General features: G+C 66.5%; 51 protein-coding genes (2 of these 51 cut by a window edge). 20 read left to right on the forward strand and 31 right to left on the reverse strand.

The features are described 5' to 3' along the window. Window positions 1-88 carry the 5' portion of a tRNA dihydrouridine synthase gene (locus CDA09_RS15940; RefSeq protein WP_174718445.1) on the reverse strand. The gene continues 902 nt to the left of window position 1, outside the view, so 88 of the gene's 990 nt are visible here — the first part of the coding sequence; the start codon lies at window positions 86-88; its stop codon lies off the left edge, out of view. Window positions 89-275: 187 nt separating this feature from the next. Here CDA09_RS15940 and rpmE point away from each other — a divergent pair, with 187 nt between their 5' ends. Together rpmE and CDA09_RS15950 are read left to right on the forward strand one after the other, a co-directional pair. Then, the gene (gene rpmE, locus CDA09_RS15945; RefSeq protein ID WP_121429552.1) at window positions 276-494 is read left to right on the forward strand and encodes a 50S ribosomal protein L31; all 219 of its coding nucleotides are present in this window, start codon (window positions 276-278) and stop codon (window positions 492-494) included. Between the two features lie 139 nt (window positions 495-633). Next, on the forward strand, window positions 634-2271 hold the full coding sequence (locus CDA09_RS15950; protein WP_121429553.1) for an ArnT family glycosyltransferase: 1638 nt from the start codon (window positions 634-636) through the stop codon (window positions 2269-2271). Between the two features lie 10 nt (window positions 2272-2281). Here the strand turns inward: CDA09_RS15950 and orn are convergent, their stop codons facing one another. Next, the gene (gene orn, locus CDA09_RS15955) at window positions 2282-2833 is read right to left on the reverse strand and encodes an oligoribonuclease (RefSeq protein ID WP_121429554.1); all 552 of its coding nucleotides are present in this window, start codon (window positions 2831-2833) and stop codon (window positions 2282-2284) included. Between the two features lie 72 nt (window positions 2834-2905). Between orn and CDA09_RS15960 the strand changes: the two genes are divergently transcribed. Next, on the forward strand, window positions 2906-4162 hold the full coding sequence (locus CDA09_RS15960) for a M48 family metallopeptidase (protein ID WP_121429555.1): 1257 nt from the start codon (window positions 2906-2908) through the stop codon (window positions 4160-4162). A 14-nt stretch (window positions 4163-4176) separates the two neighbouring features. Continuing rightward, window positions 4177-5109, forward strand: coding sequence for a ribosome small subunit-dependent GTPase A (rsgA, locus tag CDA09_RS15965; protein WP_286164172.1), 933 nt, complete (start codon window positions 4177-4179; stop codon window positions 5107-5109). 68 nt (window positions 5110-5177) lie between these two features. Here the strand turns inward: rsgA and CDA09_RS15970 are convergent, their stop codons facing one another. Together CDA09_RS15970 and CDA09_RS15975 are read right to left on the reverse strand one after the other, a co-directional pair. Continuing rightward, window positions 5178-6359: an acetyl-CoA C-acyltransferase family protein gene (locus CDA09_RS15970; protein WP_121429556.1), complete on the reverse strand. Its 1182-nt coding sequence runs from the start codon at window positions 6357-6359 to the stop codon at window positions 5178-5180. A 19-nt stretch (window positions 6360-6378) separates the two neighbouring features. Beyond that, a complete protein-coding gene (locus tag CDA09_RS15975) occupies window positions 6379-7305 on the reverse strand; it encodes a CobD/CbiB family protein (protein ID WP_121429557.1) in 927 nt (308 codons plus the stop codon). A 250-nt stretch (window positions 7306-7555) separates the two neighbouring features. Between CDA09_RS15975 and CDA09_RS15980 the strand changes: the two genes are divergently transcribed. From CDA09_RS15980 to leuE, 5 genes are all read left to right on the forward strand, one after another. Further along, window positions 7556-8341 carry a DODA-type extradiol aromatic ring-opening family dioxygenase gene (locus CDA09_RS15980; RefSeq protein WP_121429558.1) on the forward strand — a complete coding sequence of 262 codons (786 nt, stop codon included), beginning with the start codon at window positions 7556-7558 and terminating at the stop codon, window positions 8339-8341. 213 nt (window positions 8342-8554) lie between these two features. Next, complete coding sequence (gene trxC, locus CDA09_RS15985) at window positions 8555-8995, forward strand: thioredoxin TrxC (protein WP_121429559.1); 441 nt, start codon at window positions 8555-8557, stop codon at window positions 8993-8995. An 84-nt stretch (window positions 8996-9079) separates the two neighbouring features. Beyond that, entirely contained in the window at window positions 9080-9529 is a 450-nt protein-coding gene (dtd, locus tag CDA09_RS15990; protein WP_121429560.1) for a D-aminoacyl-tRNA deacylase, read from the forward strand. A 36-nt stretch (window positions 9530-9565) separates the two neighbouring features. Continuing rightward, window positions 9566-9883 carry an MliC family protein gene (locus tag CDA09_RS15995; RefSeq protein ID WP_121429561.1) on the forward strand — a complete coding sequence of 106 codons (318 nt, stop codon included), beginning with the start codon at window positions 9566-9568 and terminating at the stop codon, window positions 9881-9883. Between the two features lie 54 nt (window positions 9884-9937). Next, window positions 9938-10591, forward strand: coding sequence for a leucine efflux protein LeuE (leuE, locus tag CDA09_RS16000; RefSeq protein ID WP_121429562.1), 654 nt, complete (start codon window positions 9938-9940; stop codon window positions 10589-10591). Window positions 10592-10663: 72 nt separating this feature from the next. On the opposite strand, the gene CDA09_RS16005 is transcribed toward leuE, so the two are convergent. Both CDA09_RS16005 and CDA09_RS16010 read right to left on the reverse strand, forming a co-directional pair. Further along, window positions 10664-12079, reverse strand: coding sequence for an NYN domain-containing protein (locus CDA09_RS16005; protein WP_121429563.1), 1416 nt, complete (start codon window positions 12077-12079; stop codon window positions 10664-10666). 137 nt (window positions 12080-12216) lie between these two features. Beyond that, entirely contained in the window at window positions 12217-13185 is a 969-nt protein-coding gene (locus CDA09_RS16010; RefSeq protein ID WP_121429564.1) for a 2-hydroxyacid dehydrogenase, read from the reverse strand. Between the two features lie 213 nt (window positions 13186-13398). Between CDA09_RS16010 and CDA09_RS16015 the strand changes: the two genes are divergently transcribed. After that, complete coding sequence (locus CDA09_RS16015; RefSeq protein ID WP_128106578.1) at window positions 13399-14223, forward strand: flagellar filament capping protein FliD; 825 nt, start codon at window positions 13399-13401, stop codon at window positions 14221-14223. Between the two features lie 223 nt (window positions 14224-14446). Here the strand turns inward: CDA09_RS16015 and CDA09_RS16020 are convergent, their stop codons facing one another. After that, window positions 14447-15352, reverse strand: coding sequence for a LysR family transcriptional regulator (locus CDA09_RS16020; RefSeq protein ID WP_121429566.1), 906 nt, complete (start codon window positions 15350-15352; stop codon window positions 14447-14449). 145 nt (window positions 15353-15497) lie between these two features. Here CDA09_RS16020 and aspA point away from each other — a divergent pair, with 145 nt between their 5' ends. Continuing rightward, window positions 15498-16937, forward strand: coding sequence for an aspartate ammonia-lyase (aspA, locus tag CDA09_RS16025; protein ID WP_121429567.1), 1440 nt, complete (start codon window positions 15498-15500; stop codon window positions 16935-16937). Between the two features lie 601 nt (window positions 16938-17538). On the opposite strand, the gene CDA09_RS16030 is transcribed toward aspA, so the two are convergent. The 14 genes from CDA09_RS16030 to CDA09_RS16095 form a co-directional block, all read right to left on the reverse strand. Then, entirely contained in the window at window positions 17539-18585 is a 1047-nt protein-coding gene (locus CDA09_RS16030; RefSeq protein WP_121429568.1) for a U32 family peptidase, read from the reverse strand. A gap of 1 nt (window position 18586) precedes the next feature. Next, entirely contained in the window at window positions 18587-19489 is a 903-nt protein-coding gene (locus tag CDA09_RS16035; RefSeq protein ID WP_121429569.1) for a hypothetical protein, read from the reverse strand. Next, window positions 19486-20181 carry a subtilisin-like serine protease QhpE gene (gene qhpE, locus CDA09_RS16040; RefSeq protein WP_121429570.1) on the reverse strand — a complete coding sequence of 232 codons (696 nt, stop codon included), beginning with the start codon at window positions 20179-20181 and terminating at the stop codon, window positions 19486-19488. Before qhpE ends, CDA09_RS16035 begins: the two co-directional genes overlap by 4 nt. Beyond that, on the reverse strand, window positions 20178-21896 hold the full coding sequence (locus CDA09_RS16045) for an ABC transporter ATP-binding protein (protein WP_121429571.1): 1719 nt from the start codon (window positions 21894-21896) through the stop codon (window positions 20178-20180). Before CDA09_RS16045 ends, qhpE begins: the two co-directional genes overlap by 4 nt. A gap of 257 nt (window positions 21897-22153) precedes the next feature. Further along, on the reverse strand, window positions 22154-23251 hold the full coding sequence (peaD, locus tag CDA09_RS16050; protein ID WP_286164173.1) for a quinohemoprotein amine dehydrogenase subunit beta: 1098 nt from the start codon (window positions 23249-23251) through the stop codon (window positions 22154-22156). Between the two features lie 3 nt (window positions 23252-23254). Then, on the reverse strand, window positions 23255-23575 hold the full coding sequence (gene qhpC / locus CDA09_RS16055; RefSeq protein WP_050416581.1) for a quinohemoprotein amine dehydrogenase subunit gamma: 321 nt from the start codon (window positions 23573-23575) through the stop codon (window positions 23255-23257). Next, window positions 23572-24999, reverse strand: coding sequence for a quinohemoprotein amine dehydrogenase maturation protein (gene peaB / locus CDA09_RS16060; protein WP_121429572.1), 1428 nt, complete (start codon window positions 24997-24999; stop codon window positions 23572-23574). The genes qhpC and peaB overlap by 4 nt, the downstream gene beginning before the upstream one ends. An 18-nt stretch (window positions 25000-25017) precedes the next feature. Continuing rightward, window positions 25018-26619 (reverse strand): quinohemoprotein amine dehydrogenase subunit alpha, encoded by a 1602-nt coding sequence (gene peaA, locus CDA09_RS16065; protein WP_121429573.1) that lies wholly within the window; start codon window positions 26617-26619, stop codon window positions 25018-25020. Window positions 26620-26684: 65 nt separating this feature from the next. Next, window positions 26685-28187, reverse strand: coding sequence for an aldehyde dehydrogenase family protein (locus CDA09_RS16070; RefSeq protein WP_121429574.1), 1503 nt, complete (start codon window positions 28185-28187; stop codon window positions 26685-26687). Window positions 28188-28273: 86 nt separating this feature from the next. Next, a complete protein-coding gene (locus tag CDA09_RS16075; RefSeq protein ID WP_121429575.1) occupies window positions 28274-28753 on the reverse strand; it encodes a tellurite resistance TerB family protein in 480 nt (159 codons plus the stop codon). Between the two features lie 21 nt (window positions 28754-28774). Then, window positions 28775-29746, reverse strand: coding sequence for a WD40/YVTN/BNR-like repeat-containing protein (locus tag CDA09_RS16080; RefSeq protein WP_121429576.1), 972 nt, complete (start codon window positions 29744-29746; stop codon window positions 28775-28777). An 11-nt stretch (window positions 29747-29757) separates the two neighbouring features. Beyond that, window positions 29758-32121: an efflux RND transporter permease subunit gene (locus CDA09_RS16085; protein ID WP_121429577.1), complete on the reverse strand. Its 2364-nt coding sequence runs from the start codon at window positions 32119-32121 to the stop codon at window positions 29758-29760. A 61-nt stretch (window positions 32122-32182) separates the two neighbouring features. Beyond that, window positions 32183-33985: a DUF1302 domain-containing protein gene (locus CDA09_RS16090; RefSeq protein WP_121429578.1), complete on the reverse strand. Its 1803-nt coding sequence runs from the start codon at window positions 33983-33985 to the stop codon at window positions 32183-32185. Window positions 33986-34012: 27 nt separating this feature from the next. Next, a complete protein-coding gene (locus CDA09_RS16095) occupies window positions 34013-35392 on the reverse strand; it encodes a DUF1329 domain-containing protein (protein WP_121429579.1) in 1380 nt (459 codons plus the stop codon). Window positions 35393-35696: 304 nt separating this feature from the next. On the opposite strand from CDA09_RS16095, the gene CDA09_RS16100 reads away from it, so the two are divergent. Next, window positions 35697-36719 carry a helix-turn-helix domain-containing protein gene (locus CDA09_RS16100; protein WP_174718446.1) on the forward strand — a complete coding sequence of 341 codons (1023 nt, stop codon included), beginning with the start codon at window positions 35697-35699 and terminating at the stop codon, window positions 36717-36719. A gap of 36 nt (window positions 36720-36755) precedes the next feature. On the opposite strand, the gene CDA09_RS16105 is transcribed toward CDA09_RS16100, so the two are convergent. After that, a complete protein-coding gene (locus CDA09_RS16105) occupies window positions 36756-38771 on the reverse strand; it encodes a methyl-accepting chemotaxis protein (protein ID WP_121429580.1) in 2016 nt (671 codons plus the stop codon). Between the two features lie 235 nt (window positions 38772-39006). On the opposite strand from CDA09_RS16105, the gene CDA09_RS16110 reads away from it, so the two are divergent. The 7 genes from CDA09_RS16110 (at window position 39007) to CDA09_RS16140 (ending at window position 44611) form a co-directional block, all read left to right on the forward strand. Further along, window positions 39007-39420, forward strand: a complete 414-nt coding sequence (locus tag CDA09_RS16110) for a GlcG/HbpS family heme-binding protein (RefSeq protein ID WP_121429581.1) — start codon at window positions 39007-39009, stop codon at window positions 39418-39420. A gap of 142 nt (window positions 39421-39562) precedes the next feature. Continuing rightward, window positions 39563-40423, forward strand: coding sequence for an HDOD domain-containing protein (locus CDA09_RS16115; RefSeq protein WP_121429582.1), 861 nt, complete (start codon window positions 39563-39565; stop codon window positions 40421-40423). A gap of 190 nt (window positions 40424-40613) precedes the next feature. Beyond that, a complete protein-coding gene (locus CDA09_RS16120) occupies window positions 40614-40829 on the forward strand; it encodes a DUF465 domain-containing protein (RefSeq protein ID WP_121429583.1) in 216 nt (71 codons plus the stop codon). Window positions 40830-40867: 38 nt separating this feature from the next. Then, window positions 40868-42172 carry an O-acetylhomoserine aminocarboxypropyltransferase gene (locus CDA09_RS16125; RefSeq protein WP_121429584.1) on the forward strand — a complete coding sequence of 435 codons (1305 nt, stop codon included), beginning with the start codon at window positions 40868-40870 and terminating at the stop codon, window positions 42170-42172. Between the two features lie 3 nt (window positions 42173-42175). Then, the gene (locus CDA09_RS16130; RefSeq protein ID WP_121429585.1) at window positions 42176-42985 is read left to right on the forward strand and encodes an alpha/beta fold hydrolase; all 810 of its coding nucleotides are present in this window, start codon (window positions 42176-42178) and stop codon (window positions 42983-42985) included. Between the two features lie 62 nt (window positions 42986-43047). Then, window positions 43048-43860 carry a DUF2189 domain-containing protein gene (locus tag CDA09_RS16135; RefSeq protein WP_121429586.1) on the forward strand — a complete coding sequence of 271 codons (813 nt, stop codon included), beginning with the start codon at window positions 43048-43050 and terminating at the stop codon, window positions 43858-43860. Window positions 43861-43882: 22 nt separating this feature from the next. Further along, the gene (locus CDA09_RS16140; RefSeq protein ID WP_353616610.1) at window positions 43883-44611 is read left to right on the forward strand and encodes an HDOD domain-containing protein; all 729 of its coding nucleotides are present in this window, start codon (window positions 43883-43885) and stop codon (window positions 44609-44611) included. 89 nt (window positions 44612-44700) lie between these two features. Here CDA09_RS16140 and CDA09_RS16145 read toward each other — a convergent pair whose 3' ends face one another. From CDA09_RS16145 to CDA09_RS16165, 5 genes are read right to left on the reverse strand one after another with little or no spacing between them, the layout of a single operon-like run. Then, entirely contained in the window at window positions 44701-45225 is a 525-nt protein-coding gene (locus tag CDA09_RS16145; protein WP_121429587.1) for a hydrogenase maturation protease, read from the reverse strand. Beyond that, on the reverse strand, window positions 45218-46675 hold the full coding sequence (locus tag CDA09_RS16150; RefSeq protein ID WP_121429588.1) for a Ni/Fe hydrogenase subunit alpha: 1458 nt from the start codon (window positions 46673-46675) through the stop codon (window positions 45218-45220). The genes CDA09_RS16145 and CDA09_RS16150 overlap by 8 nt, the downstream gene beginning before the upstream one ends. An 8-nt stretch (window positions 46676-46683) precedes the next feature. After that, entirely contained in the window at window positions 46684-47238 is a 555-nt protein-coding gene (locus tag CDA09_RS16155) for an NADH-quinone oxidoreductase subunit B family protein (RefSeq protein WP_121429589.1), read from the reverse strand. Next, window positions 47235-47939, reverse strand: coding sequence for a 2Fe-2S iron-sulfur cluster-binding protein (locus tag CDA09_RS16160; protein ID WP_121429590.1), 705 nt, complete (start codon window positions 47937-47939; stop codon window positions 47235-47237). The genes CDA09_RS16155 and CDA09_RS16160 overlap by 4 nt, the downstream gene beginning before the upstream one ends. Window positions 47940-47941: 2 nt before the next feature. Next, window positions 47942-49735, reverse strand: coding sequence for an NAD(P)H-dependent oxidoreductase subunit E (locus CDA09_RS16165; RefSeq protein WP_121429591.1), 1794 nt, complete (start codon window positions 49733-49735; stop codon window positions 47942-47944). Between the two features lie 335 nt (window positions 49736-50070). Here CDA09_RS16165 and CDA09_RS16170 point away from each other — a divergent pair, with 335 nt between their 5' ends. Continuing rightward, window positions 50071-52938, forward strand: a complete 2868-nt coding sequence (locus CDA09_RS16170) for an adenosylcobalamin-dependent ribonucleoside-diphosphate reductase (RefSeq protein ID WP_121429592.1) — start codon at window positions 50071-50073, stop codon at window positions 52936-52938. A 169-nt stretch (window positions 52939-53107) separates the two neighbouring features. Here the strand turns inward: CDA09_RS16170 and CDA09_RS16175 are convergent, their stop codons facing one another. From CDA09_RS16175 to nuoL, 4 genes are all read right to left on the reverse strand, one after another. Next, on the reverse strand, window positions 53108-53695 hold the full coding sequence (locus CDA09_RS16175; RefSeq protein WP_121429593.1) for an NUDIX domain-containing protein: 588 nt from the start codon (window positions 53693-53695) through the stop codon (window positions 53108-53110). After that, entirely contained in the window at window positions 53673-55241 is a 1569-nt protein-coding gene (nuoN, locus tag CDA09_RS16180; RefSeq protein WP_121429594.1) for an NADH-quinone oxidoreductase subunit NuoN, read from the reverse strand. The genes CDA09_RS16175 and nuoN overlap by 23 nt, the downstream gene beginning before the upstream one ends. Before the next feature lie 37 nt (window positions 55242-55278). Continuing rightward, window positions 55279-56760, reverse strand: a complete 1482-nt coding sequence (locus CDA09_RS16185; RefSeq protein ID WP_121429595.1) for an NADH-quinone oxidoreductase subunit M — start codon at window positions 56758-56760, stop codon at window positions 55279-55281. Window positions 56761-56829: 69 nt separating this feature from the next. Then, a protein-coding gene (gene nuoL / locus CDA09_RS16190) for an NADH-quinone oxidoreductase subunit L (protein WP_121429596.1) crosses the window boundary here: on the reverse strand, window positions 56830-57491 show its 3' end. Its footprint extends 1360 nt past the window's final position; the window shows 662 of its 2022 coding nt (coding positions 1361-2022); its start codon lies off the right edge, out of view; its stop codon occupies window positions 56830-56832.

Here is a 57491-nt window from a genome sequence, read left to right on the forward strand (position 1 = left end):
CGGCCCAGTCGTAGGCGCAGGCGCGGGTCAGAACGTCGCGCAATACCGCGTCGAGCAGACCTTCCATCGGCGCGAGCAGCAGACGCACACCAACTCCCTGAAAAAAGGGGCGTATTGTACGGCGATTCGCAGCGCGGGCGAACACCGGCGGCGGCGGCCCGGAGCCCACGCCAGTCACGCTCCACTTGCCATACCCGGGGAGATCGTCGATAATCCGCGGTTTCCACTGTTGTCAGGGCGGCCACATTCACCGCCCGTTCGTTCGAGGAATCACCATGAAAGCGGACATCCACCCGAATTACAACGCCGTCCAGGTCACCTGCTCCTGCGGCAACAGCTTCGAAACGCGCTCGACGCTGGGCAAGCCCGTCCTGCACGTCGAAGTGTGCGCGGCCTGCCACCCGTTCTACACCGGCAAGCAGAAGATCGTCGACACCGCCGGCCGTGTCGAGCGTTTCCGCCAGAAGTACGGCAGCGTTCAGCGCCTCGGCTGATCCCGGCCTACGGTCACGCAAAAAGGCAGCTTCGGCTGCCTTTTTTGTTCCCTGCCCGCGGCGCATCAACGCCCGCCGGCTAGAATTCCGCACCTGACGATCGAACACCCCCGCATAATGACGGGCGGCGCGACATGACATGACTGGTGAATCCTCCGGCACCTCTTCGATACGGCAGCAACTGTTCGGCGCAACCGGGCTGGCGCTGCTCATCGCGCTCTACCTGCTTACCGGACTGACCGGCCACGACCCGTGGCGCGGCGACGACGCCCGTCACTTCGGCGCGATCCTCGAGATGCTGCAGGGAAACAGCCTGCTGTTTCCTGCCATCGCGGGCCAACCGGAAACGGCCTTTCCGCCGCTCTATTACTGGACAGGCGCAGCCTTCGCACGCCTTCTTGCCCCGCTGCTGCCGCCACACGACGGCGCACGGCTGGCGACGACGCTGTTCACGGCGCTGGCAATTTTCTGGATCGCCCGCGCGGCAACGCGCCTCTACGGGCGCCACACCCGTACGCCCGCGGCGCTGCTGACCCTCGGCACGCTCGGCCTCGTCCTGCACGCGCACGAAACGCAGCCGATGATTGCGCTGATGGCCATGCAGGCGCTGACGCTGGCGGGCCTCTCGCACATCCCGACGCGCCCGGCGCTCGGCGGGTTCCAGGCCGGACTGGGCGCGGCGCTCGCCTTCCTCGCCGCCGGCCTGCCCGGCGTCGTGCTCACGATCCCCCTCTTCATCGTCGTCATCGCTGCCTGCCCGGAATGCCGCGATCCGCGCGCCAGCAGCGGACTCATCATCGGCCTGAGCCTCGCGATCGGCGCATCCGCGCTGTGGCCGCTGGCACTGCACTACCAGTCCCCGGAACTGCTCGCGCTGTGGTGGCGCGTCGAATGGCCCAACCTGTGGACGGATCCGCTGCGCGGCGACGAACTCGCGCGCCTCGTCGAACTGCTCAGCTGGTTCGCTTGGCCGTTGTGGCCGATTGCGCTGTGGTCGCTGTGGCGGACGCGCCGGCACCTGCTGCACGTACCGTTCTTCCTGCCGATCGCCGCGCTGGCGCTCGCGCTCGCCTGGATCATCGCCAACGGCAGCCTGGGGCAGGCGTCCATGCTGCCCGTGGTTCCGCCACTCGCGCTGCTCGCGGCATCCGGCGTGCCGAGCCTGCGCCGTGGCGCCGCGAATGCGTTCGACTGGTTCGCGGTGATGACCTTCGGCGTGTTCGCCCTGCTCCTGTGGATCGCCTGGAGCGCGCAGGTCTTCCTGTGGCCGCCGGGGCTGGCGCGTTACCTGGTGCGGATCGCGCCGGACTTCGCAATGCACTCCCCCGGGATTTCGGCAGCGACCGGCATCACCATCTTCGCCGCATGGGTGCTGCTGGTGGCGTGGCTGCCGCGCTCGCCGACCCGCGCCCCGGCGAACTGGGCGCTGGGCATGACGATGCTGTGGTGCCTGGCGATCGCGCTGCTGAAACCCTGGTTCGATCACGACCGGAGCTATCGCCCGACGGCGATGTCGCTGAAGATCGCGCTCGCCGGCGAGCGGGCGGATTGCGTCGCGATGATGAACCTGTCGGCGAGCCAGCGCGCCTCCTTCCACTACTTCGCCGGGATTCGGCCGGAAAAGGTCGTGAACAACGAGACGCCGTGCCGCTTCCTGCTCGCCTCCGACGATCGCGGCAACACCCAGACGCCGGCAACGGAATGGCAACAGATCTGGGAATACCGCCGCGGCGGCGGCAAGAAGCAGGAAATTTTCAGGCTGTACCGGCGCGACTGAGCGCGACCGCTCAGCCTTCGAGGCGCAGGAAGGTGTCGCGGTAGTGGCGCAATTCGCCGATCGATTCGTAGATGTCCGCGAGCGCCTCGTGCTTCCCCTTCTTCACGACGCCCTTGTAGACCTCGGGACGCCACCGGCGGGCCAGTTCCTTCAGCGTCGACACGTCGAGGTTGCGGTAATGGAACCAGGCTTCGAGCTGCGGCATGTAGCGCGCGAGGAAGCGGCGGTCCTGGCACACCGAGTTGCCGCACATCGGCGACGTGCGCGCCGGCACGTATTCCTGCAGGAACGCGAGCATCCGCGCTTCGGCGTCCGCCTCGCCGACGGTGGACGCCTTCACGCGATCGGTCAGCCCCGACTTGCCGTGCGTGTCGCGGTTCCACTGATCCATCCGGTCGAGCACGCTGTCAGACTGATGCACGGCAATCACCGGGGCTTCGGCGACGGTATTGAGCTGGGCATCGGTGATCACGATCGCGATCTCGATGATGCGATCGGTATCGGGCTCGAGCCCGGTCATCTCCATGTCCAGCCAGATGAGGTGATTCTGATCCTGTGCCATAATCGTCCGCCCGCTTGAGCAAAGGCGCGATTGTGGCATAGATGCCGCCGCGCCTCTCCGCCACCCGCCGAAATGTCCCCGAACGCCTTCTCGATCCTGTTCCTCGCCGCCCTCACGCTGACCCTGTTCGCGCGGCTCGCCCTCATGCTGCGCCAGATCCGGCACGTGCAGGCGTGCCGTGACGCGGTGCCGCCACCGTTCGCGGAGTCGATCAGCCTGGCGTCGCATCGCAAGGCCGCGGACTATACCGCCGCCCGGATGAAGCTCGGCGCCGCCGATGCTGCCGTCGGCACCGCATACGTGCTCGTCCTCACGCTCGGCGGCGGCCTGCAGGCCATCCACGACGCGCTCGCCGGGATCCTCGAGGCCGGAACGCTCGCCCACGGCGTCGCCCTGCTCGCTGCGCTCGGCGTCATCGGCTGGGCAGTCGAATTTCCGTTCGCGCTCTATCGGACCTTCGGCATCGAAAAGCGTTTCGGCTTCAACCGCATGACCCTCGCGCTGTACGCAGCGGACCTTGCGCGCGAGACGATGCTGGCAGCAGCGATCGGCCTGCCGGTGCTCGCCGCGGTATTGTGGCTGATGGGGGCGATGGGGGAGCGCTGGTGGCTGTGGGTCTGGCTGTTCTGGCTCGGATTCAACCTGCTGGCGCAGTTCGTCTGGCCGACCTTCATCGCGCCGCTGTTCAACAAGTTCACGCCGCTGGCGGACGAAGCCCTCAAGACGCGCGTCGAGGGGCTCCTCGCGCGCTGCGGCTTCCGCTCCCGCGGGCTCTTCGTCATGGACGGCTCGCGCCGCTCGGCGCACGGCAATGCCTATTTCACGGGATTCGGCGCGGCGAAGCGCATCGTGTTCTTCGACACCCTCCTCGACAAGCTCCAGCCCGAGGAAGTGGAGGCCGTGCTCGCCCACGAGCTCGGCCATTTCCACCACCGCCATATCTGGAAGCGCCTGGCCGTCGTCGCCGCTGCGAGCCTCGGCATGCTGTGGCTGCTTGGCTGGCTGATGGGGCAGGCGTGGTTCTTCGCCGGGCTCGGCGTCGCCCCCGCCGCAGCCGGCACCGCCGTCGCGCTGGCGCTCTTCGCACTGGCACTGCCCGCGTTCACTTTCCCGCTCGCGCCGCTGATGAGCCATTGGTCGCGCGTGCACGAATTCGAAGCCGATGCCTACGCCGCGCAGCAGACACGCGCTGCCGATCTTGCACAGGCGCTCGTCAAGCTCTACCGCGACAACGCCTCGACGCTGACGCCCGATCCGCTGTATTCGCGCTTCTTCGACTCCCACCCGCCGGCCGCCCTGCGCGTCGCGCGCCTGCGTTCCACCAGCTGAAGGCCACCCGCTTCGTGAGCAAACCCCGCCCGAGCCACGGTACGCCACTGAACGGAGTGATCGTCGCCGCCTTCGGGCGTCACTATGAAGTCGCTGTTTCCAGCGACGCCGCACGCGACGGGAACTGTCTCAAATGCTATCCGCGCGGGAAGAAGAGCCTTTTCGCGTGCGGCGACGAGGTCGGGATCGAGGCCAGCGGGAGCGGCCAGGGCGTGATCACGACACTCCATCCGCGCCGCAACCTGCTGTGGCGTTCGGATGCCTTTCGGGAAAAACTCATCGCGGCGAACCTCAGCCAGGTCGTGCTCGTCACCGCGACCGAGCCGGCGTTCTCCGACCTTCTGATCTCGCGCTGCATTGCGGCTGCCGAGAGCCAGCATCTCAGGACCCTGATCGTCCTCAACAAGACCGACCTGAGCGATTCCCTGCCGCGGGCGCGCCGCATGCTGGCGCCGTTCCGGGAACTCGGTTATCAGGTGGTCGAGCTGAGCGCCCGCGAAGGGGTGGAAGGACTGCTTCCCCATCTCGCCGGCGAACGGAGCATCTTCGTCGGGCAATCGGGAATGGGAAAATCGACGCTCACGAACGCCCTGATCCCGGAGGCCCGCGCCGCGACGCGCGAAATCTCGGAAGCGCTCAACAGCGGCAAACACACGACCACCTTTGCCCGCCTTTACCCGCTCGACGGCGGCTGGCTGATCGACAGCCCCGGCCTGCAGGCCTTTGGCCTCGCCCACCTCACGCCCGAGGAACTCGCCGCGAGCTTCGTGGAGTTCCACGACCACCTCGGCAAGTGCCGCTTCCGCGACTGCCGGCACGAGGCCGAGCCCGGCTGCGCGCTGCTGGCGGCGGTCGAGTCCGGCGCGATCGACGCGCGCCGTTTCGAACACTTCCGCCAGATCCGCGACGAGATCCGCACGGCGAAACGCCAATCGCAAGGTTGGTAGGCACCCCGGTCAGGACGAAAAAAAACCCGCCGAAGCGGGTTTTTTCTGCCCGGAGGCCGAACGAACGATCAGATGCGTTCCCAGATCGTCGTGATGCCCTGGCCGCCGCCGATACACATCGTGGCCATGCCGTAGCGGCCGTTCACGCGGATCAGCTCGTGCAGCAGCTTGGTGATGATGACGCCGCCGGTCGCGCCGACCGGGTGGCCGAGGGCGATCGCGCCGCCGTTCGGGTTGGTCTTCTTCGGGTCAAGGTCGAGGCCCTTGGCGACCGCGATCGACTGCGCGGCGAAGGCTTCGTTCGACTCGATCACGTCGATCTTGTCGAGCGACAGGCCGGCGCGCTGCAGCGCGAGCTTGGACGCCGGGATCGGGCCTTCGCCCATGACGTCGTTGGGCACGCCGGCGATCGCGTAGGCGACCAGGCGGGCGATCGGCTTGTGGCCGCCGGCGGCCGCCTTGGCGGCGTCGGCCAGCACGAGGAAGGAAGCGGCATCGTTGATGCCCGAAGCGTTGCCGGCGGTGACCGAGCCGTCCTTCTTGAACGCGGGCTTCATCTTGCCCAGCGCTTCCATCGTGGTCGCACGCGGATGCTCGTCGGTATCGAACACGACCGGGCCCTTGCGGGTTTCGAAGGTGATCGGGACGATCTGGCTCTTGAAGCGGCCATCGGCGATCGCGGCGGCGGCGCGGTTCTGCGACTCGAGCGCGAAGGCGTCCTGGTCTTCGCGCGAGATGCCCCACTTGCCGGTCAGGTTCTCGGCCGTGATGCCCATGTGGCCGACGCCGAACGGGTCGGTCAGCACGGCGACCATCGCGTCGATCGCCTTGGTGTCGCCCATGCGCGCGCCGTTACGCAGCGCCGGCATCAGGTAGGCGCCGCGCGACATCACTTCGACGCCGCCGCCAATCGCGAAGTCTGCGTCACCGAGCATGATCGCCTGGGCGCAGTTGACGACGGCCTGCTGCGCCGAACCGCACAGGCGGTTGACCGCGAAGGCCACCGAATCCATCGACATGCCGCCCTGGATCGTCGCGACACGCGCGACGTAGGGATAGCGCGATTCCGTCGGGATGGTGTTGCCGACGGCGGCGAAAGTCACCTGCTTCGGATCGACGCCGGCGCGGGCGATCGCTTCCTTGACGACCACACCGCCCAGCTCGGCGGGTTCCATGTCCTTCAGCGAGCCGCCGAAACCACCCACCGCCGAACGGACTGCGCTCAAAACCACAACTTCACGATTCGCCATCTGTGCTCCCTCCTCGATGTTAAGCACCAACCCAGCCGGCAATCACCAGCAGGGCCAGCATCAGCAGGCACAGCACCAACGCGCGCCAGATCAGGCCCACGGTGCTCTGCATGTAGTCGGCATCGGCCTCTTCTCCGACACCCATTTCCGGTCGTTCTACGATCTCACCGAATTCATGGACCGGCATGCCCAGGCGAACGCCGAGGGCGCCTGCGCCGGCCGCAATGAGTATACCGGACGCCCTGTCGGCCCATAGCATCGCCTGCGTGCGCCAGCAGAACACCGCGTCCTCGAAGTCGCCCACGACCGAGAACGATGCCGCGGTCAGTCGTGCGGGCAGCCAGTCGATCAGCTCGAAGGCCTTTTTCGCGAAGCGTCCGAACTGGCCGAACTCGGCGTCGCCGCGCTCGCCCCATTCCTCGCCGAGGAAACGCGCGAGACGATACAGCAGGGCACCGCTCGGCCCCGGCAGGACGATGAACCAGAAGATGACGCCGAACACGTTGCGATGCGCCGCGACCAGCCCCTTCTCGATGGCAAGTCGCGCGACTTCGCTGGAGCTCGCGTTGACGTACTGCCCCCCGCGCCACTCGCTCAGCAGCGAACGCGCGCGGTCGAGTTCCCCCATGCGCAGCGCGAGGTGGATATCGGTGAAGAAATGGCTTTCCTGGCGGAAACCCATCGTCAGGTAGAGCACGGCGATGTTGAAGGCCAGCGCCAGCAGGGGATGGGCGAGCCACAGCAGGAAGTACGCCAGCGCCCCGACTGCGACGACGGAAACGACCAGCAGCAGCCAGGCAACTGCGCCGTTGCGGGCCTGGCCGTCGTTGAAGCGTTCGACGAGGACGCCCGCAAGACGGTGAAGCGGATCCAGAACGATTTGCCGCACCGGCAGTGGCCGCACCTGCTCGAGCAGCAGCGCAACAATCAACGAAAGAAGCGTCATGCGAATTGCGATTGGGAGAAAGGGTCCGGACCGGCTGTATCTGGCGACGATACCATAAAAGCACGGCGGAATTGTGCGACGCGGAAAACATTGCTCGCAGCAAACGCCGCCCAATTGTTGCTGATTATTGAACAGTGCGTGTCACCCCCACCCGTTTATCCGTTTGACCGGTCTCCCTAGACTGAAGGGCATCGGGGCCATGAAAGAGAGTCCCGAACTCAAAGCTGATCCAACCCCGCCCGGAGACCCCATGACCACCATGCCCACGCTGTTCGTTTCCCATGGCGCGCCGACGTTCGCGCTCGAGCCGGGCGAGGCCGGGCGCGAGCTTGCGGCGCTCGCCCGCGCGCTCCCGATGCCCCGGGCGATCCTCGTCGCGTCGCCGCACTGGATGACTGCCGGGGTGAGCGTCACCACGAGCGAACGCCCCGAGACGATCCACGATTTCGGCGGCTTTCCGCGCCCTCTGTACGACCTGCGCTACCCCGCAGCAGGCGCGCCCGAACTCGCCGAGCGCGCCATCGGCCTCCTTGCCGCGGCGGGCGTAGATGCGCGCGCGGAGCCGCAGCGCGGCCTGGATCATGGCGCTTGGGTGCCGCTGCTGCACATGTATCCCGATGCGTCGGTGCCGGTGGTGCAGGTCTCGATGCCGGGGCGACGTCCGGCGAGCTGGTTCCATGCGTTCGGACAGGCCCTGGCGCCCCTGCGCGACGAAGGCGTCCTCATCGTCGGGTCGGGAAGCCTCACCCACAACCTCTATGAGTTCACCGGCGGAGCGGCCGGCACGGAGCCCTACGTGCAAGCCTTCGCGCAGTGGATCGCCGACACGCTCGCGGCGAACGATGTCGACGCGCTGCTCGATTACCGGACGCTCGCGCCGCATGCCGAACGGGCGCATCCGACGGACGAACACCTGATGCCGCTGATGTTCGCCCACGGCGCTGCCGGCGGCCATCCGGTGGCGAAACGGCTGGCCGCAAGCGACGTGCGCTACGGCATGCTGGCGATGGACGCTTACGTTTTCGACGCAAGCTGAGCGAAAGCGGGAAGCTCGTTTCCCGCGCTCCGCGTTCGCGTTAATATAAGCACACGCTTCTATGTGGGTAGGGGGCGGCCACGAAATGCCAGGCAGCGATGCCGACGGCTGCTCTCGCCGGCGCGCCGCCCGCCTCCGCAGCGGGGTTGGCGTGGATGACCGAACCGCGTACAGCGACGACGAGCCCCCCGCCCACCCATTCCGGAGTTGATGATGTCCGTCGATACCCTGACCCTGTCTTGCCCCGAATGCGACGCCTTGAACCGGATGCCGGGCGAACGCCTGAATGACGAACCGATCTGCGGCAAGTGCCACGCACCGCTGTTCGCGCGCAAGCCCCTGACGCTCACCGCAGCCAACTTCGTACAGCACGTCGAACGCAGCGACCTGCCCGTGCTGGTGGACTTCTGGGCCCCGTGGTGCGGCCCCTGCCGCATGATGGCACCGGCCTTCGAGGAAGCGGCGAGGATGCTCGAGCCGCAGATGCGGCTGGCCAAGGTGAACACGGAAGAGATCCAGGAACTCGCCGCGCGCTTCGGCATCCGCAGCATTCCCACGATGATCCTGTTCCGGAAAGGACAGGAAGTGGCCCGCCAGTCGGGCGCGATGAATGCGGGCGCGATCGCGCATTGGGCACGCAGCCATGCGCTCTGACCGGACGCTTGTGGCGCCGCCGTCCGACCTGTAACGTTGTCGCGCGGGCACGGATGTCCGCCACATAGTGAGGAATCGGCGCAGATGTTGGCAGTGGTGCAGCGCGTGTCGGAAGCACGCGTCGTGGTGGACGGCAGGGTCACCGGCGAGATCGGTCGCGGACTCCTGATCCTGGTGTGTGCGGAACGCGGCGATCGCCGCGCGGAAGCGGACAAGCTGCTGGGGAAGCTCCTCAAGTTGCGGATCTTTTCGGACGAGGCCGGCAAGATGAACCGCTCGGTGCAAGACGTGGAGGGCGGCCTGCTGATCGTCAGCCAGTTCACCCTCGCCGCCGACACCACCGGCGGGAACCGACCGAGCTTCACCAATGCCGCGGCCCCCGACGAAGGACGGGCGCTGTACGAGCACTTCGTCGCCGAGGCACGCAAGGTGCACCCGCAGGTGGCGACCGGTGAGTTTGCCGCGATGATGCAGGTCCATCTGGTCAACGACGGGCCCGTGACCATTCCGATGCGCATCGCGCCGGCGACCTGAACGCGCATTCGCGCAGCCCTTGACGGAACGTTTCCCATGACCGCTCGTACCTTTGCCCTCGGCCCTCTCGCCAGCCTGCTGGCCGCCCTGATCGCGGGCTGTGCCCAGGCGCCCACCGCCTCGCGCCCCGTGGAATACGCCTGCGATGCGGGCAAGGGCTTTTCGGTCGCCTACCACGCAGGGGGCGATGCGACGATAGACATCGAGGGGATGCGCTTCGGCCTGATGAAGGAGGCCGCGAGCGGCGGCGAGGAACGCTACGCCTGCGGCGCCCTGACGCTGTGGCGCCGCGGCAGCATGGCGCGCGTGGATCTGGAGAATTCCCTGTACGAAAACTGCCACGCGCGTGACTGATTTTCACCGCGGGAAAGCTTAAGATTATTCGTTCCACCGGCGGAGACCTGGATCATGGCTTATGGCATAACCGACCTGACGACCTTCATCCTCGGCACGATTTTCATCGTGCTGCTGCCCGGACCCAATTCGGTGTACGTGATGTCGATCGCGTCGCGCCTGGGGGTGGCGGCCGGTTATCGCGGTGCGTGCGGGATCTTCGTCGGCGACACGATCCTGATGATCCTCTCCGCAACCGGCGCCGCGTCCGTGCTGAAGACGACGCCGGCGCTGTTCATGGTGCTGAAGTACGCCGGGGCGGCCTACCTCGCGTGGGTCGGCCTCGGGCTGCTGCGCGCGGCGCTCACCCGCTGGCGCGACAAGGCCGCGGGCGCCGTCGAAGCGGAGCAGGCGCCTCTCGACGCCGCACATCCCTTCCGTTCCGCGCTGGTGATCAGCCTGATGAACCCGAAGGCGATCCTGTTCTTCGTGTCCTTCTTCATCCAGTTCGTGGATCCCGGCTACGCTTACCCCGCACTCTCGTTCGCGATCCTCGGCACGATCGTGCAGGTGTGCAGCGCCGCCTACCTGTCGGCGCTGATCTTCGGCGGGGCGCACCTCGCGGCGCAGTTCCGCCGTCGCCGTCGCCTGTCCGCCGCCGCGACCGGCGGCGTCGGCGGACTCTTCATCGGCTTCGGGGCCAAGCTGGCCAGCGCGACGCTGGGCTGACGCCGCCACGGGACGCGGTTGCCGCTCCCCGTGCGCGTTGCGGCCCCGTCCGCGATGCGGGCGGGAATCCGGTCAGCTCGATGCGGTTTCGGTCTTGCGCGGACGACGGCTGCGCGAAGCGCCCTTGCGCGCAGGCTTGGCCGGAGCTTCTTCCGCGGGCGATTGGTCCGATGTCTCGGCCGGGGGCGTCACTTCGGGAGCAACGGCCGCCGGGGCTGCTTCCGCCACGTCGGTGTTCCCGGCTTCCTCGGTGGCAGCCTGCGCCTTGCCGCGGCGTGGTTTGCGGCCGCCCGGCTTGGCGGTTTTCGGTTTCGGCGCTTCGCCCTGCTCCACTGCGCCGACTTCGGGCGTGACATTCGCAGCGGGCGGCGTGCTCACGGCGGCCGGAAGTTCGGGCTGTGCCGGCTCCTGCTTCGGTTGCGCGGCTTCGGGTTCGGCTGCGGGCATGTCCGTCTTGTGCGATTCCGCCGCGGCGGCGGCTTCCGCCTTCTTTCCTGCCGACTTGCGTCCACCCCGTTTGCGGCGCGATTCGTGCCGGCCGCTCCCCTCTTCGGCCGCGTGCCGCTCTGCCGGCGCGGCTTCGGCATGCGGCACTTCGCCCGGCGCAGATGCCACGTCCACCGCCTGCTCCGCAGACGCCTCGGCGGCGGCTTCCGCCGCTGCCGCGCGGTTGCCGCGATAGACATAGGCACCGGATTTTTCGTCGCGCCCGAACTCGAGCAATCCGCGCGACTGGGCTTCTTCCAGCAGGTTGCCGAAAGCGCGGAAGCCATAGTACGACTCGTTGAAATCGGGCTTGCGGCGCTTGATCGCCTCTTTCAGCATCGACGCCCAGATGCGCACGCCGCTGTCACCGCGTTCGGCGACGAGCGCGTCGAAAGTCTCCACGGCGATGTTGATCGCCTTGAGCTTGCGCGCCTCGGTTTCCTCCTTGCGGCGTTTTTCCTCCTCGGGCGAACGCTTGGGCGCCGGCTGGGTTTCGCGCGTCTCGCGCTTGGCCGTGCGCTGGCTTTCGCGCACGAGGTCATCGTAGAAGATGAACTCGTCGCAGTTCGCGATGAGCAGGTCCGACGTCGATTGCTTGACGCCGACGCCGATGACCTGTTTCGCGTTCTCGCGCAGTTTGGACACCAGCGGGGAAAAGTCGGAGTCGCCGCTGATGATGACGAAGGTGTCGACGTGCGACTTGGTGTAGCACAGGTCGAGCGCGTCGACGACGAGGCGGATGTCGGCGGAATTCTTGCCGGACTGGCGCACGTGCGGGATCTCGATCAACTCGAAGTTCGCCTCGTGCATCACCGCCTTGAAGCCCTTGTAGCGCTCCCAGTCGCAGTAGGCCTTCTTGACGACGATGCTGCCCTTGAGCAGCAGGCGCTCGAGTACCGGCTTGATGTCGAACTTCTCGTATTTCGCGTCGCGCACACCGAGGGCGACGTTTTCGAAATCGCAGAACACCGCCATGCTGACGCTGTCATGAGCTGAGGCCATTGGGTTCTCCGGTGGGGGGTCGGGCGCGATCGCGGGGACCGCGGAAGGCGCACATGATAGCGATTCCTGCTGCGGCGATGGCGGATGTCATGGTGTCGGGTTGCGGCGCCGGATCCGTCGGGGCGCTGCGCCGGCCTTCACGCGACGCGGTCGGGCGGCGTGCGGCCGGCAAAGAAGGCCTCGACGTTTGCCAGCACACGCATGCCCATGCCGACGCGCGTCTCGCGCGTCGCGCTGCCCAGGTGCGGCAGCAGGACCACGTTCTCCAGCGTCGTCAGGCCTTCGCTGACGAGGGGCTCGCGTTCGAACACGTCGAGGCCCGCGCCGGCGATCGTGCCGCTGCGCAGCGCATCGACCAGCGCGACCTCATCCACGACCTCGCCGCGTGCGGTGTTGATGAGGAAGGCATCGCGGCGCATCAGCGCGAGGCGCTCGGCGTTGATCAGATGGCGTGTCGCGGCACCGCCCGGGCAATGCAGCGAGACGAAATCCGACTGGGCGAGAACTTCCTCGACCGTATCGCACTGGCGCGCATCGAGCCCCGCGAGCGCCTCCGCCGGCACGCGGCTGCGGTTGAAGAACACGATCTTCATGCCGAAGCCGTGCTGCGCGCGCATTGCGACCGCCCGGGCGATGCGGCCCATGCCGATGAGGCCGAGCGTCTTGCCGCTCATCCGGGTGCCGATCATGTGCGTCGGGCGCCAGCCGGTCCAGTTGCCGCTGCGCAGTTCGCGCTCGCCTTCGCCGGCACGGCGGGCGACCATCAGCATCAGGGTGATCGCGAGGTCCGCGGTGCAGTCGGTGAGCACGTCGGGCGTGTTCGTCACCGCGATGCCCAGGCCCCCGGCCGCGTCGATGTCGATGTGGCTGTAGCCGACGCCGTAGTTGGCGATCAGCTTCGCGCTCGGCGCGGTGCCGAGGGCATCGGCGTCGATGCGGTCGGAGACGGTGGCAAGCAGCGCGTCGCAGGAGGCGAGTGCCGCGCGGATTTCATCGCGGGAGAAGGGGCGGTCGTTGGTGTTCAGGCGGACGTCGAAGCGCTCGCCCAGAGCGCGTTCGACTTCAGCGGGCCACCGGCGGGTGAGAATGAGTCGGGGTCGGGTCATGAGGTTCCTGCCTGTGATTCGGCTTGATGTTGTTCGTTGCCCGGGAGCTTTTCGGACTTCCGGGGCGCACTCCGCACGATACCCGCAATGCGCGCTTCCCGGGATCGGGCACAACCCCAACGGCACGCCCCGGTCACCGGAAACCCTTGGCGCCCGTTCCGCTCTAATCGGAGCAGTCCTTTCCGGCCTGCACCAGTGCGCGGGGTTCGCGACGTGGACATCCTGCCCCTGATCTCGCCGCTCGGCCTGCCCGGCACGAGCGCCATTCGTCCCGCCTCGACAAGCCTTGTCGCGGCTGCGAGCAGTTTTTCGCTGCTCGGCGATACCTCGACGATCGTCGATCTGTCGAGCTTCGGCCAGCTTCTTTCGGCGGTGGCGACTTTCCAGAACCGGCTGTCGATACTGCGTCCGGGTGCCACCGGCAGCAGCCTGGGAAGCAATTTCGGCACCGATTTCGGCAGTCTCGCGACCGAAGTGCAGCATTTCGTCGACAGCTTCAACGGCCTCCAGGGCAGCCTGAACGAGTTGGGTTTCCTGTTCGGCACGGTGCCGGGGTCGTCTCCGGGGACGCAACTGACCGCCGATCTCCAGACACGTTTGACGAAGGTGTTCGACAACGGGAGGTCCGCACTGACCCGCTTGTCGGATCTGGGCATCGAACTGCGGCCGTCGCTGATTCCCGGCGTCGGAACCTTGGGTATTGACGTGGTGAAGCTGCGTGGGGCCTTCGAAACCGACCCGGCAGGCACCTTTTCGCTGCTCGCGAAGGCGGTAGCGGAATTCTCCGCGCTCGGTGCGACGTTCACTTCCTCCAATGGCGGTGCGACAGGGCTTCTGGCGGCGGAACTGCAGTTCTCCGCGCTGCAGCTGAGCCAAGGCCTCTTCGACACGGGCGCCGACCGGCTCAACGCCGGCCTTCCGGGCCTCAATGACCTGCTCACGCTGGCCTCGCTGGGCAATGCGGGGCGCGACTCGCAGGCGCGAACCCTCGCCGCCCTCAACGAGTTCTCGCTGGTCTCCTCTCTGCTGGGGCAATAGCCGGCCGCAACATCATGACACAACTCCGAATGCACTCATCTATCACTTATATTACTGATTTAACTAAATTATTTACACGAATGATCGCAACATAAAAATCTTTTTGGGATAATATTGTTGCGCCGCACAAGGGATTCGAATATAGTTTGAACCGTCTCCTCCACCCTCCTCCTTTGGTGTGGATTTAGCCCGAGCCGAATACCGCGCTCGGGCTTTTTTCTTTTCAGCCGCCGCTCGGCGCGCTCAGCAGCGCCCAGATCCGGTCGACCATCGGGTTGCCGTTTTCGGCGGCTCGATGCAGGCGCACCTCCAGCGGGCAGGTCCATTGCGCGGGTCCCGCCGGAACCAGACGGCCCTCGCTCATCTCGCGACCGACGCAACTCTCCGGGAGCCAGCCCAGGCCATGACCTTCCAGCACCATCGCCTTCAGGGCCTCGGACATGTGGGTGTCGAAGGAGCGGTCGAAATGGCAGCGCTCGTTGGCAAGCAGGATCATTTCCACGACGTGTCCGAGGTAGGTCCCTGACGAATACGCGAGGAAAGGCACCGCCGCCTCCACCTGCCCCGGCAGCTTGTAACACGGACGGCCGTCTTCGCGCGGCACCGACAGCGGCAGCATGCGGTCGGTCGCGAGCGTGATGTAGGGGAAGCGCACCGGATCGAGCAGCATCGGCAGTTGCGGATGGTGGTAGGCGATCAGCAGATCCGTTGCGCCTTCGATCAGCGCGCTCGCCCCTTCGGGCACGTTCACCGCCCCGACGCGCGCGACGACGTTACCCAGCGACTCCTTCAACTGCCCCAGCCACCGGGGGAAGAAGGTCAGCGACAGCGTGTGCGCGACCGAAAAACGCACGGTGTCGACGTTCGCCGGCGACTGCCCGCGCAGCACGGTGCGCATGTCGTAGGTACGCCGCAGGATGTCCACCGCGAAGCCGCGGAAGATCCGCCCGGCGGCCGTCAGGTGCACGCCCTGCGAGCTGCGGTCGATCAGCTCGACGCCGAGCCAGTCCTCGAGCGCCTGGATATGGCGGCTGAAGGTCGGCTGCGACACGTTACGGCGCTCCGCCGCCCTCGAAAACGCGCGTGCGTCGGTCAATGTGAGGAAATCCTCGATCCATTTGATCTGCATGTTCGGTCGGCTCCTTATTTGGCCTATCCGGGTCCTATTCGGCTTTCTTGGGGATGTTATGCGTTTTTTGCATGGCACGACACGGAATCTCAACATCGTCCGTAGCATTCATGCACCCCACCCACACCACGAGACAGGAACAAAGATGACCTTCACCACCGCCCCCGCCGCCGAGCGCATCGAACACGATCTTCTGGGCGATCGCGCCGTGCCCGCCGACGTCTACTACGGCGTCCACACGCTGCGCGCCGTCGAGAACTTCCCGATCACCGGCACGCCGATCTCGATCTACCCCGAGCTCGTCCGCGCGCTCGCCGCGATCAAGCAGGCCGCCGCGCTGACAAACCAGCAGCTCGGCATGCTCGACGCCGAGCGCACCGATGCGATCGTCCGCGCCTGCGAGGAAGTCCGCGCCGGTGCGCTGCATGAGCAGTTCGTCGTCGACGTGATCCAGGGCGGCGCCGGCACCTCGACCAACATGAACGCCAACGAAGTGATCGCGAACCGCGCGCTGGAACTCCTCGGCCACGCGAAGGGCGACTACGCCCGCCTGCACCCGAACGAGCACGTGAACATGAGCCAGAGCACCAACGACGTGTATCCGACGGCGCTCAAGCTCGCCGGCTACGCGGGCATCTTCCAGCTCATCGAGGCGATGGAGGTGCTGCGCGATGCCTTCCACGAGAAGGCGGTCGAGTTCGCCGACGTGCTGAAGATGGGCCGCACCCAGCTGCAGGACGCGGTGCCGATGACGGTCGGCCAGGAGTTCTCGACCTACGTCGTGATGCTCGGCGAGGACATCGAGCGCCTGAAGGAAGCCGTGCTGCTGATCCGCGAGATCAACCTCGGCGCGACCGCGATCGGCACCGGCATCAACGCCCACCCGGACTATGCCGGAATGGTCTGCCGCAATCTCGCCGAAATCACCGACATCCCCGTGCTGACTGCGCCGAACCTCGTCGAAGCCACGCAGGACTGCGGCAGCTTCGTGCAGCTCTCCGGGGTGCTGAAGCGCGTCGCGGTGAAGCTCTCCAAGGTCTGCAACGACCTGCGCCTGCTGTCGTCGGGTCCGCGTGCGGGGCTCGCCGAGATCAACCTGCCACCGATGCAGGCGGGCTCGTCGATCATGCCGGGCAAGGTCAATCCGGTGATCCCGGAAGTCGTTAACCAGATCGCGTTCGAAGTGATCGGCAACGACATGACGATCTCCTTCGCCGCCGAAGCCGGCCAGCTGCAGCTCAACGCCTTCGAGCCGATCATCGCCCACAGCCTGTTCAAGAGCGCCACCCACCTGCGCGCCGGTTGCCTGACGCTCGCCGAGCGCTGCGTGAAGGGCATCACCGTGAACCGCGAAGCGCTGCGCAAGAGCGTCGAGAACTCGATCGGGCTGGTCACCGCGCTGAACCCTTACATCGGCTACGCCAACGCCACCGAGATCGCGCAACAGGCGCTGGTCAGCGGCGACAGCGTGTACGAGCTCGTGCTTGCCAAAGGCCTGCTGACGAAGGCGCAGCTCGACGAAATCCTCAAGCCAGAGGTGCTCACGCAACCGCGCCCGCTGGTCGGACTGGTCGGACTGGCCTGACGCTGCTGCCCGGCAACGTACCGCAACCCGGCCACGGCATGAGCCGGCCGTTGCTGCGGTCGGGCCGGGCCGGGTTTATATTGCATCGCAGCACATGCAAGACATTCCGAAAAACATCTGCGCCTATTGAGCCATACGAATATCTGATCGCTCGATAGAAAACTTGTAGAACAACTTTATTGCATTGCACAAGACGATTCGATATGATTCAACCCGTCTCCTCCACCCTCCTCCTTTGGTGTGGATTTAGCCCGGACCTTCAAACGTCCGGGCTTTTTCTTTTCCGGGCCAGCCTGCGCTGGCTTGCCAGCCCCCGAGTCCGGGCGAGTGCGCGTGGTTCGGATCGGGTTGAAGTCCCGTTGAAGGCGACGCAACGGCCCGCATGAACGCGCGGGAACGCACGCCAGGAGGCATGGCTTGCGATCGGTCGATGGCGGTCATTTATGCCTCAAATCACCCCATGAGAACTTCTCACATGCTTATAGTTGCATAGCGCAACTTTTTTGTTTAATCTTTCAACTGTCTCCTCCACCCCTCTCCTCCTTTGGTGTGGATTGCAGCCCGGGCCCCCTCCAGAGCCCGGGCTCTTTTTTTTTCCTGGTCAGGCCGCGGTCGGCACCTTCGCTTCCGCATCGCCAACCGCCTGCTGGCTCCGCACCTCGGGGTAGTAGCACATGTAGCCGCCTGCGCAGTGGCTCGGTGCGTCGCGCAGGCCGACGGCGAACTCGCGTACCGCGTCTTCCGGCTCGCCGGCCGCGATCCGCTCCAGCACGCGGGCGACGAGCTCGACGCTCTTGATCTTGCGCTCGCTCGCACCCTCGCGGCCGGCGATCTTCACCGCATGCACACCGGCCGCATGCATCGCCGGCATCGCGCAGACGCCGCACGGTCCCCAAGGGTAGCCGTTCGGCGCGGTCGAGAAGCCGTTGCCGAAGCGGTACCACAGCCAGCGCTTGTAATCGAGGTCGTTCTGTTCGAGGCGGCGCAGTGCGCGCTCATGCGGCTGGCCGCCGTCTGTTGCGCGGTATTCGAACTGGTAGTTGTCGATGCAGATCGGGCCGCCCTTGTTCATCGGCAGATGCACGGTATGACAGGTGCCTTCCTCGAACACGCAGCCGTCGTTGAGGACGAAGGCTTCGATGTCGAGGTCGGGCAGCGCTTCCGTGATCGCGCCGATCTCGGCGACGGTGACGTCGCGCGGCAGGATGATGCGGTTCGCCCCGAGCGCGGCGAAGAAGCGCGCGGACTCGACGTTGCGGCAGGTGGCGACGGAGCTGACGTGGATGTCGAGGTCCGGCACGTTGGCGGCGAGCGAGGCGATCAGCGAGATGTCGGCGACGATCGCCGCCTTGCCGCCGATGCTGCGAAAGCGCGTGCCGATCTCGGTGAGCGCGTCGAGATGCTGCTCGCCGTATTGCTGGGCGTTGAGGACGAGGAAAACCTCGGCGTCGAGCGCCGTGGCCTTGTCGACGACGCGTTCGAGATCCGCGTAGCCGTTGAGATTGCCGAACACGCGGCGATTCACGCCGGAGGTGTTGAACCGCTGGATCCAGTCGGGCGGGACGACGCCGCAGTAGAGTTCGCGGGCACCCGCGCGCACGAGCGGTTCGACTTCGGCCGGGGTGCTGATGGGGGCGGTAATTCGCATGTCAGGCTCCCGAGAGGACGATGCGGTTGACCCAGCCGTTCTTCACCGCTTCGGCAACGGCAGTGGCCATACCCTTCGCGTGACGGTAGTACATCGTGTTGCCGCGTTGCGAGGTGGGGAGTTCGTTCGTGCCGGGCCGTGCGCCGACTTCGTTGAAGCCGAGGCATTCGCGGCGGCACTTGTGGCCGGGCGAGAATTTTTCCGGGGAGTCGAGCGAGAGCGAGCCCAACTTGCAGATGCGCCCCTTGGCGATGTAGCCGTAGGGCGCGCGCACGCCGACGGGAAAATCGATGCCGGCGTACATGTCGGCCGCGCCGAAGGGCGGGAAGTCGAGTTCGAGGCGGCCGATGCCGAGCCCGTCGAGGATGTCGCGGAAGGGGCCGGCGCGCAGGCCGTTGGGGTACATGCGCGCCCAGGTGGCGGACGGCAGGCGCGGGTCCTTCAGCATCTTGCCGAGCAGGCGTCCGGCGACCGGCCGCAGATCGGGGAACTCGCGCTGCACGAGGCGCGCGATGCCCCAGTCGTTGACGGTGACTTCGGCGCCCGCCGGCAGGCGTGCAAGCGCCGCGCGCAAGGGCGGAAACAGGCCGTCGCAGGCGATGGGCGTGACGAGGCCGAAAGTGAGGCCCCAGCGTTCGCACAGCGCGACGGCGCGGTCGATGGCTTCGACGCTCGGCAACAGGTGTTCGCAGAACTCGCTGCCGAGGAAGAAATGCGTCGGCTCGGCGTCGTCGGGGAGCGCGACACAGTCGCGGGCCTCGCCCAACGGGTCGAGGTAATCGTCGCGGGTGAGGCGTTCGTGGCGCGCGAAGGACGCGAGTTCGCGTTCGTCGACGAGGGCGAAGCCCAGTTCGATCGGTCGGGTACCGCTGTCGGGGGTGGGGGTGTGCTGTGTGCTTGTCATGAATCGATCTCCGCGATTCTCTTGTGTTCCCGCCCATGCCAGCTGGCGCGGGCGGCGAGGAGTTCCACGAGCCCGTCGGGGCGCGCGGAGGGAAAGTCGGCGAGGACGCGTGCGACGATGCCGGTGAAGCGCGCCGCCGCCATGCTGGCGCCGCCAGTCGCTCTTGCGGGACCCGCGGGCGAGCAGCCCCAGCCGGCGCCGCCGGACGTCTCGCCCTGCAGCAGCGACCACTGCCCGGGGGCGCAGCGCGCATCGCCGCTGACGGAGAGCACGCCGGGATAGGTTGCGGGGAATACCGGCGTGCCGCGCGCCGGCGCTGCGGCGACGAGCACGACGCCTTGTGCGAGCGCACGGGCGCAGGCGTCGCGCAAGACCGTGCGGTCTTCGAGCAGGCCCAGGCTCAGATTGACGACACGCGCGCCCTCGCCGGCACACCATTCGATCGCGGCGGCGACCATCGCAGGCGTGGGGGCGTGCTTGTGCGAGGCGATGCGGGCGTCGATGAGGCGCGCCGCCGGCGCGGCCTCGAGCACGAGCGCCGCCACGGCTTCGCCATGCGGCAGCGGGCGGCCACCCACGGGCGCACGACACACGTTTCCATCGGGAACCGGCGCAAAGCTCGCCGCCCGATGCAGCACGTGCGAAGGTACGCGCGCGAAGCCGCCGTCCACGATGCCGACCATGACGCTCATACGATCCTCAGCAAGGGTGCGGCGGGCCGGGTCGGCACATGCTCGACGAGGCGGCCGTCGCGCAGCTCGACGACTCGGTCGACCGCGCCGACGGACGCGAGGTTGTGGGTGATGACGATGCGGGTGCGATCGGCGAAGACATGGTCGACCGCCCCGATGATCGCCTGCGCGACGGGGAGGTCCAGCCCGGAAGTCGTCTCGTCGAGGATCAGCACTGCCGGGTCCTGCAGGATCGCGCGGGCGAGCGCGATGCGCAGGCGTTCGCCACGCGACAGGGCCGCCGCGGATGCGCCGACGGGCCGGTCGAGTCCGCCGGCGTGGGCGAGCTTCGCGAGGCCGGCGAGATCGAGCGCACGCAGCAGCGCCGGCTCGTCGGCGCCGGGGGCGACGAAGCGCAGGTTGTCGCGCACGCTGCCGGGCGTCAGCACCGGCTCCTGGTCGACGACGACGACCTGCCGACGCAGTTCGGCGAGGTCGAGCAGATCGAGACGCACGCCGTCGAGTAGCAGGCGTCCGGCCTGCGGGTCGTAGTGGCGCTGCAGCAGGTCGATCAGCGTCGATTTGCCGGCGCCGGATGCGCCGACAAGCGCGAGCTTGGTGCCGGCCGGGATGTCGAGCGTCGCGCCGTCGAGCACCGCCTCGGCGCCATAGCCGAAGCGCACGGCGTCGAGCCGCAGTTCGCCGCGCACCGGCTGCGCGAGCGGGACGGCGTTCGCCGGAGACTGCACGGTCGGCTGCTCGGCGGCGAGCTCGCGGATGCGCTGCAGGCTGACCTTGGCGCGCTGCCAGCCCATGAACACGCCGGCGAGCGTCTGCAGCGGCCCGGCGGCGCGCGTCGTGTAGGCGATGAAGGCGACGACGACGCCGACCGACAGCTCGCCCGCCGCCGCCATCGAGCCGCCGACCGCGAACACCAGCAGCACGCCAATGCCCGACAGCAGACGCTGCAGGCCGCCCGCGCCGAGAGACGCGAGTTGCGAGCGGCGCAGCGCGGCGAAGTAGTCGCCGTGGTGCGCGCGCAGGCCCGCCTCCTGCCGCCGCGCGGCGTTGGACGCCTGGATGAACTTCATCGCGCGCAGCGATTCGACGAAGAAGCTCGACATCGCGGCGCTTTCCTTGCGCATCGCCTGCGCGCTTTTTTCGAGCCACGGGCGCGTGAACATCAGCGCCGCGACCTGCAGCGGGACGAGCGCGAAGACGAGCGCCGTGAGCAGCGGGCTCAGGGACAGCATCAGCACCAGTGCGACCGTGAGCGAGAACGCGCCATTGAGCAGCGCCATCGGTGCGTCGAGGGCGAAGCGCTGCACTTCGGCGACGTCACCGTCGAGGCGCGACAGGATCTCGCCGCCGCGCGTGCGGGCATAATAAGTGGGCGCGAGGGTCTGCAGGTGTCGCCAGACCTGCTCGCGCAGGCCGAACAGGACGTGGGCGGAGAGCTTCAGGTAGGTGAGCCGGGACAGCGTTTCGACGAGCACGCCGCCGACCATCAGGACGAGGAAGGCCGCGCAGAGCCACAGCACCAGACCGACCTTGCCGCCGACGATGCCGTCGTCGACGAGACGCTGCGTGAGGTAAGGCGGCAGCAGCGCCGCAGCCGAGCCGATGCACGACAGGACGACGACGCCGGCGACCATGCGCGCGCGTTCGCGCACCAAGGGCAACGCCCAGGCGAGGGCCTGGTGGGGCAAGGAGCGGCTGCCGTTCAGCGGGATCATTGTAAGCGCCTCCAAACCCACAGGGCGGATGAGCCGAAGGCCGAGGCTGCCGGATGAGCTGCCGAACCCGCGGCCGACATTTGGCGGAAGGCGCTCCGCTTTTCCGCCCTACGTCCGTCGCCATCGGCACGGCGCAGCCCCCGACGGGAGGCACTTCGTGCCGAGGCGTCCGCCACGCGTCCAACGAGGCGCGGCGTGCCTCCCGTCGGGGGCGCGTTCAAGCCTCGCAGCGCATGAATCGGCATCCCGATCACCGCTCAGCGCTTCACCACCCGCATCCAGCCGATCGACTGGTCCGCCCCGCCGGGCATCGTGATCTCGCCCTTCTTCTCCAGCGTCTCCGCGTCGTGGATGGACACCTTGTCGAGCGCGCCGCCGACATAGACCTCCTTGCCGTCGCCCGAGATGTTGATCGCGTAGAAGGTCTGAGGCAGCTCGACGCGTTTGAGCAGCTTGCCGGAGTCGGTATCGACCTTGCTCAGCTGGTTCATCACGAGGAAGGCCTCGTTGCGCCGGGCCGGGTTGATCACCGACGAGAACATCACCGTCGTCGCGTTCTCGAACTCCCTGACTTGCAGCGTTTCCGCGTCGAGGTCGAACATCGCGATGCCGGCCTTGAACGCTTCCGGCGAATCGGGCGGAACGTCGGTCTTGGCGACGAAGTACGGTGTCGACAGCACTCGCGCCTGCTCGTAGGTGCCCCACATCGCCAGCACGTCCGGCTCACCCATGCCCGGCCGCTCCCAGTGCCGGATCGGGAAAGTCTTCTCGAGCTTGCCGCTCTTGGTGTTGAAGAGATACATGTCCCAGCCGAGCGCAATCACGTGATCCGGATTGCCGGTCGGCGCGAGCAGGCTGATGCGGCGCGGCGCCGGGAAGGTGCGGCGCGGCTTCGCGTTCAGGCCGTCGGCGGTGTCGAAGACGGCGATGTAGGTGTCCTCGACCTGGTACTCGGAGCGCCCGAGCTGCACTGGCGCCTGATGGGCGTAGAGCTCCTTGCCGTCCTCGCTCACGGTGACGGCGAAAAAACCCTTCACGCGCCGCTGCGGCGTCGAGAAGTCGGCGCGGAACACCGGCTTGCCGGTATCGAGATCGACGCCGACGACGCTTTCCATGCGATTCGTGAGCACGTACGCGACCTTGCCGTCCTTCGGCACGGAGATTGCGCCGGGGATGCCGTCGCCGGGCAGCACGATCGTGCGGATCACCTCGCGCTTCTCGGGATCGATGACGTGCAGGTTGTTCGGGCGCGTGACGGTCAGGAGGTATTCCTTGGCGAACGCCGGCAGCGACGCGGCCGCGCAGCATAGGACCACCAGCGCCGCTCGCGCCTTCTTGATGGGCAGCATCCTCATCGCTCAATCTCCCGGGAAAAGCGTCTGCAGTTCGCGCCAGTCACGCAGCGCCGAGTTCTTGCCGTCGGTCCAGTCACGCGCGGTGTTCAGGCTGTCGGCGAGCTGCGCCGGCCACCAGCAGGGGTCGGTGCAGCCGTAGAGATCGGCTTCCATCGGCTGGCACAGGCTGGCCAGTCCGCCGAAGGCATCGACTTCCCAGCCGGGGTCGAAGGTCGTCGTGCAGCCGACGACGCTGCTCATCAGCTGCACTTCCTCGCGATGGCCGTCGCTGGCCGCCTGTTCGATCAGGTGCGCCTTGTGGTTCAGGGCTCGCAGTCGTTTCATTGCAGGGCACTCCTTTGTTCGAGGGCGGCGTTGAAGAACGCCGGGTTGGCGAGCGCGATCTCGCCGAAGGCTTCGAGGCCGAAGGCCGTCCATGCGCGGATCTGGTCGCAGTATTCGAAAGTCGGCTGGAAGGGGTCGCCGGAGCGCGAATACGATTCGTGGTAGCAACCGCCCGCGCACAGGCTGCGCGCGGGGCAGACCTGGCAGGCGCCGTGCGGGGCCTGGGCGCGGGTCATGAACTGCGTGAGGGACTCGCGGGCGATGCCGTTGTCGACGTCACCGAAGGTCTCCAGCCCGGAGCCGGTGAAACGGTGGCACAGCGAAATCTTGCCGCTGGTGCCGACCGCCAGCAGACCGACGCCGGCGCCGCAGGGCAGCACTTTCCGCGTGCCCATCCACAGGTCCGTCATCAGCTGCTGCATGTTGCCGAAGCCGTGACGACGGCCGCGCTTGGCCTCGCTGATGTACTCGCGCCCCAGAGCCTTGAAGGCTTCGAAGACGATGTCGAGTTCCTCACGGCTCAACCCGACCGGCGAATCGGGGCCAGCGGTCGCGGGCGCGAAGCCGACTTCGAAGAAACCCAGCTCGTCGTGGAGATGCTTGTAGATGGCGGCGACGTCGAGGTTGCCGGAGGCAAGCGTGACGCGTGCCCCGACCGGCTTCGATTTGTAGCGTTCGAGCAAGCGCTTCACGCGCATCGCGACCGTCCTGTAGGTGCCGCCGCCGGCGATCGTGCGGCGATGGCGATCGTGCTGCGCCTGGTCGCCGTCGATGCTGACGGTGATGCCGAAGCGGTGCGCGTCGAGGAAGTCGATGATCTCGTCGGTGAGGAGCGTCGCATTGGTCGTCAGCGAGAACTCGGCCTCCTTGCCCGCCGCGGCGGCCTTGTCCTCGGCATATTCGACGAGGTCGCGGATCACCGCGATGCGCGTCAGCGGCTCGCCGCCGAAGAAGACGATGCCGACGCGCTCGTTCTCGCACGCCTCGTCCATCAAGAGGTCGATCGAGCGCGCGCCGGTCTGGAAGTCCATCACCGAGGAGTTCTTCGGCGAGGTCAGGTCCTCGCGGTAGCAGTAGCTGCAGCCGAGGTTGCAACCGGTGGTCAGCGTCAGCACCAGCGTCTTCAGCGGCGAACGTTCGACGATGCGCGCCGGGATCTCGTAGTGCTTCGGCTGCGGCGCGACGATGCCGAGGTCGATGAAATCGCTCAGGCTGTCGCACAGCTCGGCGGGCGTGTAGCGGCCGTCGAAGCGGCTCTGGATGTCGTCCGCGCTGACCGCGGGCGTCGCCTCGAACAGCCCGAGCAGCTCGGATGCGGCCGGATCGAGCTCGAAGATCGAGGTCGTCGGCACGTGCAGCAGCACCTGCCGGTCGCCCTTGCGGACCGCACGGTAGTTGTGGGGTTGGATCTGGAGCGTTGCCATGTTCTCTCTCCTGACTCGTCAGCGCAGCGGCGTCGGGTTCCAGCGCTGCACGGTGACCATCAGGTGCCCTTTTGCATCGAGCGCGCGCTCTCCGTCGGCCACGGTCGCGACGACCGCGAGGTTGCCGACGTTATTGAGGCCGCGGCGGTTCGGATTCGGGCCCGCGAAAGCCGGCAGGAACTGGCCATGCGGCTCCATGTGGCCGGCGAACTTCAGGTCCTCGTCGTGCTTCGCGCGCTCGTCGAAAGGTTCGGCCGACCAGGTTGCGGGGACGCTGCCGAGACGCACGTCGTCGTCTGTGCCGGCCTTACCGTCCGGCCCGTTGAGGTAGGCGACCGCATCGAACTGCGCGGACGCCGGCGGATTCGTGCCACCGCCCAGACGCGCGATCGCGAACGCGGGCTCGACGCGCACCGAATCGATCTGCCGGTACACCGCCAGCGTCTGCCCCGACTCGCGGCCACCGACCGCGACCTTGCGCACGCCCTGCGGCGCATCGGTCGCGACCTTCACACGCAGCTTCAACACGTCGGCCGACTTGCCGAGCCATTCGACGACTTCCACGCCGGGGCCGAGATCGACCTTCGGGTCGAGCCCGGCGCCCGCAACCGTCACGGTCGCCGTCTCACCCGCACGCAGCATCTTCGGGCTCACCGAGACGACCGCGTTCTTCGCCGCCTTGTCGGACCGCAGCGCTTCGAACGTCGCACCGATCTCCTCGGCGTTCTTCAGGAACCAGCGCCCGGAGATCCGCGAGCCGTCCTCGCTCAGCGCGAAAACCGCGCGCGTGTCCTCGTTGCCGAGCCGCGTCGAACCGCGCCATTCGTAGCCCGTGTAGATCACCGCATCGCCGTGGCCACGCACCGTATTGCCGGGCCCGAAGTGCAATTCGTAGTTCACTTCGTACTTGTCCTTGCCCTTCGGGACGGCAGTCATCGTGCCGGTATAGGGGCCCCAGCCGGGCCGCTCGCCCGCGACCACCCAACGGCCGTCGGCCGGGCGGTGCTTCGCACGGCTCCAGTCGCGCCAGGCATCGGTGTTCTTCGGATACAGGCCCGCCAGCCGCCCCGGCATCTTGTCGCGGGCGATCTCCCACCAGTTGCGGTCGCGTCCGAGGGCTGAGTATTCGGCGCTCGGGAACTGGCCGAGGTGGGTGTGCATCAGCTTGCGCCATTCGTCCTCGTCGCGGCGCTGCAGCGCGACGCGCCCGAAGCTGTGGCAGCGGCCGCACATCTGGGCGAATTCCTCGTCGGGCGGCGTGTCCTGCGTGTTCGGCCGGCGCTCCATCAGGGAACGGAACGCGGCGCTTTCCGCTGGCGCCAGACCCTGGCGGTCGGCGAGGTACTTCACGACGGCGCGGCGCTCCTCGGTCGTGAGTTCGACCTTGTGCCAGATGCCCATGCGCGTAACCGTCATGTCCCAGCCTTCGGGCGACTTGCGGATCTCGGGGATGCGCGTGAGCTTGCCGCCCTCCAGGTGACAGCTCACGCATTTCTTGTCGATCACGTCGCGTCCGGGGTCCTGGGCCGCCACGGCGGCTCCCCCAAGTCCGATCGCCAGCGCGAGCGCGCCGACACTGCGCAGAGTTCTGCGCGTAATTTTTCTGGTCTCCGCCTTCACTTCTGTCTCCACTCTCCGGTGAGTCAATGCGCTCCCCGCGCGCTGGCGGGAAGCGCCTCCCTCACTCACAGCGCCATGATCACGGACTTGGATTCGGTATACAGGTCGAGCACCGCCCGCCCCATCTCGCGGCCGATGCCGGACTGCTTGAAGCCGCCGAAAGGCATCGCGTTGTCGAGAATGTTGTGGCAGTTCACCCACACCGTGCCGGCCTGGATCTTCGGGATCAGGCGATGCACGCGCGAAAGGTCGTTCGACCAGATGCTCGCGGCGAGCCCGTAGGGCGTGTCGTTCGCGCGCCGAGCAACCTCGTCGAGATCGTCGTAGGGCATCGCGACGACCACTGGCCCGAAGATCTCCTCGCGCACGACCTTCATGTCGTCGGTCGTATCGACGAGCACCGTGGGTTTCACGAAGTAGCCCGCGCCCTCGCCCGCCGCACCGCCCGTCGCGGCCCGCGCGCCCTCACTGAAGCCGCTCTCGATGTAGCCCAGCACGCGCTTTTGCTGCGTCGCCGACACCAACGGGCCGATCTGCGTCGCCGGGTCGATGCCGGCGCCGAGCTTCATGCTCGCGGCGATGCCGGAGAGGCCTTCGAGCACCTCGTCGAAGCGGCTCTTATGCACGAAGAGGCGCGACCCCGCCGTGCACACCTGGCCCTGGTTGAAGAAGATCGCCTGCGCGGCACCGGCCGCGGCCATGCTCACATCCGCGTCGTCGAGCACGATCACCGGGCTCTTGCCGCCCAGTTCCAGCGACACGCGCGTCATGTTGTCGAGCGCGGCCTTGCCGACGAGCTTGCCGATCTCGGTCGAACCGGTGAAGGCGACCTTCTCGACGCCCTGGTGCGACGCGAGCGCCGCGCCCGCGGTGTGGCCCAAGCCGGTGACGACGTTCAGCACGCCCGCCGGGTAGCCCGCCTCCAGCGCCAACTCCGCAAAACGCAGCGCCGACAGCGGCGTTTCCTCCGCCGGCTTCAGCACCATCGTGCAGCCGGTGGCGAGCGCCGGCGCCACCTTCCACGCCGCCATCAGCAGGGGAAAGTTCCACGGGATGATCGCGCCGACCACGCCGACGGGCTGGCGCCGCGTGAAGCCGAAGAACTCGCGGTCGCGGATGATGGGCACCGACACGTCCATCGTCGAGCCTTCGATCTTCGTCGCCCAGCCCGCCATGTAGCGCAGGAAATCGACCACCAGCGCGACGTCGACATGGCGCGCCATCATCACCGGCTTGCCGTTGTCGAGCGACTCGATCTCGGCCAGTTCCTGCGCGTTCGCCTCCACGAGGTCGGCGAATTTCAGCAGCAGGCGCTCGCGGTCGACCGGGCGCATCTTCGGCCAGTCGCCGCTCTCGAAGGCGCGTCGCGCCGCCGCGACGGCACGGTCGATATCTGCCGCTCCACCTGCCGGCACGCTGGAAAACTTCTCGCCGCTCGCCGGATCGATCACCGCCAGTGTCTCGCCGCTCGCCGCCTCCAGCCATTCGGGGCCGATCAGCATGCGCTGCGGACGCTGCAGAAAGCGCCGCGCGCCTTCGCTCAGTTGCTGTCCGTGGTAACGCTCCATGAATGTGTCTCCTCTGTCTTATTGGTTGGTCTTTCGAAACGATTCGCAGGGCCGATGAGCCGAAGGCCGGATCTGCCGAAGACGATTCAGGCGTCCGGCCCGTCGTCGATCAGCCCGGCACGCGCCACTGCTGTCGCCCGCGCCGCATCGACGGCATCCGAATCGAGATCGAGCTGCTGCGCGAGCCGCGCCACCAGGCGGTCTTCGAGCCGCGCGAGGTCACCGTCCGCGTAGACGACTTCCCACAGCATCGTCAGCACCTCGCGCCGCTCGGCGGCGTTGAAACCGGCCCGCACCGCCTCGGCGAATTCCCAGTCGTCGAGCGCTTCGGCATAGCGCTCGTCGGCAACCCGAAGGAGCTCGCGCACGGCCTCGTCGGGCAGGGAAAAGTGCTCGCGCAGCAGGCGCCCGATCGCCGCCTGTTCGTGTTCGCTCGCGCGGTGGTCGATGTACATCACCTCCAGCAGCAAAGCGGCGACCGCGATGTGCCGGCGCTTGAAGGGCCCTGTTTCGAGTCCTTCGGCCTGGAGTTCGCCCGACAGCAGCGCCATCAGTTTGTTGAACATGCGTACGCCTCCCTGTCCTGGTTATTTGCCGGGAACGAGCCGCTCGACGCCGAGCTGACCGGCGACGACGACGGCCCCCGTCGGCGCCGCGACGACGGCGGCGAGGTTCTGGCGGTCGGGGCGGACCTCCAACTGGAAAGGCGCCGTCCCGCTGCCGCGCAGCACGACCCCGCCCGCACCGACGACGATCAGGCCGCCGTTCGCGAGTGCGATCCCCGACGTGAGCGACTGCTCGGTCCCGGTATCGCGCACCTGCCAGCTGGTGCCGCCGTCGCGGCTCGCGATCACGCGCCCGCTCATGCCCAGCAGCACGATTTCGCCATCCGTTCGCTCCAGTCCGCTCCACAGCGAACCCGACACGCCGGTCGCGAGCCTGGTCCAGCTCGCGCCGCGATCGGTCGAACGGAACGCGACGCCGGTTTCGGCCGCGATGAAGAGCTTCCCGTCGCGGGTACCGAAGATGTGGTTCAGATGCAGGTCCCCATCGTGGCCGCTGCCCACCGCCAGGCGCGTCCATTTGTGACCGCCATCCCGCGTCACGAATGCCGCGCCGTACGCGCCGACCGCGTAGCCGCGTTGCGCGTCGGCGAAATACACCGACAGCAGCACCGGCTTGTCGTCCAGCGTCACCTGCACCTGCCAGGTCGCACCGCCGTCGGCCGTCGCGAGGATCACGCCGCCGTGGCCCACCGCCCAGCCGTGCGCCTCATCGACGAAATGCACGGCGGTCAGCAGCGTGCTCACCGGCACCTCTGCCTGCTGCCAGGTCCTGCCCTCGTCGGCCGAACGCACGATCGTGCCGTAGTCGCCGACCGCGACGAGCGCACTGCCCGCGCGCACCAGTCCCGTCACCGGCACCTTCGCCGCCAGCCGCGCCTTCATCGCCGGCGCCGGCACTTTCGCCGCTTCAGCCGGTGCGGCTGCGAACACCGTGGCGCTGGCCGCCAGACACAGGCCCAGCAGGGCCTGCCCGATACGATTGCCTGTCTTCATCGCGTCCCCCCTCAGTGGGCCATCAGCGGCGCACGGACGGGGCCGCGGCGCGGGATCAGCACGTCGATCGTCACCGCCAGCGCGGGCAGCAGCGTGATCGCCATGATCATGTTCATCATGAACATGAAGGTCAGCAGCATCCCCATGTCGGCCTGGAACTTCAGCGCCGAGAAGGACCAGGTCGCCACGCCGATCGACAGCGTCACCGCCGTGAATACGGTCGCCACGCCGATCTCGCGCAAGGCTTGCTTGAACGCGGTGACGATGTCCTCGCCGTGCGCGAGGTGCATCTGCAGCCGGTTGTAGATGTAGAACGCGTAATCGACGCCGATCCCCACCGCCAGCACCATCACCGGCAGCGTCGCGACCGTCAGGCCGATGTCGAGCGCCTTCATGAACCAGTAGCCGAGGAAGGTCGCCAGCGTCAGCGGCAGGCAGCACGCGACCATCGCACGCCAGTCGCGATACACCGCGAACACCAGCACCAGGATCGTGGCATACACGTAAAGCATCATCGGCAGCTCCGAGTGCTCGACCACCTCGTTGGTCGCGGCCTGCACGCCCGCGTTGCCGCTCGCGAGCCGCACCGTCACACCGGGGAAAGGCTGGGTCTCGCGGAAGTGCTTCACCGCCGCGACCACCTCCTTGATCGTCGACGCCTTGTGGTCCGCCAGATACAGGTTCACCGGCAGCAGCGTGCACTCCGGGTTGAAGAGGCGCATGCCTTCCGGCACCTGGCGCACCGCCTCGCCCAGCGTCAGCTCCTCCTGCGGGAGCGCGGCCCATTTCGGATTGCCTTCATTGACGCCCGAGGCCGCGAGCTTCGTCATCGCCGGCAGCGATTGCGCCGAGAGCACACCCGGCACGTTCGCGAGATACCAGGTCAGGCGGTCGACATGGCTCATGATGTCGTGGCGGTAGCAGCCATCCGCGGGCGACTCGACCACCACCGTCAGCAGGTCCAGCCCGAGCGCGTAGCGCGCGACCACCGCCTCGACGTCCTGGTTGTAGCGCGAGTCGTTGTGCAGTTCGGGCGCCCCCGGCAGCACGTGGCCGACGTGCCGCCCCTGGCTCTGCCACACCGCGACCGCCAACAAGGCGAGGCACACCAGCGTGCCGATCGCGGCGTTGCGCGGATTGGCGATATGCACGCCGAGCGACGCCATCATGCGGTTGCGCAGCGCCTCCATCTTGGTCGCGCGCAGCACGAAGCGCTCGTCGAAGCGGAAGTAGCTCGCGACCACCGGCAGCATGATCAGGTTCGTCACGATCTTGTACGCAACGCCCACCGACGCCGTGATCGCGAGCTCGCGGATCATCGGGATCGGCACCAGCACCAGCGTCGCGAAGCCGACGAAAGCGGTGATCAGCGCCAGCGTGCCCGGCACCAGCAGGCCGGTGAAGCTGCGGCTCGCGGCGGTGTAGCCGTCGGCGCCGTTGATGACCTCCTTGGCGATGTAGTTCACCTGCTGGATGCCGTGCGACACCCCGATCGCGAACACCAGGAAGGGCACCAGGATCGCCAGCGGATCGAGGCCGAAGCCCAGCAGCGTGATCGTGCCGAACTGCCACACCACCGACACCAGCGAGCACGACAGCGGCAGGAAGGTCAGCAGCCAGGAGCGCGTATACCAATAGACGGCCGCGGCGGTCAGCAGGAAGGCGAGCGCGAAGAACTCGATCACGCTCGTCGCGCCTTCCGAGATGTCGCCCATCTGCTTGGCGAAGCCGATGATGCGGATCCTCACGTCGGCGTCGCTGAAGGTGTCACGCACCTCGCGCTCCAGCCGCTTGCTGAACTCCGCGTAGTCGAGACGCTCGCCGGTCTGCGGATCCGGGTCGGCGAGTTCCGCGACCACCATCGCCGACGATGAATCGTTCGCCACCAGCGAGCCGATGAAACCGCCGACGATCGTGCGCTCGCGGATCGCCGTGATGTTCTCCGGCGTGAGCGCCTTCACCGTGACGTCGCCGCCGATCACGTCCTCGGCCTTCATGCCTTCTTCGGTGATCTGCACCGCCCGCGTGTTGGGCGTCCACAAGGACGTCACCGTGCGCCGGTCGACGCCCTTCATGAAGAACAGCGCCTGCGTCACGTCGTACAGCTTCGTCAGTGCCTTCTCGTTCCAGATGTCGCCCTGCTTCGCCTCGACGGTCACGATGATGCGGTTTGCGCCGAACAGCACCTCGCGATACTGGTTGAAGGTCTGGATGTATTCGTGGTTCTGCGGCAACTGCTTGTCGAAGCCCGCGCTCATGTGCAGGCGCGACGCGAACAGCGCCATCACCACGGTAAAGCCGAGCAAGGCAAGCAGGATCGGCAGGCGGTGCCTGAAGCACACGCGCTGCATCGTCCGCACGAGTCTCTCTATCATTTCGGGTTATCCGTTGGGCCGGCCCTGCGGAAGTCACGCTCCCACAGGGCCGGCAGGTGCATCAGAACGAGTACGAAACGCTCGCCGCGAGGAAATCGCGGTCGCGCATCAGGTTGTTGGCCCCGCCGCCGGAGAAGGTCACCCACTGGATCGCCCCCTTCCACGCATCGCGGTAGTTCGCGAACAACGACAGCGTCAGCGCCTTGCGCCCCTCGACGAAGGGCAGCCCGTTCGGCGTCGTGCCGCGGACGTCGTGGGCCCAGTCGATCTGCGGCGTGAGCGTGACGCCGGAGCCCCACACGTTCGGGTAGTTCAACGCGGCCTCGACGACGTAGCCCCACGAGGTCTTGTTCGGCAGGGAGTAGTCCGGCAGGAACAGCGGCGTGCGCCCGCTGGTGTCGAGCCCCGGGTAATACGCGACCGCGGTCTCGGCGAGGATGAAGCCGTCGGTCGCCCCCAGTGCCTTCGCGACGCCGCCGAGTGGGTCGTTGTGCGAGAAGGTGTAAAAGCCCGTGAGGTGGAACTGGTACTTCTCCTCCTCGATGAAGCCCGGGTTGCTACCGTGTTCGTAGATGCTGAACTTGCTCGACGGCCCGCCGAAAATGTTGCCGAAAGGCACCGTCGGGTCGATGCCGACGCTGTCCTTCGGCCGGTACGACAGCTCCGCGCCGACGGCGATGTTCGCGAGCTTGGTGTTCGCCGAAATCGCGTACAAATCCTTGTCCTCGCCGTAGGCGATGAAATACCCGGTGACGGCGCCGGCGGTATTGCCGGTGAAGCCCAGGAAGGGCAGTTTGTCGTGGTAACGCTGGTAGGTGAGGGCGAACTCGGTGTCGATCTCTTCGGCGTTGTAGCGGAAGTTCACGCCGTACTGGCCGGTCTTCTTCGGCTCCTTCGTGCCGAGGAAGGGCACCGCGATGCCGGCCGCGACCGCCGCCGCATCCGAGATGCCCGGATTGTCGCCGCAATGCCCGGTCGGCAAGCCGGCACAGGCGCCCGGACCGGCAAAGGCCTCGACGATGCTGGTCGGCACGTACGCCACCCGTCGCCCCTTGCCGAGCACGTCCGCGGTCGAGAAGAAGGAGCCCACCGGATCGAACTTGAAGCCGTTCCAGCGGAACTGGTAGTACGCCTCCGCGCCGAGCCTCTCCGTCAGCGCGAGCGAGGCCGACAGCATCGGCGCCGGGATGAAGATCTCCTTCAGCTGCGTCCCCGGCACATGGAACTTCTGCAAGTCGATGGCGTTGATCTGGTTCACGCCGCCGACGATGAAGATGTCCTCGCCCCAGGAGATCACCTGGTTGCCGAGCTTGACCTTGCCGCGCCGGTCGCCGAGGGTGAACTCCTTGGCCACCCACAGGTCCAGCAGCGTCGCATTCCCCGTTGCCTCGTTCGCGGCATCCGTGCGGCGCGTGTCGTCCGACTTCGTGTCCACGAACCAGTTCACACGCGCCAGCGCGCTCCAGCCGTCCCCGTATTTCAGCGACAGGTCGTGCGTGCCCTTCAGCACCGCCGAGACGATGTCGTTCTTCTTGAAATTGAGGTTGCCGTCGTCGAAGTTCGTGAAATTGAAGTCGGCGTTCGCGTAACCCAGGCCGTTGCCCAGGTTGAACACCTTCGACAGTTCATTGTTCGCGCCGTTGTTGCAGCCGCCGCTGTCGTTGCCGAGAGTCTTGCAGCTCGCCGACTGCAGCCGGCTGATCACGCCGTACGAGATCGTGCTGTCCAGGCTGCCCGAGATCCCGTCCTCGGAGCCGAAGCGAAACGCATGACTCGCCGGCGACCAGCACGCCGCCGCAACCGCAACTGCCAGGATCGAAGGCGCGAGCGGGCCCCGACGATCCGAAATCGTCCTCTTCTTCATGGAGATTCTCCCTGGGTGGAGTGCGGGTCAGCGCTCGCCGCGGCGGCGCATTTCGTCCTGCGTGAAGTTGGCCGCAGTGATACGGCCATCCTTGGCAGCAGTCAGGTCCAGCACCTCGCCCTCGGCAGTCCAGTTGTCGACCACGTAGCGGCGCGCAATCAGGTCATACATCTGCGTCTCGTACGCCATGCACGCACCCACGTCCGGCGCCGCCCACAGGCTGCCCTCCTGCACGCGCCACAGGTTGCCCTTGGCGTCGTACATGTCCACCTGCAGCAGCGCCCACGAATCCTCGTCGAAGTGGAACACCCGCTTTGCGAAGGAGTGGCGCTTGTCGGGCTTCACCGTCGCCTCCACGACCCACACGCGGTGCGGCTCGTAGCGCATCAGGTCGCGCTTCACATACTCGGGTCCGAGCATGTCCTTGAACTTCTGCTTCTTGTCGATCAGCTTGTAGGAGTTGTACGACACGTACATCTCCTTCTTGCCCACCAGCTTGTAGTCGTAGCGATCCAGCGCGCCCGTGAACATGTTGATCTGGTCGACGAAGTACAGGTTGTCGAAGCCGGCGATCGGGTTGTCGTAAGCGAAGGTCGGCGAGCGGCGCACGCGGCGCTGGCCCGGGAAGTAGATCCACGCATCCTGCGGCTTGTCGATGTAGGCGTGGATCAGGTAGCCCTCGCCCGCGCGCGACGGCGGCGTCAGCACGTCGTACAGCAGCTTCGACTCCACCCCGCCCACGTCCGCCGGCCCGGTCACCTTCGGGTCGTTGAAGGGGTACATCTCGTACGCCCACTGCTTGTTCTCGACGTAGCTGCCGTCCTTCTCCGGCATCAGCGCCGAGATCTGCGCGCGCCGCCCCAGCCCGGTGTAGCGCAGCTTGTAGTTCCACATCACTTCGGCACCCGACTTCGGCACCGGGAAAGGCACGCCCGCGCCGAACACCTGCTCGAGCTGCCACCCGTCCGCCCCCAGCTTCGCCGCCGTGGCGTTCTTCTTCGTCTGCGCGGCGACGAAATCCGGCACCGGACAGCTCCGCCGGCTCGGATACACGTCCATGCGGTAGCCCTTGTAGGCCTTGATCAGCGCGATCTGGCCGGCCGAGAGCTTGTCCGCGTACTTGTCGACGTTGCCCGCATCGATCGAGAACTGCGGCTTGTCGTCCTTGAACGGATCGAGATGCCCCGGCTTCCACCCCGCCGGCACCTGCGTCATCCCGCCGCTCCACGCCGGAATCGCGCCGTCCTTGCTCGCCGCCTGCTCCGCGCCGACCGGCGTCAGGCTCTTGCCCAGCGTCGCCGCCTCCGCCTCGGTCGCCGCCGCCCGCGCCGCGCCGTTGCCCAGCACGGCTGCAACGGTCATGCAAACGAGCGCGAGGCCAGGCGACCTCCTGGTCCTTATGGTCATGTTGTCGTCTCCTCACTTGATGTGATGTGCCGTTTGGCCGGCTTCTTGTCCGGTCGTCACGGCCGGCGCACGCGCCGACCTGCAACCGATGGCGTCGATTGTAGGAAGCGCCTTTCGCAGACCGTTATCCGAAATCGGCAATCCGCACCGTGAGCCCCGGCAGCTCGTCCCGAGCGACAACGCGCGCAAACCATTAGAAAAATTTCATTGTCCCGCGTGTCACTTTTGTATTAGTGTCTTTCAAACAATAACAGCCCTTATAACTACAATTAATCGCACTTTCCGGTGAGGAGACAATCGGAAAATGGATGCCCACATCCTCGCCGGGCGCGACCGGAACACGCGCACCGCGGGCGACGACGCCTATTCCGTCGTGCACCTCGACACGCGCGACGCCGACGACCACGCAGCCTGCCTGCAACACTGGAATCAGCGCTACGACCAGCTCTCGGCCGGCTCCTTCACGGGGCGCTTCGACGAATTCTGGTTCGACAACGTGCAGGTCTTCCGCGAACGGACGAACCAGGTCGTGCACGAAATCGGCTGCTCGTGGGAAGGGTCGCGCACGATCGGCGTCCCCGTGGATATCGACGGCACCGGCTGGTACTGCGGCGAACCGTGCGGGCTCGACTCCATCGTCACGCTCAAGGGCGGTGAGGCGCTCGACTACCGCACCCCCCGCCTGCACGACATCGTCGCCGTCACGACCGACAACGAGGCCTTCACCGACTACGCCCTGCGCGTCGAACATCGCGACATCGAAGCCGAAATCGGCAAGCAGCGGATCATTCCGGCGACCGTCGGCCAGGCCGGAACCTTGCGCAGCTTCCTCCTCACGGTGCTCGCCAGCCTCGAAGCCACCCCGGCCCTGCTGCGCCACCCGCAGATGCGCAAGGGCCTCGAACAGGCGATCTACGCCAGCATCATCGCCGCGATCACGCCGCGCGAGGACACCCCGCGCCCGGCGGCACCGTGCCGCGCCCGCCAGCTGATCGTCGACCGCGCCCGCGAATACATGCGCAGCCACATCGACGAGCCGATCACCGTCGCCGACCTGTGCACCGAACTGCGCGTATCGCGCCGCACCTTGCAGTACAGCTTCCAGGACATCCTCAACCTCAACCCGGTCAGCTTCCTGCGCGCACTGCGCCTGAACGGCGTCCGCCGCGAACTCAAGAACGCCGACCCGGCCAGCCGCCAGATCGCCGACATCGCCGCGCGCTGGGGCTTCTGGCACCTCTCGCACTTCGCATCGGACTATCGCGCGATGTTCGGCGAACTGCCTTCGGAGACGCTGCGCCAGCCCGCGCCCGCCTCCCACACGTAGCCGGGGCGGGCCCGCTCAGGTCACCCCAGGGCCACCTCAGGCCACCTTGAAGCGGCCCACGTCCGCCAGCAACCGCTCCGCGAGGCCCTCGAGCCGATCCGCCGTCTGGTGGCTCTCGACGGCAATCGCGCTGTTCTCCTCGGCCATGCGCGCGATCGTTTCGACGTTGCGCGCAATCTCCGTCGACGCCACGCTCTGCTCGCGCAGCGCATCGGATATCTCGGCCACCGTCTCCACGACCCGGCCGGCTTCGTCGCGGATGCTCGCCATCGCGGCCCCCGCCTCCTGCGCGCGGACAACGCCGGTGTTCACCTGCGTCACGCCGCCCTGCATGCTGTCGACGGCACCGCGCGCGTCGCGCTGGATCGCCCCCACCATCTGCGCGATCTCCCGCGTCGACTGCGTCGTGCGTTCGGCGAGCTTGCGCACCTCGTCGGCCACCACCGCGAAGCCGCGCCCCTGTTCGCCCGCGCGGGCAGCCTCGATCGCCGCGTTCAGCGCCAGCAGATTGGTCTGGTCGGCGATCTCCTTGATCACGTTCACGATCGCCGAAATCCGTTCCGAACTCCGGTCCAGCTCGGCAATGGTGTCGGCCGAGCCGGACACCGCGCGCGCGATCTCCCCGATATCGGCGACCACCGACTCGACGATCTCGCCCCCTTCGCCCGACAGCCTGCCCGAGCGCCGCGCGAGCTCGTTGGCGTTGCTCGCGTTGCCGGCGATATGGTCGATGCCCACCGTCATCTCCTCCACCGCCGCCGCCATGCTCGACGCCGCCTCGCTCTGCCGCTGCGAAGCCGTATCGATCTGGCGTGCCGACGCCACCATGCCGCGCGCGGTCTCCGCGACCTGCCCGGAATTGCTCTGGATGCTCGTGATCAGACGGCACATCGTCGCGGCCATGTCGTTGAAGCCGTCGGCAATCACGCGCAGCTCGTCGCGCGCCTGCAGCCTGATCGCGGTCGTCAGGTCGCCGGCCGCCAGTCGGTGACTGCCCTCGGCGAGCCGCTTCACGCTACCCATGATCGACAGATACACCCCGATCGAGAGGTAGGCGATCGCCACGGCGACGATCACCAACACGGCGACGTTCAAGTACAGCACGCGCCGGGCCTCGTCGATCCGGTGCCGCAGCAGCTCGTCGAGCGTCGGCAGCAGGATCTCGTTCATCTGCCTGTAGCCCACGGTGATCGCCTCGGTGGCCATCCCGAAATATGCCGACGCTGCGGTGCTCTGCAGGTCGCCCGCCTGGATCTGGCGCACCACGGCGCTGACGTTCGCGAGCTTGCCGTTCATTTCCGCGAACGACGATTCCAGCCGCTGCGCAAGGTCGGGCCGCTGCGCGACGATCTTGCGGATGTTGGACTCGAGATCGCCCACCGCCGCATTCATGTCGTTCGCGAGCACGCTCACGTCGAGCTTTCCAGCCTCGTCGATCGTGCCGCGCGCAAGCACCCCCGCCCCCCTGGCGCGCAAGCGGCCGATGCGCTCGAGCAGGTAGGGCGTGCGGACCACCGCCGTCGACATCAGGTAGAAACTATCCTGCTGCGGATCGAAGGTCAGACCGTACTCGTCCGCGACCGCAATCTGGAAATCCAGCAGGCTCTGGACCAGCCGCGTATGCGCCCGGATGTTCTCGGCCGGATCCAGCTTCAGCCCCTCCCGTGCCAACCCGTCCCAGCGCGAACGGATGTCGCCCCAGTCGCTCTTGCGCACGGCAGGCGGAAGCACCGTGTCCAGCGTGTCAACCGCACGATCGACCTCGGTCGCCTTGTCCGCGCGCGTCGCCTTTGCACTTTCCAGCCCCCCGAGCACCGCCGACGACAGGCCGCGATGCTGCTGCACCAGCTCGACCACCCTGGAAATCGGCCGCGACAGATCCGAAGCGACCAGCTCGCGCTCCGTTCGCTCGATCGTCGCGTTCAACTGGCGCGCGAGCGTCAGCATCAGGCTGGCAAACGCCACCAGGATGATCAGGCCGAGCAGGCCGAATTTCACCGGGTAGCTGCAGCGGTTCATCAATCCCACGGCCGGCGCAAAAACCACTTTCACGATTCTCTCCGCAGATACATCCGTCGCACCCCCATCGGCATAAAACAGGGCCTTTTCGCCAGCGTAACGGAATAAACCGTCCGGGTACGTGATCTGTATCAAGACTGCGCGGACCCGTCATGCCGGGGCCACGCACCGGCCCCGTGCCTGCGTCCCGGTTCCGGCGCGGGCTTTTCCAAAACCCGCGCTCGCTGCACAATTGCGCCCTTTTTGGCCCAACACGGAGACATTCACAATGAAGACCCGCCAGGTCCTGACCCTCGACGATGCACGCAAGATCGCCACGGCCGCGGAAACCGAAGCCCTGCGCAACGGCTGGGCGGTCACGATCGCGATCTGCGACGAAGGCGGCCACCTGCTTTGGCTGCAGCGCCTCGACAATGCGCCGCCGTCGAGCGCCTATGTCGCACCCGAAAAGGCCCGCACCTGCGTCATGATGCGCAAGCCCAGCAAGGCCATCGAGGACATGGTGAACAACGGCCGCTTCGCCGGCCTCGGGCTGCCCGTCACGCCGCTCGAAGGCGGCGAGATGATCGTCGTCGGCGGCGAAGTGATCGGCGCGGTGGGCGTTTCCGGCGTGAAGTCCTCCGACGACGCACAGATCGCGCGTGCCGGCGTCACGGCGATCGGCGCTTCCTGCAGCCTCTGACGACAGCGAGCGGGGACCGGGCAGGAACACGCGCGCGCCCGTTCCCGGACCCCCTCGGCCAGCGCCTGCGCCCTCGCAACGACCGCCCGGCCGGCGCCAAGGCGCGGTAAACTTGCAGGCTCAATATCTATCGGGAATCGCCATGAAGGATTTCGACGCTCAGGCACGCGCCTTCGGCGACCGGATCGAAGCCGAAATCGCTGGCGGACATCTCAGCTTTCCCACCGCCCTGGACGTTTCGCTACGCATCAAGCGGCTCGCCGACAGCCCGGCCTCCTCGCTCGAGGAGATCGCCGCGGTCGCAAAGACCGAGCCGGTGCTCGGAGCCAAGACCGTGCGCATGGCAAACGCCGTCGCGCTCAACCCCTACGCCAGCGAGATCACCAATGTCGTCGATGCCGTCCGCCGCATCGGCCTCGCCTCGCTGCGCTGCCTCGCCTTCGCGGTCGCCGCCGAGCAACTCGCCCAGGACCACCGCTCGCAGAAGATGCGCACCATCGCATCGGGGCTGTGGATGCACTCGGTCGACGTCGCCGCCTGGTCCCACGCCCTCGCCCGCGAACTGCGCGTGGTCAATCCCGACACCGCGATGTTCGCAGGCATGATGGCCGACATCGGGCAGTTCCTGCTGCTCGCCCGTGCCGCCGACTATCCCGCGCTCGAAGACAACCTGCCCCGTTTCGCCGAGTTCGTGACCACCTGGAGCAATCCCGTCAGCAAGGCCGTGCTCGAAGTGTTCGAACTTCCCGAGACGATCCTCGATACCTTCGACTGCAGCACCCCCTACAGCGGCTCCTGGCCCCCCGGGAACCTCGCGGACCTCCTTTTCGTCGCGAGCCTTGCGGTGGAAACGCCCAATCCCTTCGACAAGCTCCTCGGGCTGGATCACCGTGCCGGACTCCGCGACGCAGCGCCGCACGGCATCGACCCGCGGGAACTCGACCAACTCCTCGACGCCGCCCGGGAGTCCCGCCAGCTGATTCTCGCCGCCCTCTGCAGCTGACGCCCTGGCACGCGTCAGGCCCGCCCGCAGCCGGCAGCGGAGTGCCGATCGGTGCCAGTTCGCGGCCTCGCGCGTCCCCTCGCGCCGGCACGCTGCACAGCAAGTTGTCATTACGCCGTGCGGCGCATACCATTACTGATCCGACCGTCCCTCCAACGGCGTGCACACGCCCAGCTTGAGCAGGTACCCGATGACCGAAGAAGCCTTCGACCACGTCACCAGCCTGCAGATCCGGCTCACGGAGCTCCGCAACGAGCACCGCGACCTCGACGACGCCATCACGCGTCTGCAGGACTCCCCGCAGGAAGACGAACTGCTGCTGCGCCGCCTGAAGAAGCGCAAGCTCGCGCTCAAGGATCGCATCGCCGTCATCCAGCGCATGCTCGACCCCGACGAACTGGCCTGAGCGGCGCTCGCGCCAGGGACAGCAAACCGCACCGACAAATGACCCAACCCAGGACCTTCGGCCCCGAAACGCTCGCCCTGCACGCGGGCCAGTCGCCCGACCCCGCCTTCGGCGCCCGCGCAGCCCCCATCTACTTCACGACGAGCTACGTCTTTCCGGACGCCGACCACGCCGCCGCGCTGTTCAATCTTGAACGCCCCGGCCACGTCTACACGCGCATTTCGAACCCGACCAACGCGATGCTCGAAGAGCGCATCGCGGCCCTCGAAGGCGGCATCGGCGCGATCGCCGTCGCGAGCGGGCAGGCCGCGCTGCATCTCGCGATCACCACCCTGACGGGCGCCGGCGGCCACATCGTCGCCTCGCACGCGCTCTACGGCGGCTCGCACAACCTGCTCGCCTACACGCTGCCGCGCTTCGGCATCACCACCACGTTCGTCGATCCGCGCAACCCCGACGCCTGGCGCGCGGCAGTGCGCCCCGAAACGCGCCTCTTCTTCGGCGAATCGCTCGGCAATCCCGGCCTCGACGTACTCGACATTCCCGCCATCGCCGGCATCGCCCACGCTCATCGCGTCCCGCTGCTGGTCGACGCAACCCTCGTCACCCCCTGCCTGCAGCGCCCGCTGGCGCTCGGCGCCGACCTCGTACTGCACTCCGCCACCAAGTTCCTCGGCGGCCACGGCGTCGCGGTCGGCGGCCTGCTGGTCGACGGCGGGCGCTTCGACTGGGAAGCCTCCGGCCTCTTCCCGACGCTCACCGAACCCTACGACGGCTTCCACGGCATGGATTTCGCCGAGGAATCGCCGATCGCCGCCTTCCTGCTGCGCGCGCGGCGCGAAGGCCTGCGCGATTTCGGCGCCTGCCTGTCGCCGATGAACGCCTTCCAGATCCTGCAGGGCATGGAAACGCTGCCGCTGCGCATGCGCGCCCACGTCGCCAACGCACGCGCCGTCGCCGAACACCTCGCCGCCCACCCGCTCGTCGCGCACGTCGCCTGGCCGGGGCTCGCCAGCCATCCGGATCACGCGCTCGCCGCCCGCCTGCTGCCCGACGGCGCCGGCTCGGTGCTGTCCTTCGAACTCCAGGGCGGCCGCGCCGCCGGTCGCGCCTTCATCGAAGGCCTGCGCGTGTTCTCGCACCTCGCCAACGTCGGCGACGCCAAGTCCCTGGTGATCCACCCCGCCAGCACCACCCACTTCCGCATGTCCGCGCAGGACCTCGCGGCCGCGGGCATCAGCGAAGGCACCGTGCGCCTGTCGGTCGGGCTCGAGAGCGTCGACGACCTCATCGAGGACCTCAACCGCGGCCTGTACGCCGCCAGCCGCGTCGTGCAGGGTTAAGCCATGGAACTGAGCGTCAACGACACGCCCGCCTACGTCTACACCGGCGGGCGCCCCTTCGATCGCCGCCAGGCCGCCGTGGTCCTGGTCCACGGCGCCGGCCACGACCACAGCGTGTGGAACTACCAGGCGCGCCAGCTCGCGCACCACGGCTTCGCCGTCCTCGCCCCCGACCTGCCCGGGCACGGCCGCTCGCACGGCGCCCCGCTGCCCACCATCGAAGCCCTGGCGGACTGGATCGCGGCCCTGCTCGACGCCGCCGGCATTGTGCACGCAGCCGTTGCCGGCCACAGCATGGGCTCGCTCGTCGCACTCCAGGCGGCCGCGCAGGCCCCCGTGCGCATCACGAAGCTCATCCTCCTCGGCAGCGTCGCCCCCATGCCCGTGGCACCGCCGCTGCTCGAAGCCGCCGCGCACCAGCGCGAGGCCGCACACGCGATGATCAACCAGTGGTCCTACACGCCCGCCTCGCAGCTCGGCGCGAGCCCCGTCCCCGGCGTCTCGCTCACCGGCCTCAACCTGCGCCTGATGGAGCGTCAGCGCGACGGCGTGCTCGCCAACGACCTCGCCGCCTGCAACGCCTACCAGGGCGGCCTCGAAGCGGCAGGCCGCATTCGCGCTCCCTGCGCGATGCTATGCGGCGAGCGCGACCAGATGACGCCCCGGAAGGCCGTCAAGCCCTTGCAGGAAGCACTCGCCAACGTTCCCGGCGGTGCGCGTATGATAGTCATCAAAGGCGCGGGTCATGCGATGATGGCCGAAGCGCCCGATGCGGTCGGCGATGCCATGCGAGGCTTTCTCACCACCACATAGGAACAACAACAGAGAAGCCCCGTTCGCTGCCGCACGACAGGATCCCCCAACAGGAGAGAGACATGTCGCAGCAGATCGATACGGGTACGGCAGCAGAAGATCCGGTGTTTCCCACGATCCGCGAAGTCGATGCGGGCGCCCCCGTGCGCTGGATCGGGCGCGGCATCCGCGACTTTCGCGCCTGCCCCGTCCCCAGCCTCTTCTACGGCTTCTGTTTCGCGGCGATGGGCCTCATCGTGACGATGGTGTTCGAGCACGCCTACGCATACACCGCGGCGATGACCTCCGGCTTTCTCCTGCTCGGCCCCTTCCTGGCAATGGGGTTGTACGAGATCAGCCGGCAGCATGAACAGGGGCAAGCCTGCGCCCTCCTGCCCACCTTCACCGTGTGGCGGCGCAACGCCGGCAACATCGGCATCTTCGCCGTCGTTCTGGGCGTGATTTTCCTCGTATGGGCCCGTGCTTCGCTCGTCATCTTCGCGCTCTTCTACACCAACGAATTACCCAACCTCAGCGGCCTGCTGAGCCAGCTGGTAACGCTCGAAAACCTCGAATTCCTGCTCGTGTATTTCAGTGTCGGCCTGATGTTCGCGTGCATCGTGTTCGCGGCGAGCGTGATTTCGGTCCCGCTCATGCTCGACCGCGACCAGGACGCGATAACCTCGATGCTCGCCAGCATCGCCGCCCTCGCCCGCAATCCCGGCGCCATGCTCGTGTGGGCGTCGATCATCGTCGTATTGACTTTGATCGGCTTTCTCAGCTTTCATTTAGGGTTGGTGGTAGTGATGCCCGTCGTCGGTCACGCAAGCTGGCACGCCTATCGGGACCTTGTCGCACCTGCGGCGGACGCGTCGCCCCCCGCACCCACACGCTGAAGGCCCTTCACCAGACCTTGCCATGCATTCTGCCCAGGAACTCGTTGCCAACGTCGTTACGCTTGCGTCACTGCCGACGGTCTATCTGCGCATCCGCGACGAACTCGACACCCCGACCGGATCGGCAACGAGCGTGGCTCATGCCATCAGCGCGGATCCCGCGATCTCCTCCAGCCTGCTGCGCCTCGCCAACAGCGCCTTCTACGGTTACGGCGGCAGGATCGACACGATCACGCGCGCGGTGACGATCCTCGGCATCCAGCAGGTGCACGACCTCGTGCTCGCGATATCGGCCAGCGGCGCCTTCCCCCTGTTCGCGCCGCGGTACCTCGACATGCCGCGCTTCTGGCGCGGCAGCGTCATGCGCGGGCTGGCCGCGCGCGAGATCGGACGAAACCGGGGGATGATCGGCGTCGAGCGGCTGTTCGTGATCGGGTTGCTCTCCGACATCGGGCACCTGGTCATGTACCAGACGATTCCCGAACTCACGCATGAAGCGCGCACCGTCGCCACCGCCAACCGCGAGCCGCTGCACGAGGTCGAACGCCGCATCGCCGGCTGCGATCATGCGGAGGTCGGGGCCGCCCTGATGGCCCAGTGGCACCTGCCGACGACCTTCGTCGACATCATCGGCGCGCAGGGCAACCCGCGCCTCGCCGGCGACTACGTCCATGAAGCGGCAATGGTGCACGTGGCTGCGCGCATCGCCGAGGCCGATCAGGAAAACGAATCCAGCACGGCCGCCGCCTAGCGCATCGCCCCGGCAATCTGGTCACTGCTCAACATGGATCCGGCCAGCCTGCGCCGCATCCGCGAAAGCGCCGAACTCGACCTTTCCGCCTACACCGCGCTGTTTTTCCCCAACCTCGGCAACGCCCGCGCGCGTGCCTGAATCAGGCTGCGCCACCGCCCGGCGCAAGGGTCGCGCAGCAGTTCGCGCGCAAAGGCCAGCGCCCGCGCCACCCCCTCCGCGGCCGGTTCCGACAGCCCCTCACCCAGCTCGAACCGTTCCGCTCGGACGCCGAGGATGAAAGCCGGCGGCGGCTCGCTCCCCTCGATGCGCCGGAACACCGCCAGGATGGCGGAGGGCGAGAGCGCGTGCGAAAAGCTCGAGACGGGGACGCTGCCATCCGGCTCCCCGAACGCGAAGGGCGCCTGCAGGCCGCACTCCGCGTCGATGAACAGCGCCAGATCCGCGTCATGCAGTTCCAGCGCATGTTCGACCTGGAGCTGGAAATCATGAACGACCCGGACACCCGGCGGCAGTTCTGGCTCCAACGCGTGTAGCAAGGCCGGCCCGACGGCGTCGTCGCCGCGGGACTCGTTGCCGGTGACGAAAACGACCAGCCTCACCGGATCAGTCACGCACCACCCGGTCCAGCACCTCGCCGTTCGCCGCCGCCAGCTCCAGCACCAGCGGCATCTTGCCCAGCGCATGGGTCGCGCAGGACAAGCACGGATCGTAGGCGCGGATCGCCACCTCGATGTGATTGAGCAGCCCCTCGGTGAGTTTCCGCCCGTCCAGGTAGCGACGCGCCACTTCCCGCACGGCCGTGTTCATCGCCTGATTGTTGTGGGTTGTCGACACGATCAGGTTGCACATCGTCACGAGGTCGTCGTCACCGACCTGATAGTGATGGATCAGGGTTCCGCGCGGCGCCTCGATGATGCCGACGCCCTCGTTTCCGCGCTTGCCGTCCCCCATCAACGGCCCTTCGAGCAAATCCCCATCGCCGAGCAGATCGCGGATCACCTCGGCCGCGTGCAGCATCTCGATCATCCGCGCCCAGTGATACGCGAGCGTCGCTCTCACCGGCTCACCCTGGCCGTAATCGACGAACTCGCGCCGCTCCGACTCGGCCAGCGGAGTCGGGATGAAGTCGCAGTTCTGCACCCGCGCGAGCGGCCCGACCTGGTACCAGCCCGCCTCCGGTCCCAGTTGCTCCAGGTAGGGGAACTTCATGTAGCTCCACGGCTTCACCTGCTCGCGGATCACGCTGCGGTAGGCCTGATCCGGCACCTGGTCGATCAGCACCTTTCCACTCGCATCGCGGAAGCGCAGCGCCCCGTGATACAGGTCCATCCCGCCGTCCGGCCGCACCAGGCTCATCAGGTTGGCCGGGAATCGCCCGAATTCGTCATACAGCGCGGGATCGGCACGGTGCAGCCTCTTCACCAGCGCGACCGCCGCGCGGCTCCACTCGACCATTCGATCGATATCCGCACGCAGCGCATCGCGGTCCTCGACCGCGAGATGCCGGTTCATTCCGCCCGGCACCGAGCCGGTGCCGTGGATGCGCTTGCCGGCGGTCACCCGGATCACCTCCTGCCCGAACTTCCGCAGCAGCACCCCCTGGCGCGCAACCTCCGGGTGCGCCGCGGCCACCCCGACGATGTTCCGCTTGCCCACTTCGGAATCGAAGCCGAACAGCAGGTCGGGCGAGGACAGGTGGAAGAAGTGCAGGGCATGCGACTGCAGGATCTGGCCGTAGTGCATCAGGCGTCGCAGCTTCTCGGCCGAGCGCGTGATCCTCGTGCCCAGGACGCGATCCATCGCCTTCGACGCCGCGAGGTGATGGCTGACCGGGCAGATGCCGCACAGGCGCTGCACCATCACCGGGACTTCCCAGTACGGACGCCCCTGGATGAACACCTCGAAGCCGCGGAATTCCACGATATGGAGCCGCGCCTCGCGCACGTGATCCTCCTCGTCGAGAAGCAGCGTCACCTTGCCGTGCCCCTCGACCCGCGACACCGGGTCGATCACCACCCGGCGCAGGCCCTCCCTGTCGGCAGCCGTTTCAAGCGAATCCATGCAAAACCTCAATCGAAATGCAGCAAGGGATGCGACAGGCGCGGCGTGCGACCGCCGATCAGGTCGGTCAGGAAGGTCCAGATCGCGTCGCCCGACGGCGGGCAGCCCGGAATGAAGTAATCGACCCGCACGACCTCGTGGATCGGGTGCACCCGGTCCAACAGCAGCGGCAATTCGGGATCATCGGGAACGCCCCCGTCCTCGACCCCGTCGCGCTTCACATACACCTGCTGCAGGCAGTCGCCCAGGTCGAGATGATTGCGCTGCGCCGGCAGCCCGCCGTTGATCGCACAGGCCCCCACCGCCACCAGCGTCTTGCAGTTGCGCCGGAACTCGCGCAGGACGTGGACGTTCTCCGCATTGCACACGCCGCCCTCGATCAGCCCGATGTCGCAAGGCCCGCAATGCTTGATGTCGGTCAGTGGCGAGCGGTCGAACTCGACGACCTTCGCGAGGTCGAGCAGGCGCTCGTCCATGTCGAGAAACGACATGTGGCAGCCGAAGCAACCGGCCAGCGAAGTCGTCGCAACGCGCACGCGCGGCATGAGGATGCTGTCGCTCATTCGCCCTTCTCCATCGCGACCGTGCTGATCGACGCCCGATCATACTTGCGCTCGCCGATCGGCACGGCAAACCCGACCCGCTTGCGCAGGATCACGCCCACGGGACAGATATCCGCCGCCCGATCGGTCACCGCGAAGTCCGTGTCGGCGAGCCGCCCCGACTCCGCATTCACGACCAGATGCTTGTGGATGCCGCGATCGGTCAGCGCGAACACCCCCTTGCCGTCCACATCGCGCGACGCCCGCACGCACAACTCGCAGAAGATGCAGCGGTTGAAGTCGAGCAGCACGTCCGGATGCGACGCATCGACCGGCCGGTCCGGGAAGAAATGCGCGAAGCGCGCGCTGCTCATGTCCAGCTCGTACGCCAGCGCCTGCAACTGGCAGTTGCCGCTCTTCTCGCACGACGGGCAGAAGTGGTTCCCTTCCACGAACAGCATCTGCAGCAGCGCCCGCCGCTCGCCATTGATCTCCGGCGTATTGCTCTCCACTTCCATGCCGTCCCGCGCCGGCAGCGCGCAGGACGACACGTGACGCCCGCCCACCTTCACGATGCACAGCTTGCACGAACCGTGCGGCGGGAAATCCGGGTGCCAGCACAGGTGCGGAATGTAGCGTCCGGCCGCGCGCGCGGCCTGCAGAATCGTCTGACCGTCCTCGAACGGCACCGGCTGCCCGTCGAACAGGAATGTCCCGCCCATCGCTACACCTCCTCCCGCCAATCGAGATGCGCCGCCGGGTCGTCACGACCGGTCATGCGACGCGCGGTCTCCAGCGCCGCATCCAGGTCGAACGCCGGCTTGAAGTCGAGCGAAACCAGGCGCCGCTCGTACGCCGGGCGGAACTTGACCAGCGTGTCGATCACCGGATTCGGCGCGCTGGACCCAAGCCCGCAATGGCTGGCATTCTTCAGCAGCCGGTCCAGCCACTCGATGTCGGCCAGATCCATCTTGGCCCCCTTCCCGCTCGCGAGCTTGTCCATGTAGCCCTTGAGCAGGGCCGTTCCGACGCGGCACGGCGTACAGAATCCGCAGCTCTCGTGCGCGAAGAAATGCACGAAGTTGCGCGCCATCTCGAACGGATCGCGGCTCCCGTCGAACACCATGAACGCGCCTGCCGTCGGCACGTCCTCGAACGCGATGCGTCGATGGAACTCGTGACTCGCGATCGTCACCCCCGACGCCCCGCCCACCTGCACGACCTGCGGATCGTGCGCTCCGCAGTCCTCGAGCACGTGTTCGATGGTCACGCCGAAAGGGTATTCATAGACGCCGGGGTACGCGCAGTCGCCCGAAATCGAGAGCAGCTTCGTGCCGGTCGACTGTGGCGTCCCCGTCGCCGCGAATGCGGCCCCGCCCTGCAGCGCGATCAGCGTCGTCTTCGCGAGCGTCTCGACGTTGTTGACGACGGTCGGGCGTCCGAGATAGCCATGCGTCACCGGGAACGGCGGCCGGATCCGCGGCGTCCCGCGCTTGCCTTCCAGCGATTCGAGCAGCGCCGTTTCCTCACCGCACACGTAGGCGCCCGCACCGAGGTGGATGTCGATGTCGAAGTCGAATCCGCTTTCGCCCAGGATCCGCGCTCCCAGCAGCCCCGCGGCGCGCCGCACGGCCAGCACCGCCCGCAGATGCTTCAACAGATAGCGATACTCGCCCCGCAGGTACAGCAGCCCTTGTCGCGCACCGGTCGCCCACGCGGCCAGCGTCATACCCTCGATCACCCGGTCTGCCTGGCTGGCCAGCAGGACACGATCCTTGAACGTGCCCGGCTCCCCCTCGTCCGCATTGCAGACCACGACCTTGTCGGCCCCCTGCGCATCGTGGCACGCGCCCCACTTCACCGCCGTCGTGAAGCCTGCCCCGCCGCGCCCGCGCAGACCCGAAATGCGCATCTCCTCGAGCCAGCCATCCTGTCCGCGCGCCATCGCCGCCTGCAAGGCCGATCCGGGAACGAAATCCGCGCCGAGCAAGGCGCCACGGCGACGGATGTTGTCATCGACGCGGAAGAATTCCGCAGGCCACTCGGCGAGCGGCGTCCCCGCGTGCACCAGCGCCGCGATGCGTTCCACGCGCGCCTCATCGAGCCGCGTCACCGCCACCCCATTCACCAGGATCGCCGGCCCCTGATCCCCCATGCCGGTACAGGACGTGGCATCGACGCTCGCTTCGCCTCGCGGTGACACCTGCCCCGGCGACACACCCAGCCGGCGGCAAAGGCTCTCCATCAACGCACGGCTGCCGAGCATCCGGTCGATGATGTTGTCGGAAAACAGGATGCGGAACCGGCCGACGGGTTCCGTATGCAGGAAGCTGTAAAAGCCGGCAACGCCCTCAACGCGCGCCCGTGGCAACTCCAGCAGGCCGGCGATTCGGGTCAGGGCAGCCGCCGGCAGATAGCCAATGGCGTCCTGCGTTTCGACAAGAACCTGCAGCAGTTGCGACGGCTCGCGCCGGTGGCGCTCGACCGCCTGTGCTGCTACCCGCTCGGCATCATGCATAGCGAACTCCGGAGCATGCTCTCTGCAAGAATTTTAGCAGCAAGTGATACTGCGTCACGCACCCACCCAAAAGAGGCGAACATTTCCGCCTCTGTCGCACGAATCCTTGCGCGACACCCCGCGACAGCCGAAACCCTTTGCCGGCGCGACTTTCAGCCCCAAAAGTCAGCCAAAAGCGCTACTAGATATAGTGACATTCTCACGCTTGACATACTGTTGTAATTTTTAACTCATTGTTTTTATGTGTTTTTATTTTTTTGCAAAATCAAACTCCACAGGCTATTGTTCACGCCGAAACACACACCATCGAACGGACTCACATACTGAAAACGACCATGAGCACGACGATCAATCCGCAGGCAAAAGGCAAGGCCGACGCTTCGACCCTCGCACCCCAGGAAATCTCGGGCGAGGTTCTCATCGAAAAATACGCGAAGGACGACGAGCAGACCGTCGCCGAAGTGCGCACGCGCGTCGCACGCGCACTCGCGGCTGTCGAAGCCGAAGACAAGCGCGCCCATTGGGAAGCGAAATTCCTCGAAGCGCAGGAAAAAGGCTTCGTGCCCGCCGGCCGCATCAACAGCGCGGCCGGCACCAAGCTGCAGGCGACGCTGATCAACTGCTTCGTCCAGCCGGTCGGCGACTCCGTCACCGAAGCCGTGGACGGCCGTCCCGGCATCTACACCGCCCTCGCCCAAGCCGCCGAAACGATGCGCCGCGGCGGCGGCGTCGGCTACGACTTCTCGAGCATCCGTCCGAAAGGCGCCCTCGTCAAAGGCACCCTCTCCAACGCCTCGGGCCCCGTGTCCTACATGCGCGTCTTCGACCGCTCGTGCGAGACCGTCGAATCCGCTGGCGCGCGTCGCGGCGCCCAGATGGGTGTGCTGCGCTGCGATCACCCGGACATCGAGGAGTTCATCCACGCCAAGGACCACGGTGACCTGACGAACTTCAACATCTCCGTGGGCGTCACCGACGCCTTCATGAAGGCCGTCGACACCGACACCGATGTCGAGCTTGCACACAAGGCCGAACCGATCGACGACCTCAAGGCGGCGGGTGCCTACCAGCGCGACGACGGCCTGTGGGTATACCGCAAGCTGCGCGCACGCGAGCTGTGGGACCAAATCATGCGTTCGACGTACGACCACGCCGAACCCGGCATCCTGTTCCTCGACCGCATGAACCAGGACAACAACCTGTACTACTGCGAGACCATCGAGGCAACCAACCCCTGCGCCGAGCAACCGCTCCCCCCGTACGGCTGCTGCGACCTCGGCTCGATCAACCTCACGCCCTTCGTGAAGCATCCCTTCACCGAAAAGGCCGACTTCGACTACCCAGCCTTCGGCAAGGTCGTCGACGTCGCGATCCGCATGCTCGACAACGTGCTCGACGTCACGCACTGGCCGCTCGAACAGCAGGAAAACGAAGCGCAATCGAAGCGCCGCGTCGGCCTCGGCTTCACCGGCCTCGGCGACGCCCTGATCATGCTCGGCCAACGCTACGACAGCCCCGAAGCCCGCGCCGTCGCTGCGAAGATCTCCGAGTACATGCGCGACCGCGCCTACCTCGCGTCGGTCGAACTCGCCAAGGAACGCGGCGCCTTCCCGCTCTTCAACGCCGACCTCTACCTGTCGGGCGGCAACTTCGCCTCGCGCCTCCCCAACGAGGTCAAGGACAAGATCCGCAAGCACGGCCTGCGCAACTCGCACCTGCTGTCGATCGCCCCGACCGGCACGATCTCGCTCGCCTTCGCGGACAACGCCTCGAACGGCATCGAGCCGCCCTTCTCGTACACCTACACCCGGCGCAAGCGCATGGCCGACGGCACGTACAAGGAGTACGCCGTCGAGGACTACGCGTGGCGTTTGTACAAGCACCTCGGCGGCAACATGGACAGCCTGCCGTCCTATTTCGTCACCGCGCTCGAGATCTCGGCACAGGCCCACAAGGACATGGTCGCCGCGGTCGCGCCGTTCATCGACACCTCGATCTCGAAGACGGTGAACGTCCCCGAGGACTACCCCTACACGGAATTCGAGGATCTCTACCTCTCCGCGTGGAAAGCCGGCCTCAAGGGTCTCGCCACCTACCGTCCCAACTCGGTGCTCGGTTCCGTGCTCTCCGTCACCCCCTCCACCGAGCAGAAGCAGCCGCAGGACGTCGAGCTCTCCGGCCCGAACAAGCGCCTGTCGATCAAGAGCCTCCCCGCCCCGGTCCTGTCGAGCCTGCGCTGGCCCGGCCGCCCCGAACTCCCTGACGGGAACATGGCCTGGACCTACATGCTCGGCACTCCGACCGGCGACTTCGCCCTCTTCGTCGGCCAGGTCGGCAACAACGGCGGCACCTTCCCGTTCGAAGTCTGGGTCAACGGCGCGGACCAGCCGCGTGGCCTCGGTGCGGTCGCAAAAACGCTGTCGATGGACATGCGTGCCAACGACCGCGGCTGGCTCAAGCTCAAGCTCGAGACCCTCGCCCGCACGATCGGCGAAAAATCCTTCGAAATGCCCTTCCCGCCGCACGGCGAGAAGACCATGTTCCCGGGCGTCGTCTCGGCCTTCGCCCAGGTGGTGCGCTACCGTTGCGAAAAACTCGGCGCCCTCGAGGTGAGCGACGCGCCGACCCCGGTGCTGGATACGCTCTTCAGCCTGCAGGAACCCAAGACCGGCACCGACGGCACGCTGTCCTGGACGGTGGATATCTCCAACCCGGCCACCGGCGAAGATTTCGTCCTCGGCCTGAAGGAAATCACCCTCCCCGACGGCGTCACGCGCCCGTACTCGGTGTGGCTGTCCGGCAACTACCCGCGCGCCCTCGACGGCCTGACCCGCATCCTGTCGCTCGACATGCGCGTCATGGACCCGGCGTGGATCGGCATGAAGCTGCGCAAGCTGCTGAACTACCCGGAACCGCTCGGCGACTTCATGGCCTTCGTCCCCGGAACCAAGCGCCAGCAGAACTACCCGAGCACCGTCGCGTACATGGCCCAGCTCATCATCCACCGCTACGCGATGCTCGGCGTGCTCGACGAGGATGGCTACCCGGTTCGGGAGATGGGCATCCTCGAAGCACCGCGCGAAGACAGTGATCCGAAAGTCATGCAGGGCGGACTGTGCAGCGAATGCGGCAACCACTCCGTCATCCGCAAGGACGGCTGCGACTTCTGCACCGCATGCGGAGCCGTCGGCACCTGCGGCTGACCAACCTGAAGGCGCCCACGGCGGGCGCCGGCAATAAAAAACGCGAACCACGGTTCGCGTTTTTTATTGCCTCCTTGAGGCTCCGGCCGCAGCTTCTACGCCCGCCCGATCCCGCTACAAAACCGTGCAGCGCAGCAGCAGCCCATTTCTTCCCGGGGCCTTCGTCGCATCAATCCTGCGGCTTCTCACCAATCGACAATCCCAGCGCAGGAAGCGCCCTGAACAGCGCCGCGATCGTCTTGCCGTCAGTGATCGCGCCATTACCAATAGCCCCGATCGCCTCATCCACCGAAAAGGTCAGGATCTCGAGAAACTCCCCGTCGTCGAGCGCATCGCCCACATGGGTCAGCTCACGTGCCAGATAGATCTCGATGCGCTCGTCGGAGTACCCGATGCACGGATGCATCACGCCCAGGTATTCCCATCGGCCGGCGACGTAACCCGTTTCCTCGCGCAGCTCGCGCTGGGCGCAGGCGAGGAGGTCCTCACCGGGATCGATTTTCCCCGCGGGAAGCTCCAGGAAGGCGCGACGAAGGGGATAGCGGAACTGTCGTTCGAACAGCAACTGCCCGTCGGGAAGAACGGGCACGACCACAACGGCACCGGGGTGCGTGATGTATTCCCGGACCGATTGGCTGCCGTCGGGAAGCGAAACCCGATCCCGACGGACCTTCAGCAGAACACCGTCGTAGACCGGGCTGGATTCGAGCGGGATCTCTTCGAGAGGATCCAGCTCAGAGGGATGCGAGGAGCGCATAGGCGCAGAGGGACATCAGGCCTTGCGGCAGGAGACCGAGGACCGCGATCGCCAGACCGTTGGCCGACAGCAGGAACCGCACCTCGCCCTGTGCGCGGATCGGGGCGGTATCGGTCGGCTCGTCGAAGTACATCACCTTCACGACGCGAAGATAATAGAACGCGCCGATCACGGACATCAGTACCGCGACCACGGCCAGCCAGATGTATCCGGCAGCGACCACGGCCTGCAGGACGGACAGCTTGGCAAAGAAACCGATGAAGAACGGAATGCCTGCCATCGAGAACATCACGATCATCATCATCGCGGCGAACCACGAATTGCGCTTGTTCAGACCCTTGAAATCATCAATGGTCTCCGCCTCGAAGCCCGCCCGCGACAGCAGGATGACCATCCCGAACGACGCGAGACTCATGATCACGTAGGAAACCGCGTAGAACATCGCCGAGCTGTAGGCGTTGAGCGCAAAGTTGCGGTCGCCATCGACCACGCCGGCGAGCAGACCCAGCAGCACGAACCCCATGTGCGAGATGCCGGAGTAAGCCAACATGCGCTTGATGTTCGACTGAGCGATTGCAGCCAGGTTGCCAAGCACGATCGAAAGAACGGCCAGGAACATCAGCATCGTTTGCCACTGGTCGGCCAGTTCGAACAAGCCGTACACCAGCAGGCGCATCGCCATCGCGAAGGCCGCCAACTTCGGTGCCGAGGAGACCATCAGCGTGACCGCGGTCGGAGCCCCCTGATAAACGTCGGGAACCCACATGTGGAACGGCACGACCCCCAGCTTGAACGCGATTCCCGCAACGACGAACACCAGACCGAACACGAGGACCGTCTTGTTCGCGGCCTGATGGTAGATCGACTGCGCGATACCGGAAAGCTCCAGACTGCCCGTCGCACCGTAGATCATCGACATGCCGTACAGGAGAAGGCCCGACGCCAGCGCGCCCAGCACGAAATACTTCATCGCAGCTTCGGTCGAGCGCGCGGACTCCCGATCGAACGCCACCATCCCGTACAGGGACAGTGACATCATTTCGAGCCCCATGTACAGCGGCAGCATGTGATTCGCGCTGATCATCACCATCATGCCAAGGCTCATCAGCAGCGACAGCAGATAGTATTCGGGCCGATCAACCTTGCGGTCGGCAAGGTAGCCCCGGCCATAAAGCAGCGCCACCGCGACTGCCAGCAGCGAAAACACCTTGAGCAGCCCGCCCAGCATGTCGCCGATGAACATTCCACTGAATGTGGCTACCACCTCGTTCGCCGCATAACCATCGGCTAGGCTCATCACGATCTCGGCGAGCCGCACGCCGAACAGTGGCACTTCGGAAATCACCGCCGCGACGGCTGCAAGCAGGTTGGGGCTCACAAGCACACAGACGAGCGCTGCAAACACCAGGGTAAGTTGTGTGAGCCCGTACGCGAGATCACTGGCGATCCGGCGTGCGAACGTGGATGCCAACATGATCACCAGCGCCATCACAGCCACGAGAATCTCGGCTGCAGCGGGGTAAAAGTCGGGAACGACGAAATTCATCTTCTGACCAGTCCGAAAAAGTGTCTCGCCCGCTCGATCAGAGCTTGCTCACGGCGACATGCCGCAGGAGTTCATTAACCGAAGCGTGCATCACTTCCGTGAATGGGAAGGGATACAGGCCCATCGCCAGTACGCACAGCGCAAGGACGCCGAGGAAGGCAAACTCGCGCGCGCCGATGTCCTCGAGCTGGGCGACGTGGCTGTTGCCCACGACGCCGAAGACGACGCGCTTGTACATCCAGAGGGTGTACGCCGCACCCAGAATCAGCGTTATCGCAGCGCCAAACGCGACCCAGAAATTGAATTTCACGGCGCCAAGAACGACCATGAACTCGCCGATGAACCCGCTGGTTCCGGGCAGGCCGGCGTTGGCCATCGAAAAAAGCATGAAGAACGCAGCGAACTTCGGCATCGTCTTCACCACGCCACCGTAATCGGCGATGTTCCGCGTGTGCATGCGGTCGTAGAGAACGCCGATGCAAAGGAACATTGCTCCCGACACGAAGCCGTGCGAGATCATCTGCACCAGAGCACCTTCAAGGCCGATGGCGTTGAACATGAAGAAGCCGAGGGTGACGAAACCCATGTGCGAGATCGACGAATAGGCGACCAGCTTCTTCATGTCGGTCTGAACGAGCGCCACGAAACCGATATAAATCACCGCGATCAGCGACAACGCGATCATCATCGGAGCCATGGCCTGCGAAGCGTCAGGCACGATCGGCAGCGAGAACCGCAGGAAGCCGTATGCGCCAAGCTTCAGAGCGATCGCTGCCAGCACCACCGAACCTCCGGTTGGAGCTTCGACGTGGGCGTCCGGCAGCCAGGTATGCACCGGCCACATCGGAACCTTCACCGCGAAGGCGATCAGGAACGCCCAGAACACCAGTGTCTGCGCCGGCATCGCCAACGGCAGCTTGTGCCAATCGAGAATGCTGAAGCTCCCGCCCGCCTCCATGAAGAGGTAAAGCAGTGCAATCAGCATCAGCAGCGAGCCAAGCAGCGTGTAAAGGAAGAACTTGATCGCCGCGTACACCCGGTTCGCGCCACCCCAGATGCCGATGACGAGATACAGCGGGATCAGCGAGGCCTCGAAAAAGACATAGAACAGGATGCCGTCCAGCGCCGAGAAGATCCCGTTCATCAGCCCCGACATGATCAGGAATGCCGCCATGTACTGCGCCACTTTCTCCTCGATCACCTGCCATCCCGCGACCACGACCGTGATCGTGATGAACGCGTTCAGCAGGATGAACAACACCGAAATGCCATCGACCCCGAGGTGGTAGTTGATGTTGAAACGCGGAATCCAGGGCAGGAACTCGCCGAACTGCATCGCACTGGTGCTCGCGTCGAACTGTGTGAACAGTGGAATCGCCACGGCGAATCCCGCCAGCGCAACCAGCAAGGAAAGAGACCGCGCCAGCGGCGCATTGCGGTCCGAACCGGTTGCTAGCACGAGCAACCCACCCAGGATCGGTATCCAGATCGCAAGGCTGAGGAATGGCATACCCGTCATCGTTACTTTCCGTTCAGTGCGCCGACATCCGACGCGCGTTTATCGTTATACACAGACCTACCTGCAGGATCAGACCAGATTGAACCAGAAGGTCAGAAGGATAAAGACCCCAATGATCATTGCAAAAGCGTACTGATACAGGTGGCCGGTCTGGAACAGGCGGCTGATCTGCGCAACCCAGCCCACCAGCTTTGCCGTCCCGTTGACTGCAATGCCGTCGATGAGCGCCTGGTCGCCTCCCTTCCAGAGTCCCCTGCCGATCAGTCGCGAGCCACCAGCAAACGCGATCTCGTTGAAGCGATCGAAGAAGTACTTGTTCTCGAGGAGCAGGTACACCGGCCGGAAGGTGCGCTGAATGGCGGCCGGAATGTCCGGGCGCACCAGATAGAAGAACCACGCCAGAACGCCCCCCCCCATCGCGAGCCAGAACGGCGCGGACTGCAGACCGTGCAGCGCCATCGCGACCGGACCGTGGAAGTGTTCCGCGAGTTCGGAGAGACCGACGTGATTGCTGCCGACGTGGATCACACCCTTGAACCACGCACCGACGAGCATCGGCTCGATCGTGAAGAAACCGATCACCACGGACGGGATAGCGAGAAGCACCAAGGGCAGCGTCACAACCCAGGGAGACTCATGCGGCTTCTGCCCGGGGGCGAGACCGTGGTGATGGTCGCCCGACACCTCTTCATCATCGTGGTCACCCTCGTGATCGTGATGGCCGTGATTGT

Origin of the sequence: Azoarcus sp. DN11, from assembly GCF_003628555.1 — a bacterium.
Taxonomy (GTDB): Bacteria; Pseudomonadota; Gammaproteobacteria; order Burkholderiales; family Rhodocyclaceae; genus Aromatoleum.

What these genes read in the sequence shown, in the direction of transcription:
- rpmE (WP_121429552.1), top strand. Translation starts at nt 276, where the DNA reads ATGAAAGCGGACATCCACCCGAATTACAACGCCGTCCAGGTCACCTGC.
- CDA09_RS15950 (WP_121429553.1), top strand. Translation starts at nt 634, where the DNA reads ATGACTGGTGAATCCTCCGGCACCTCTTCGATACGGCAGCAACTGTTC.
- orn (WP_121429554.1), bottom strand. Translation starts at nt 2,833, where the DNA reads ATGGCACAGGATCAGAATCACCTCATCTGGCTGGACATGGAGATGACC.
- CDA09_RS15960 (WP_121429555.1), top strand. Translation starts at nt 2,906, where the DNA reads ATGTCCCCGAACGCCTTCTCGATCCTGTTCCTCGCCGCCCTCACGCTG.
- CDA09_RS15970 (WP_121429556.1), bottom strand. Translation starts at nt 6,359, where the DNA reads ATGGCGAATCGTGAAGTTGTGGTTTTGAGCGCAGTCCGTTCGGCGGTG.
- CDA09_RS15975 (WP_121429557.1), bottom strand. Translation starts at nt 7,305, where the DNA reads ATGACGCTTCTTTCGTTGATTGTTGCGCTGCTGCTCGAGCAGGTGCGG.
- CDA09_RS15980 (WP_121429558.1), top strand. Translation starts at nt 7,556, where the DNA reads ATGACCACCATGCCCACGCTGTTCGTTTCCCATGGCGCGCCGACGTTC.
- trxC (WP_121429559.1), top strand. Translation starts at nt 8,555, where the DNA reads ATGTCCGTCGATACCCTGACCCTGTCTTGCCCCGAATGCGACGCCTTG.
- dtd (WP_121429560.1), top strand. Translation starts at nt 9,080, where the DNA reads ATGTTGGCAGTGGTGCAGCGCGTGTCGGAAGCACGCGTCGTGGTGGAC.
- CDA09_RS15995 (WP_121429561.1), top strand. Translation starts at nt 9,566, where the DNA reads ATGACCGCTCGTACCTTTGCCCTCGGCCCTCTCGCCAGCCTGCTGGCC.
- leuE (WP_121429562.1), top strand. Translation starts at nt 9,938, where the DNA reads ATGGCTTATGGCATAACCGACCTGACGACCTTCATCCTCGGCACGATT.
- CDA09_RS16005 (WP_121429563.1), bottom strand. Translation starts at nt 12,079, where the DNA reads ATGGCCTCAGCTCATGACAGCGTCAGCATGGCGGTGTTCTGCGATTTC.
- CDA09_RS16010 (WP_121429564.1), bottom strand. Translation starts at nt 13,185, where the DNA reads ATGACCCGACCCCGACTCATTCTCACCCGCCGGTGGCCCGCTGAAGTC.
- CDA09_RS16020 (WP_121429566.1), bottom strand. Translation starts at nt 15,352, where the DNA reads ATGCAGATCAAATGGATCGAGGATTTCCTCACATTGACCGACGCACGC.
- aspA (WP_121429567.1), top strand. Translation starts at nt 15,498, where the DNA reads ATGACCTTCACCACCGCCCCCGCCGCCGAGCGCATCGAACACGATCTT.
- CDA09_RS16030 (WP_121429568.1), bottom strand. Translation starts at nt 18,585, where the DNA reads ATGCGAATTACCGCCCCCATCAGCACCCCGGCCGAAGTCGAACCGCTC.
- CDA09_RS16035 (WP_121429569.1), bottom strand. Translation starts at nt 19,489, where the DNA reads ATGACAAGCACACAGCACACCCCCACCCCCGACAGCGGTACCCGACCG.
- qhpE (WP_121429570.1), bottom strand. Translation starts at nt 20,181, where the DNA reads ATGAGCGTCATGGTCGGCATCGTGGACGGCGGCTTCGCGCGCGTACCT.
- CDA09_RS16045 (WP_121429571.1), bottom strand. Translation starts at nt 21,896, where the DNA reads ATGATCCCGCTGAACGGCAGCCGCTCCTTGCCCCACCAGGCCCTCGCC.
- peaD (WP_286164173.1), bottom strand. Translation starts at nt 23,251, where the DNA reads ATGAGGATGCTGCCCATCAAGAAGGCGCGAGCGGCGCTGGTGGTCCTA.
- qhpC (WP_050416581.1), bottom strand. Translation starts at nt 23,575, where the DNA reads ATGAAACGACTGCGAGCCCTGAACCACAAGGCGCACCTGATCGAACAG.
- peaB (WP_121429572.1), bottom strand. Translation starts at nt 24,999, where the DNA reads ATGGCAACGCTCCAGATCCAACCCCACAACTACCGTGCGGTCCGCAAG.
- CDA09_RS16070 (WP_121429574.1), bottom strand. Translation starts at nt 28,187, where the DNA reads ATGGAGCGTTACCACGGACAGCAACTGAGCGAAGGCGCGCGGCGCTTT.
- CDA09_RS16075 (WP_121429575.1), bottom strand. Translation starts at nt 28,753, where the DNA reads ATGTTCAACAAACTGATGGCGCTGCTGTCGGGCGAACTCCAGGCCGAA.
- CDA09_RS16080 (WP_121429576.1), bottom strand. Translation starts at nt 29,746, where the DNA reads ATGAAGACAGGCAATCGTATCGGGCAGGCCCTGCTGGGCCTGTGTCTG.
- CDA09_RS16085 (WP_121429577.1), bottom strand. Translation starts at nt 32,121, where the DNA reads ATGATAGAGAGACTCGTGCGGACGATGCAGCGCGTGTGCTTCAGGCAC.
- CDA09_RS16090 (WP_121429578.1), bottom strand. Translation starts at nt 33,985, where the DNA reads ATGAAGAAGAGGACGATTTCGGATCGTCGGGGCCCGCTCGCGCCTTCG.
- CDA09_RS16095 (WP_121429579.1), bottom strand. Translation starts at nt 35,392, where the DNA reads ATGACCATAAGGACCAGGAGGTCGCCTGGCCTCGCGCTCGTTTGCATG.
- CDA09_RS16100 (WP_174718446.1), top strand. Translation starts at nt 35,697, where the DNA reads ATGGATGCCCACATCCTCGCCGGGCGCGACCGGAACACGCGCACCGCG.
- CDA09_RS16110 (WP_121429581.1), top strand. Translation starts at nt 39,007, where the DNA reads ATGAAGACCCGCCAGGTCCTGACCCTCGACGATGCACGCAAGATCGCC.
- CDA09_RS16115 (WP_121429582.1), top strand. Translation starts at nt 39,563, where the DNA reads ATGAAGGATTTCGACGCTCAGGCACGCGCCTTCGGCGACCGGATCGAA.
- CDA09_RS16120 (WP_121429583.1), top strand. Translation starts at nt 40,614, where the DNA reads ATGACCGAAGAAGCCTTCGACCACGTCACCAGCCTGCAGATCCGGCTC.
- CDA09_RS16125 (WP_121429584.1), top strand. Translation starts at nt 40,868, where the DNA reads ATGACCCAACCCAGGACCTTCGGCCCCGAAACGCTCGCCCTGCACGCG.
- CDA09_RS16130 (WP_121429585.1), top strand. Translation starts at nt 42,176, where the DNA reads ATGGAACTGAGCGTCAACGACACGCCCGCCTACGTCTACACCGGCGGG.
- CDA09_RS16135 (WP_121429586.1), top strand. Translation starts at nt 43,048, where the DNA reads ATGTCGCAGCAGATCGATACGGGTACGGCAGCAGAAGATCCGGTGTTT.
- CDA09_RS16140 (WP_353616610.1), top strand. Translation starts at nt 43,883, where the DNA reads ATGCATTCTGCCCAGGAACTCGTTGCCAACGTCGTTACGCTTGCGTCA.
- CDA09_RS16150 (WP_121429588.1), bottom strand. Translation starts at nt 46,675, where the DNA reads ATGGATTCGCTTGAAACGGCTGCCGACAGGGAGGGCCTGCGCCGGGTG.
- CDA09_RS16155 (WP_121429589.1), bottom strand. Translation starts at nt 47,238, where the DNA reads ATGAGCGACAGCATCCTCATGCCGCGCGTGCGCGTTGCGACGACTTCG.
- CDA09_RS16160 (WP_121429590.1), bottom strand. Translation starts at nt 47,939, where the DNA reads ATGGGCGGGACATTCCTGTTCGACGGGCAGCCGGTGCCGTTCGAGGAC.
- CDA09_RS16165 (WP_121429591.1), bottom strand. Translation starts at nt 49,735, where the DNA reads ATGCATGATGCCGAGCGGGTAGCAGCACAGGCGGTCGAGCGCCACCGG.
- CDA09_RS16170 (WP_121429592.1), top strand. Translation starts at nt 50,071, where the DNA reads ATGAGCACGACGATCAATCCGCAGGCAAAAGGCAAGGCCGACGCTTCG.
- CDA09_RS16175 (WP_121429593.1), bottom strand. Translation starts at nt 53,695, where the DNA reads ATGCGCTCCTCGCATCCCTCTGAGCTGGATCCTCTCGAAGAGATCCCG.
- nuoN (WP_121429594.1), bottom strand. Translation starts at nt 55,241, where the DNA reads ATGAATTTCGTCGTTCCCGACTTTTACCCCGCTGCAGCCGAGATTCTC.
- CDA09_RS16185 (WP_121429595.1), bottom strand. Translation starts at nt 56,760, where the DNA reads ATGACGGGTATGCCATTCCTCAGCCTTGCGATCTGGATACCGATCCTG.